At 65.8% G+C, this 56,749-nt stretch carries 50 protein-coding genes, 1 tRNA gene, 1 other RNA gene and 1 pseudogene (2 of these 53 only partly in view); 9 read left to right on the plus strand and 44 right to left on the minus strand.

All coding sequences use genetic code 11. From position 1 onward, the window contains the following. From murC to nirB, 19 genes are all read right to left on the minus strand, one after another. Positions 1–1,197, minus strand: the 5' portion of a protein-coding gene (gene murC, locus NFW30_RS01310; RefSeq protein ID WP_295350164.1) for a UDP-N-acetylmuramate--L-alanine ligase. Its footprint begins 192 nt before the window's first position; only the first 1,197 of its 1,389 coding nucleotides appear in the window; it begins with the start codon at positions 1,195–1,197; the stop codon falls past the left edge of the window. After that, positions 1,194–2,249 carry an undecaprenyldiphospho-muramoylpentapeptide beta-N-acetylglucosaminyltransferase gene (gene murG / locus NFW30_RS01315; protein ID WP_295350167.1) on the minus strand — a complete coding sequence of 352 codons (1,056 nt, stop codon included), beginning with the start codon at positions 2,247–2,249 and terminating at the stop codon, positions 1,194–1,196. Before murG ends, murC begins: the two co-directional genes overlap by 4 nt. Beyond that, positions 2,246–3,406 (minus strand): putative lipid II flippase FtsW, encoded by a 1,161-nt coding sequence (gene ftsW / locus NFW30_RS01320; RefSeq protein ID WP_295350170.1) that lies wholly within the window; start codon positions 3,404–3,406, stop codon positions 2,246–2,248. The genes murG and ftsW overlap by 4 nt, the downstream gene beginning before the upstream one ends. Next, entirely contained in the window at positions 3,406–4,773 is a 1,368-nt protein-coding gene (murD, locus tag NFW30_RS01325) for a UDP-N-acetylmuramoyl-L-alanine--D-glutamate ligase (RefSeq protein WP_295350172.1), read from the minus strand. The genes ftsW and murD overlap by 1 nt, the downstream gene beginning before the upstream one ends. 13 nt (positions 4,774–4,786) lie before the next feature. Continuing rightward, positions 4,787–5,875 (minus strand): phospho-N-acetylmuramoyl-pentapeptide-transferase, encoded by a 1,089-nt coding sequence (mraY, locus tag NFW30_RS01330; protein ID WP_295350175.1) that lies wholly within the window; start codon positions 5,873–5,875, stop codon positions 4,787–4,789. Continuing rightward, the gene (gene murF / locus NFW30_RS01335) at positions 5,875–7,245 is read right to left on the minus strand and encodes a UDP-N-acetylmuramoyl-tripeptide--D-alanyl-D-alanine ligase (protein WP_295350329.1); all 1,371 of its coding nucleotides are present in this window, start codon (positions 7,243–7,245) and stop codon (positions 5,875–5,877) included. The genes mraY and murF overlap by 1 nt, the downstream gene beginning before the upstream one ends. A 5-nt stretch (positions 7,246–7,250) precedes the next feature. Next, entirely contained in the window at positions 7,251–8,759 is a 1,509-nt protein-coding gene (locus NFW30_RS01340) for a UDP-N-acetylmuramoyl-L-alanyl-D-glutamate--2,6-diaminopimelate ligase (protein ID WP_295350178.1), read from the minus strand. Beyond that, positions 8,756–10,507: a penicillin-binding protein 2 gene (locus NFW30_RS01345; protein WP_295350180.1), complete on the minus strand. Its 1,752-nt coding sequence runs from the start codon at positions 10,505–10,507 to the stop codon at positions 8,756–8,758. The genes NFW30_RS01340 and NFW30_RS01345 overlap by 4 nt, the downstream gene beginning before the upstream one ends. After that, on the minus strand, positions 10,504–10,782 hold the full coding sequence (gene ftsL / locus NFW30_RS01350) for a cell division protein FtsL (RefSeq protein ID WP_295350183.1): 279 nt from the start codon (positions 10,780–10,782) through the stop codon (positions 10,504–10,506). The genes NFW30_RS01345 and ftsL overlap by 4 nt, the downstream gene beginning before the upstream one ends. A 1-nt stretch (position 10,783) precedes the next feature. Continuing rightward, complete coding sequence (gene rsmH / locus NFW30_RS01355; RefSeq protein WP_295350186.1) at positions 10,784–11,734, minus strand: 16S rRNA (cytosine(1402)-N(4))-methyltransferase RsmH; 951 nt, start codon at positions 11,732–11,734, stop codon at positions 10,784–10,786. Further along, the gene (gene mraZ, locus NFW30_RS01360) at positions 11,731–12,177 is read right to left on the minus strand and encodes a division/cell wall cluster transcriptional repressor MraZ (RefSeq protein ID WP_295350189.1); all 447 of its coding nucleotides are present in this window, start codon (positions 12,175–12,177) and stop codon (positions 11,731–11,733) included. The genes rsmH and mraZ overlap by 4 nt, the downstream gene beginning before the upstream one ends. Before the next feature lie 366 nt (positions 12,178–12,543). Beyond that, an RNA gene (gene rnpB, locus NFW30_RS01365) (RNase P RNA component class A) lies at positions 12,544–12,909 on the minus strand. 9 nt (positions 12,910–12,918) lie between these two features. Beyond that, positions 12,919–13,701: a DUF3025 domain-containing protein gene (locus NFW30_RS01370; RefSeq protein WP_295350192.1), complete on the minus strand. Its 783-nt coding sequence runs from the start codon at positions 13,699–13,701 to the stop codon at positions 12,919–12,921. Beyond that, a complete protein-coding gene (locus NFW30_RS01375) occupies positions 13,698–14,144 on the minus strand; it encodes a hypothetical protein (protein WP_295350195.1) in 447 nt (148 codons plus the stop codon). The genes NFW30_RS01370 and NFW30_RS01375 overlap by 4 nt, the downstream gene beginning before the upstream one ends. A 41-nt stretch (positions 14,145–14,185) precedes the next feature. Then, complete coding sequence (gene pyrC, locus NFW30_RS01380; protein WP_295350198.1) at positions 14,186–15,220, minus strand: dihydroorotase; 1,035 nt, start codon at positions 15,218–15,220, stop codon at positions 14,186–14,188. Between the two features lie 115 nt (positions 15,221–15,335). Then, on the minus strand, positions 15,336–17,021 hold the full coding sequence (locus tag NFW30_RS01385; RefSeq protein WP_295350201.1) for a bifunctional protein-serine/threonine kinase/phosphatase: 1,686 nt from the start codon (positions 17,019–17,021) through the stop codon (positions 15,336–15,338). 75 nt (positions 17,022–17,096) lie between these two features. Then, a complete protein-coding gene (locus tag NFW30_RS01390; RefSeq protein WP_295350204.1) occupies positions 17,097–18,308 on the minus strand; it encodes a nitrate/nitrite transporter in 1,212 nt (403 codons plus the stop codon). Positions 18,309–18,329: 21 nt separating this feature from the next. Further along, the gene (nirD, locus tag NFW30_RS01395; protein WP_295350206.1) at positions 18,330–18,638 is read right to left on the minus strand and encodes a nitrite reductase small subunit NirD; all 309 of its coding nucleotides are present in this window, start codon (positions 18,636–18,638) and stop codon (positions 18,330–18,332) included. A gap of 30 nt (positions 18,639–18,668) precedes the next feature. Continuing rightward, the gene (nirB, locus tag NFW30_RS01400; RefSeq protein WP_295350209.1) at positions 18,669–21,098 is read right to left on the minus strand and encodes a nitrite reductase large subunit NirB; all 2,430 of its coding nucleotides are present in this window, start codon (positions 21,096–21,098) and stop codon (positions 18,669–18,671) included. Positions 21,099–21,382: 284 nt separating this feature from the next. Here nirB and NFW30_RS01405 point away from each other — a divergent pair, with 284 nt between their 5' ends. Together NFW30_RS01405 and NFW30_RS01410 are read left to right on the plus strand one after the other, a co-directional pair. Next, positions 21,383–24,118, plus strand: coding sequence for a nitrate reductase (locus tag NFW30_RS01405; RefSeq protein WP_295350332.1), 2,736 nt, complete (start codon positions 21,383–21,385; stop codon positions 24,116–24,118). 84 nt (positions 24,119–24,202) lie between these two features. Continuing rightward, positions 24,203–24,733, plus strand: a complete 531-nt coding sequence (locus tag NFW30_RS01410) for an OmpA family protein (protein WP_295350211.1) — start codon at positions 24,203–24,205, stop codon at positions 24,731–24,733. A 34-nt stretch (positions 24,734–24,767) separates the two neighbouring features. Here NFW30_RS01410 and NFW30_RS01415 read toward each other — a convergent pair whose 3' ends face one another. The 3 genes from NFW30_RS01415 to icmF all read right to left on the minus strand — a co-directional run bounded on the left by NFW30_RS01415 (position 24,768) and on the right by icmF (position 31,703). Further along, entirely contained in the window at positions 24,768–26,075 is a 1,308-nt protein-coding gene (locus tag NFW30_RS01415) for an MFS transporter (RefSeq protein WP_295350214.1), read from the minus strand. 42 nt (positions 26,076–26,117) lie between these two features. Further along, complete coding sequence (locus NFW30_RS01420) at positions 26,118–28,265, minus strand: bacteriohemerythrin (protein WP_295350217.1); 2,148 nt, start codon at positions 28,263–28,265, stop codon at positions 26,118–26,120. Between the two features lie 171 nt (positions 28,266–28,436). Next, the gene (gene icmF / locus NFW30_RS01425; RefSeq protein ID WP_295350220.1) at positions 28,437–31,703 is read right to left on the minus strand and encodes a fused isobutyryl-CoA mutase/GTPase IcmF; all 3,267 of its coding nucleotides are present in this window, start codon (positions 31,701–31,703) and stop codon (positions 28,437–28,439) included. 168 nt (positions 31,704–31,871) lie between these two features. Here icmF and NFW30_RS01430 point away from each other — a divergent pair, with 168 nt between their 5' ends. Further along, complete coding sequence (locus NFW30_RS01430; RefSeq protein ID WP_295350223.1) at positions 31,872–32,987, plus strand: AraC family transcriptional regulator; 1,116 nt, start codon at positions 31,872–31,874, stop codon at positions 32,985–32,987. Positions 32,988–33,024: 37 nt separating this feature from the next. Here NFW30_RS01430 and NFW30_RS01435 read toward each other — a convergent pair whose 3' ends face one another. Continuing rightward, complete coding sequence (locus NFW30_RS01435; protein ID WP_295350226.1) at positions 33,025–34,335, minus strand: hypothetical protein; 1,311 nt, start codon at positions 34,333–34,335, stop codon at positions 33,025–33,027. Positions 34,336–34,680: 345 nt separating this feature from the next. On the opposite strand from NFW30_RS01435, the gene NFW30_RS01440 reads away from it, so the two are divergent. Further along, positions 34,681–34,757 (plus strand) — tRNA-Met (locus NFW30_RS01440). 150 nt (positions 34,758–34,907) lie between these two features. On the opposite strand, the gene NFW30_RS01445 is transcribed toward NFW30_RS01440, so the two are convergent. The 7 genes and pseudogenes from NFW30_RS01445 to NFW30_RS01475 all read right to left on the minus strand — a co-directional run bounded on the left by NFW30_RS01445 (position 34,908) and on the right by NFW30_RS01475 (position 39,939). Beyond that, positions 34,908–35,195, minus strand: a complete 288-nt coding sequence (locus tag NFW30_RS01445) for a hypothetical protein (RefSeq protein ID WP_295350229.1) — start codon at positions 35,193–35,195, stop codon at positions 34,908–34,910. A 394-nt stretch (positions 35,196–35,589) separates the two neighbouring features. Then, positions 35,590–36,402: pseudogene (locus tag NFW30_RS01450) on the minus strand (DNA helicase); the annotation flags it as partial. 2 nt (positions 36,403–36,404) lie between these two features. Beyond that, positions 36,405–36,758: a DUF86 domain-containing protein gene (locus NFW30_RS01455; RefSeq protein ID WP_295350232.1), complete on the minus strand. Its 354-nt coding sequence runs from the start codon at positions 36,756–36,758 to the stop codon at positions 36,405–36,407. Beyond that, positions 36,751–37,041 carry a nucleotidyltransferase family protein gene (locus tag NFW30_RS01460; protein ID WP_295350235.1) on the minus strand — a complete coding sequence of 97 codons (291 nt, stop codon included), beginning with the start codon at positions 37,039–37,041 and terminating at the stop codon, positions 36,751–36,753. Before NFW30_RS01460 ends, NFW30_RS01455 begins: the two co-directional genes overlap by 8 nt. Before the next feature lie 268 nt (positions 37,042–37,309). After that, positions 37,310–37,711, minus strand: a complete 402-nt coding sequence (locus NFW30_RS01465; protein ID WP_295350238.1) for a bacteriohemerythrin — start codon at positions 37,709–37,711, stop codon at positions 37,310–37,312. 118 nt (positions 37,712–37,829) lie between these two features. After that, entirely contained in the window at positions 37,830–38,903 is a 1,074-nt protein-coding gene (locus NFW30_RS01470) for an alkene reductase (RefSeq protein ID WP_295350240.1), read from the minus strand. Positions 38,904–39,009: 106 nt separating this feature from the next. After that, entirely contained in the window at positions 39,010–39,939 is a 930-nt protein-coding gene (locus NFW30_RS01475) for a DUF3616 domain-containing protein (RefSeq protein ID WP_295350243.1), read from the minus strand. 194 nt (positions 39,940–40,133) lie between these two features. On the opposite strand from NFW30_RS01475, the gene NFW30_RS01480 reads away from it, so the two are divergent. Next, positions 40,134–40,550, plus strand: a complete 417-nt coding sequence (locus NFW30_RS01480) for an MliC family protein (protein ID WP_295350246.1) — start codon at positions 40,134–40,136, stop codon at positions 40,548–40,550. Between the two features lie 132 nt (positions 40,551–40,682). Here NFW30_RS01480 and NFW30_RS01485 read toward each other — a convergent pair whose 3' ends face one another. The 7 genes from NFW30_RS01485 to NFW30_RS01515 form a co-directional block, all read right to left on the minus strand. Beyond that, positions 40,683–41,618, minus strand: a complete 936-nt coding sequence (locus NFW30_RS01485; RefSeq protein WP_295350248.1) for a carbohydrate kinase family protein — start codon at positions 41,616–41,618, stop codon at positions 40,683–40,685. A gap of 148 nt (positions 41,619–41,766) precedes the next feature. After that, positions 41,767–42,747 carry a DUF3426 domain-containing protein gene (locus NFW30_RS01490; RefSeq protein ID WP_295350251.1) on the minus strand — a complete coding sequence of 327 codons (981 nt, stop codon included), beginning with the start codon at positions 42,745–42,747 and terminating at the stop codon, positions 41,767–41,769. 2 nt (positions 42,748–42,749) lie between these two features. After that, entirely contained in the window at positions 42,750–43,640 is an 891-nt protein-coding gene (gene prmA, locus NFW30_RS01495; protein ID WP_295350253.1) for a 50S ribosomal protein L11 methyltransferase, read from the minus strand. A 16-nt stretch (positions 43,641–43,656) separates the two neighbouring features. Then, positions 43,657–45,021: an acetyl-CoA carboxylase biotin carboxylase subunit gene (gene accC, locus NFW30_RS01500; protein WP_295350256.1), complete on the minus strand. Its 1,365-nt coding sequence runs from the start codon at positions 45,019–45,021 to the stop codon at positions 43,657–43,659. Positions 45,022–45,035: 14 nt separating this feature from the next. Beyond that, entirely contained in the window at positions 45,036–45,491 is a 456-nt protein-coding gene (gene accB, locus NFW30_RS01505) for an acetyl-CoA carboxylase biotin carboxyl carrier protein (RefSeq protein ID WP_295350259.1), read from the minus strand. 86 nt (positions 45,492–45,577) lie between these two features. Then, a complete protein-coding gene (gene aroQ / locus NFW30_RS01510) occupies positions 45,578–46,069 on the minus strand; it encodes a type II 3-dehydroquinate dehydratase (RefSeq protein ID WP_295350262.1) in 492 nt (163 codons plus the stop codon). A 139-nt stretch (positions 46,070–46,208) separates the two neighbouring features. Further along, entirely contained in the window at positions 46,209–46,817 is a 609-nt protein-coding gene (locus NFW30_RS01515) for a hypothetical protein (protein WP_295350265.1), read from the minus strand. A gap of 112 nt (positions 46,818–46,929) precedes the next feature. Here NFW30_RS01515 and mpl point away from each other — a divergent pair, with 112 nt between their 5' ends. After that, positions 46,930–48,303, plus strand: a complete 1,374-nt coding sequence (mpl, locus tag NFW30_RS01520) for a UDP-N-acetylmuramate:L-alanyl-gamma-D-glutamyl-meso-diaminopimelate ligase (RefSeq protein WP_295350268.1) — start codon at positions 46,930–46,932, stop codon at positions 48,301–48,303. A gap of 41 nt (positions 48,304–48,344) precedes the next feature. Here the strand turns inward: mpl and cyoE are convergent, their stop codons facing one another. The 6 genes from cyoE to NFW30_RS01550 all read right to left on the minus strand — a co-directional run bounded on the left by cyoE (position 48,345) and on the right by NFW30_RS01550 (position 53,959). Beyond that, positions 48,345–49,238: a heme o synthase gene (gene cyoE / locus NFW30_RS01525; protein ID WP_295350270.1), complete on the minus strand. Its 894-nt coding sequence runs from the start codon at positions 49,236–49,238 to the stop codon at positions 48,345–48,347. A 93-nt stretch (positions 49,239–49,331) separates the two neighbouring features. Beyond that, positions 49,332–49,964 carry an SCO family protein gene (locus NFW30_RS01530; RefSeq protein ID WP_295350273.1) on the minus strand — a complete coding sequence of 211 codons (633 nt, stop codon included), beginning with the start codon at positions 49,962–49,964 and terminating at the stop codon, positions 49,332–49,334. 66 nt (positions 49,965–50,030) lie between these two features. Beyond that, positions 50,031–51,602, minus strand: coding sequence for a cbb3-type cytochrome c oxidase subunit I (locus NFW30_RS01535; protein ID WP_295350276.1), 1,572 nt, complete (start codon positions 51,600–51,602; stop codon positions 50,031–50,033). A 20-nt stretch (positions 51,603–51,622) separates the two neighbouring features. After that, positions 51,623–52,414, minus strand: coding sequence for a cytochrome c oxidase subunit II (locus NFW30_RS01540; RefSeq protein WP_295350279.1), 792 nt, complete (start codon positions 52,412–52,414; stop codon positions 51,623–51,625). After that, on the minus strand, positions 52,407–53,123 hold the full coding sequence (locus NFW30_RS01545) for an SCO family protein (protein ID WP_295350282.1): 717 nt from the start codon (positions 53,121–53,123) through the stop codon (positions 52,407–52,409). Before NFW30_RS01545 ends, NFW30_RS01540 begins: the two co-directional genes overlap by 8 nt. A 68-nt stretch (positions 53,124–53,191) precedes the next feature. Next, the gene (locus NFW30_RS01550; protein WP_295350285.1) at positions 53,192–53,959 is read right to left on the minus strand and encodes a heme-copper oxidase subunit III; all 768 of its coding nucleotides are present in this window, start codon (positions 53,957–53,959) and stop codon (positions 53,192–53,194) included. 176 nt (positions 53,960–54,135) lie between these two features. Here NFW30_RS01550 and NFW30_RS01555 point away from each other — a divergent pair, with 176 nt between their 5' ends. Next, entirely contained in the window at positions 54,136–54,795 is a 660-nt protein-coding gene (locus NFW30_RS01555; RefSeq protein WP_295350287.1) for a c-type cytochrome, read from the plus strand. A gap of 83 nt (positions 54,796–54,878) precedes the next feature. Here NFW30_RS01555 and rpoH read toward each other — a convergent pair whose 3' ends face one another. Beyond that, positions 54,879–55,742, minus strand: a complete 864-nt coding sequence (gene rpoH, locus NFW30_RS01560) for an RNA polymerase sigma factor RpoH (RefSeq protein ID WP_295350290.1) — start codon at positions 55,740–55,742, stop codon at positions 54,879–54,881. A 274-nt stretch (positions 55,743–56,016) separates the two neighbouring features. On the opposite strand from rpoH, the gene NFW30_RS01565 reads away from it, so the two are divergent. After that, positions 56,017–56,277 carry a hypothetical protein gene (locus NFW30_RS01565; RefSeq protein WP_295350293.1) on the plus strand — a complete coding sequence of 87 codons (261 nt, stop codon included), beginning with the start codon at positions 56,017–56,019 and terminating at the stop codon, positions 56,275–56,277. Between the two features lie 67 nt (positions 56,278–56,344). After that, positions 56,345–56,749, plus strand: the 5' portion of a protein-coding gene (locus NFW30_RS01570) for a DUF692 domain-containing protein (RefSeq protein ID WP_295350296.1). The gene runs 435 nt beyond the window's last position; 405 of the gene's 840 nt are visible here — the first part of the coding sequence; the start codon lies at positions 56,345–56,347; its stop codon lies off the right edge, out of view.

Here is a 56,749-nt window from a genome sequence, read left to right on the forward strand (position 1 = left end):
CTGCTCGCCGGCAGCGTACACTTCGCCAAGTACCAGTGCGTCGACGCCGCTGAGTACCTTGACGAAATCATCGAAGCAGTCGCGTGTGCGCGTGTAGCGGTGTGGCTGGAAGGCGAGCAACAGGCGACGTCCGGGAAACGCACCGCGGGCGGCGGCAAGCGTCGCCCGCATCTCGACCGGGTGGTGGCCATAGTCGTCGATCAACGTGACCGATCCACCCTGCGGCAGCGAGAGCTCACCGTAGCGCTGGAAGCGACGCCCAACGCCACGGAACTCGGCCAGCGCGGTGCTGATCGCGGCATCGGCGACACCGAGTTCACTGGCGACGGCAATCGCTGCCAGCGCGTTGAGGACGTTGTGGTGACCGGGCAGATTGAGCCGTATCGGCAAGCGGCTGACACTGCCATTGACGCGCACGCAGTCGAAGTGCATCTGGCCAGCGACCGCGGCGACGTTCTCGGCGTAGACGTTGGCCGCCGGATCGAGACCATAGGTGACGATCTGCTTGCTGACGAGCGGCATGATCTCGCGCACGTTCGCGTCGTCGGCGCAGAGTACCGCCACGCCGTAGAACGGCAGACGCTGGATGAAGTCGACGAAGGCCTGCTTCAGCCGGCTGAAGTCGTGGCCATAGGTTTCCATGTGGTCACTGTCGATGTTGGTGACGATCGACAGGACCGGCGACAGCAGGAGGAACGACGCGTCGGATTCGTCGGCTTCGGCGACGAGGAAGTCACCCGACCCGAGGCGGGCATTGGCACCGGCCGCGTTCAGCCGACCGCCGATGACGAAGGTCGGATCCATGCCACCGGCGGCGAGGATCGAAGCCACCAGACTGGTCGTCGTGGTCTTGCCATGGGTACCGGCGACGGCAATTCCCTGCTTCAGGCGCATCAGCTCAGCGAGCATCTGTGCCCGCGGCACGACCGGCACCTTGCGGGCCCGCGCGGCGATGACCTCCGGATTGTCGGAGCGGACCGCCGACGAAATCACCACCGCGTCGGCCATGCTGACGTTTTCGGCGGCGTGACCGATGACGGTGCGGATTCCAAGCTCGCCCAGGCGACGCGTCGTCGAGCTGTCGGCAAGATCGGAACCGCTGACCGTGAAGCCGAGATTGGACAGGACCTCCGCGATGCCGCTCATGCCGGCACCACCGATACCGACGAAATGAATGCTCTTGACCTTGTGCTTCACTCGACAAGCTCCTCACACATCCTGGCCAGAGCGGCGGTCGCTTCCGGCCTGGCGAGCGCACGCGCCTTCTCGGCCATCGACTGCAGCTGCGCACGCGACAACTCCTGCAACTCGGCGATCGCCTCGGGGCTCAGATCACCCTGCGGCAACAGGCGGGCGGCACCGGCTGCCGAAAGGAAGCGGGCGTTGCGCGTCTGGTGGTCGTCCACCGCATGCGGAAACGGTACCAGGACGCTGGCCACACCAACTGCGGCGAGTTCGGCGACGGTCAGCGCTCCGGCGCGGCAGATCACCAGGTCGGCCCATTCGTAGGCAGCCGCCATGTCTTCGATGAAGGCCACACACTGCGCCTGCACGCCCGCGGCGGCGTAGTTCTGTCGCAGCTTCTCGAGATGCCGCTCGCCGGCCTGATGGACCACCTGCGGTCGCTGGCCGGCAGCCAGCATGGCAAGGCCGCGCGGCACGACGTCATTGAGCGCCGCGGCCCCCTGGCTGCCACCGAGCACCAGCCAGCGCAGCGCGTCGGCGCGCCCGGCGAGACGCTCCGCCGGCGCGGGCAGGGAACTGACTTCCGGACGCAGGGGATTGCCTACCCAGACAGCACGCGGCAGCGCTTCCGGAAAGCCGCAGGCAACCCGCTGCGCCCAGCGGGCAAGAACCCGGTTGGCGAGGCCGGCAATCGAGTTCTGCTCGTGAATGATCAGCGGCCAGCCGGACAACGCCGCCATCAGGCCGCCCGGGAAGCTGACGTAGCCACCGAGACCAAGAACCACGTCCGGTCGCAGGCGGCGGATCTCGCGCCGCGCCTGGCAGCACGCGGCGAACAGATGGAAGGGCAGCATCAGCTTGCGCAACAGGCCCTTTCCCCGCAACGCCGCGAAGCGAACCCAGGCCATCTCGTAGCCGCGCGCCGGCACCAGCCTGGCTTCCATGCCGTCCGGAGAGCCCATCCAGACGACACGCCAGTCGCGCTGGCGCAGGAGGTCGGCCACCGCCAGGCCGGGGAAGACATGGCCACCGGTACCGCCAGCCATGACCAGCAAGGTTCTCACAGCTTCGCTCCACGCATCAGCTGACGATTCTCCCAATCGATCCGCATGAGCACGGCGAGTGCCACGCAATTGGCCAGGATGCCCGAGCCGCCGAAACTCATCAGCGGCAGGGTGAGGCCCTTGGTCGGCAGCACACCCATGTTGACCCCCATGTTGATGAACGCCTGCACACCGAGCCAGACGCCGACCCCTTGCGCCACCAGCGCCGAGTAGTAGCGCTCGAGCGCCACCGCCTGTCGGCCAATGGCGAAGGCGCGCTGGATCAGCAGGCTGAAGAGCAGGATGACGACCAGTACGCCGACAAAGCCAAGCTCTTCGGCGATCACCGCCAGCAGGAAGTCGGTATGGGCCTCGGGCAGGTAGAACAGCTTTTCGACGCTCGCACCAAGCCCGACGCCGAAGAGTTCGCCGCGACCGAAGGCGATCAATGCGTGCGACAGCTGGTAACCGCGACCGAAGGCATCGGCCCACGGATCCATGAAGCCGAAGATGCGGTCGCGGCGATAGGGAGAGACGATGATCAGGGCGGCAAAGGCAACCGCCAGGACGATGATCAGGATGACGAAGAGACGCGCCCGCATGCCGCCGAGGAAGAGGATCGCCATGGCGATCGAGATGATGACGACGAAGGCGCCGAAATCCGGTTCCTTCAGCAGCAGCACGCCGACCGCGACCATGGCGCTCGCCAGGGGCAGGAAGGCCTTTTTCAGGTCGTGCATGTACGGCATCTTGCGCGCCGTGTAGTCGGCGGCGTAGAGCACCGCGAACAGCTTCATCAGCTCGGAAGGTTGCAGGTTGATCAGCCCGAGTGAGAGCCAGCGGCGCGCACCGTTGACTTCGCGACCGATGCCCGGAACCAGCACGAGCGCCAGCATCACGAAGCCGATGACGAAGAGCCACGGCGACCAACGCTGCCAGGTCGCCATCGGCACCTGGAAGGCCATGCCGGCGGCGACCAGTGCCAGGATCAGGAAGACACCGTGGCGGATCAGGAAGTAGCTGGACTGGTTGCCGGTCTGGCGGGCCGCCTCGGCGGTCGCCATCGACGCCGAGTAGACCATGACCATGCCGATCACCAGCAGGACCAACGTGCTCCAGAGGAGCGCCAGATCGATCTCCGATGGCAGACGACGCGGTCGATCCAGGGTACGCAACATCAGGCAGCCTCCCTTTCGATGCCGCGCACGGCGTCTACGAAGACGCTCGCCCGGTGCGCATAGTCGCGATACATGTCCATGCTGGCGCAGGCCGGCGAAAGCAGCACGGCATCGCCGGGATGCGCCTGGCCGGCGCACCAGAGCACGGCCTCGGTCATGTCGGCGCAGTGACGCAGCGGCAGCGGGCATCCGTGCAGGACCGCGGCGATGGCCGCGGCATCACGACCGATCAGCGCCACCGCGCGGGCATGGCGGGCGATGGCTTCGCGCAACGGGCTGAAATCCTGCCCCTTGCCGTCGCCGCCGAGAATGATCACCACCGGGCGACCGAGCCCTTCGACGGCCGCCAGGGTCGCACCGACGTTGGTCCCCTTGGAGTCGTCGTAGTAGGCGACGCCCTTGATCTCGGCCACCCACTCGAGACGATGGGCGAGGCCGCCGAAGGCGGCCAGAGCCGGCAGCAGCTGACGCGGATCGATGCCGATCGCCTCGCACAGTGCCAGAGCCGCCATCGCGTTGGCAACGTTGTGCCGGCCGGCCAGACGCAGGTCGGCGGTGGCGATCAGCCTTTCACTTCCGCGCACGATCCACCCCTCCTCGACACCATAGTCGGCAGGGCGGGGGGGTGGGCCGAAGCCGAAGGTGACCGTCGCCCGGCCCGGCGGCACGGCTGCCAGGCTCAGCGGATCGTCGCGATTGAGCACCGCGGCACCCCGCCCCTGAAAGATGCGCGCCTTGCTGGCGGCGTAGCTCGCCATGCCGCTGTAACGATCGAGGTGATCCTCGCTGACGTTGAGGACGGTGGCGGCGTCGGCATCGAGGCTGTAAGTCGTCTCGAGCTGAAAACTGGACAGCTCGAGAACCCAGGTGTCCGGCATGCGAGCACACTCGACGGCCGCGAGCAGGGCCGTCAGCGCCGCCGGGCCGATGTTGCCAGCGACAGCCGTGGCGCGCCCGGCAGCTCGGCAGAGCGCGCCGGTGAGCGCGGTGGTGGTGGTCTTGCCGTTGCTGCCGGTGATTGCGATCAGCCGTGCCGCAGGGCTCGACTGCCGCAGAGCAGAGGCAAAGAGCTCGATCTCCGAGACCACCGGCACACCGCGCGCCATCGCTTCGCCGATCAGCGGCTCGGCGACCGGGACGCCCGGTGACAGGGCGATCAGCTCGACACCGGCCAGCGCTTCGCGCTGCAGCGGACCGGCGAACAACGGTGCGTCGGGAACGATCGCGCGCAGCAGGTCCACGTGGGGTGGTACCTGGCGGGTATCTGCCACCCGCAGCCGCACGCCCTGACGCGCCAGCCACCGGACCATCGCCAGGCCGCTTTCGCCAAGACCGACCACGAGTGTCGATTTCCCCTGCAGTTCCATGTTCAGCGGGCCCTCACCGGAGTTTCAGGGTGGACAGACCGGCCAGCACCAGCATGATGGTGATGATCCAGAAGCGAACGACGACCTGTGTCTCCTTCCAGCCGCCCAGCTCGAAGTGATGATGCAGCGGTGCCATGCGGAAGATGCGACGGCCGCCGGTCATCTTGTAGAAGAGCACCTGCGCCGCCACCGAAAGGGTCTCGGCGACGAAGACACCGCCCATGATCGCCAGCACGATCTCCTGCCGCACGATGATGGCGACCGTCCCGAGCGCGGCGCCGAGCGCCAGCGCGCCGACATCACCCATGAATACCTCGGCCGGGTAGGCGTTGAACCAGAGGAAGCCGAGTCCGGCGCCGGCAATTGCGCCGAGCAGGATCGCCAGCTCACCGGCGCCCGGGATGTACGGCAGCAGCAGGTACTTGGCATAGACCGCATTGCCGGCGACGTAGGCGAATATCGCCAGGGCGGCGGCGATCATCACCGTCGGCATGATCGCCAGGCCGTCGAGGCCATCGGTCAGGTTGACGGCGTTGCTGGTGCCGACGACGACGAGATAGCTGAGAACGACGAAGCCGAGCAGCCCGAGTGGATAGGCGACGGTCTTGAAGAAGGGGACGATGAGCTCGAGCTGCGCCGGTCCACTGGCTGTCAGCGCAAGGTAGAGCGCGACCATGAGGCCGAGCGCCGACTGCCAGAAGTACTTCCAGCGCGCCGCCAGCCCGCGTGGATTGCGATGCACCACCTTCTGCCAGTCGTCATACCAGCCAATGCTGCCGAAACCGATGGTGACGAGCAGCACGACCCAGACGTAACGGTTGCTGAGGTCACCCCAGAGCAGCGTCGTGATCAGGATCGCGATCAGGATCAGGGCGCCACCCATGGTTGGCGTTCCAGACTTCAGGAGGTGCGTCTGCGGACCGTCGTTGCGCACCGCCTGACCGATCTTCTTTGCCGCCAGCCAGCGGATCAGTCGCGGACCGGCGATGAAGGAGATGATCAGCGCGGTCATTGCCGCCAGCACCGTCCGCAGGGTGATGTAGCCGAAGACGTTGAAGGCCCGCACGTCCTGTGCCAGCCACTGCGACAGCCAGAGCAGCATCAGACGCCCTCCCCGGCTGGCGCACAGATCGCCTCGACCACCCGCTCCATGCGCATGAAGCGCGAACCCTTGACGAGCACGGTCGTATCCGGCCCGATCTCGCCAACCAGCGCTTCGATGAGTTCCGCGAGGTGGAGGAAGTGCTCGCCGCCGCTACCGAAGTTGTGCGCGGCGAGGGCGCTCGCCTCGCCGAGGGCGAGGAGACGGTCGATGCCCTGGCTCTTCGCATAGCCGCCGATCTCGTCGTGAAACTGGCCGCTCATCTCGCCGATCTCGCCCATGTCACCCAGCACCAGGATCTTGCGGCCGACTGTCGCCGCGAGAACTTCGATGCCGGCGCGTACCGAGTCGGGGTTGGCGTTGTAGGTGTCGTCCAGGAGCTGCGCGCCGTGCATGGCCCGACGCAGCTGCAACCGCCCCTTGAGGCCGCGGAAGCGGTTCAGGCCGGCCTGCACGGTTGCCAGCGGGATACCGGCAGCCAGCGCGGCGGCGGCGGCGGCAAGGGCGTTGCGTGCGTTGTGCCGGCCGGGCAACGACAGCGTGACCTCGGTCTCGTCGCCACCGCAGGCGAGCAGCAGGCGATTCTCGAGGCCATGCAACGCAACCCTGCCGCTGACGTCGGCGGCCTGCTCGAAGCCAAAGGTCGTCCGACGCAGGCCCTGGCTCTGCTGCCGCCAGAGATCGGCCCAAGGATCGTCGGCGCAGAACACTGCGACGCCGTTCTCGTCCAGCCCGGAATAGATGGTGCCCTTCTCGCGGGCGATCGCTTCGACCGAGCCCATGCCGGCGAGATGGGCTCGCTGCGCGTTTGTCACGATGGCGATGCCTGGGCGGGCGATTCCCGCCAGGTAGGCGATCTCGCCCGGGTGATTCATTCCCATCTCGACGATCGCCGCACGATGGCCTTCATGCAGGCGCAGCAGGGTCAGCGGCAGGCCGATGTCGTTGTTGTAGTTCCCCTGGGTGGAGAGCACGGCATCACCGTATGCCGCCCGCAGGATGCTGGCGATCATCTCCTTGGTCGTCGTCTTGCCGTTGCTGCCAGTGACGGCGATCAGCGGCAAGGTGAAGCGACTGCGCCAGTCGGCCGCCAGCGCGCCCAGCGAGAGCCTGGTCTCGGCGACGACGACCAGCGGCAACCCGCTCGAGCGCAGCTGCGCGGCGGCGTCAGCGGCGACGACGGCCGCGGCGGCGCCGCGTTCCTGTGCCACTGCGAGGTAGTGGTGACCATCGAAGTGGTCCCCGCGCAGGGCGACGAAGAGATCACCGGCGGCGATGGTTCGGCTGTCGGTCGACACGCCGCTGAAGCTGCGGTTGTCGCCGACGAGGACACCCGCCGTCGCCCGTGCCGCCGCCAGCAGGTCCATCATGTCGCTCATCGATGCAACTCCTGGCGCGCGAGGAGTGCGGTACGCGCCTGCGCGACGTCGGAGAACGGCCGGCGCACGCCGCCGATCTCCTGGTACGGCTCGTGGCCCTTGCCCGCGATCAACACCACTTCCGCAGGATGTGCCGAGAGAATCGTGCGCCGGATCGCTTCACCACGGTCGGCTATGACCTCGGCGGCCGGAGCGGCAACGCCGATCTGCGCGATGATCGCCTGCGGGTCCTCGCTGCGCGGATTGTCGCTCGTCAAGACGACGCGATCGGCACAGCGCTGGGCGACCTCGCCCATCAGCGGTCGCTTGCCGGGATCGCGATCGCCACCGCAGCCGAAGACGGTCGTCAGGCCGGCACCGCGCGCCGTGGCGACGGGTCGCAGCGCGCGCAAGGCGTTCTCGAGGGCATCCGGCGTATGCGCATAGTCGACCACGACCAGCGGCTGCGCGTCACCGCCCACCTTCTCGAGGCGCCCGGGCGGTGGTTGCACGCCGGCGAAGCGCTCCGCAACCTCTCGCGGCGTCAGCCCGGCATCGAGCAGGACGGCGGCCACCGCCAGCAGATTGGCGACGTTGTAGCGACCGAGCAGCGCCGTCTCGACCAGGGCGCGACCGCCGGGCGCACAGAGCCGGAAGCGCAGGCCGGCGATCGTCTGCTCGACGTCCTCGGCACTGATCGTCCCCTGCCGGTCGCTGCCGCCGCCCTCCTGCGTATACGCGACCACCTTGCTGGCGGTCGTCATGCTGGCCAACTCACGCCCGAAGGGGTCGTCGACATTGCACACCGCCAGTCGCAGGCGTGGCCAGGTAAACAACTTGGCCTTGGCTGCCGCATAGGCCGCCATGCTGCCGTGATAGTCGAGGTGATCGCGGGTGAAGTTGGTGAACACCGCCACGTCCACCCGGGCGCCGTCGAGGCGGCCTTCGGCCAGACCGATCGAACTCGCCTCGAGCGCGCATGCCTGCACGTCGTCGGACGCATAGCCGGCGAGACAGCGCGCCAGCGTCGTCGCCTCGGGCGTCGTGTAACCGGTGTCTGCCAGCCGCCCCGGCAAGCCGGCGCCGAGTGTCCCGATGATCGCGCAGGAGCGCGGATGAGTGGCGCCGATCCACTGCGTGACGCTGGTCTTGCCGTTGGTTCCGGTGACGGCGATGAGCGACAGGCGCTCGCTCGGGCGACCATGGACGGCATGCGCGAGAGGTCCGCGCAGCCCGCGCAGCCCGCTGACGGGCACACCGGGGACAAGCCGGTCGCCACACCACGGGAAGGCATCCGCACGCTCGTCACCCGCTTCCCAGAGGACAGCCTCGGCACCACGGGCAATCGCGTCGGCGATGAACTGGCGGCCGTCGACGCGATCGCCGGCGCAGGCGAGAAACAGGTCCCCCGGCCTGAGCTGCCGGCTGTCGTCAGTTGCGCCATGCGCGACGACGCCAAGCAGCGACAGCCGCTGCAGGATCTCGGCGACCGCTTCGCTGGCGCCGTGACTGGCCGGAGTGATCACAGGCGAGCCTTCGGCAGCGGTGGCTTTGGCGTCTCGGCGACGACCAGTGGCGCGTCGGGTGAAATCCCCAGCGTGCGCAGCGAGCTTCCCATGACCGACGCGAAGACCGGCGCCGCGACCTCGCCACCATAATGCTTGCCAGCGCTCGGCTCATCGATCATGACGGCGACGATCAGGCGGGGATCGGACACAGGTGCAAATCCGACGAAGGACGAGACGTACTTGTTGGCATAGCGTCCGGCTACCAGCTTGTGCGCCGTGCCGGTCTTGCCGGCAACGCGATAGCCGGGAATCTGCGCCTTCGGTGCGGTGCCACCCGGCTGCACCGCCATCTCTAGCATCATCCGGACCTCGCGCGCGGTCTTGGCGCTGAACACCGCCGCGCCGCTGGCTACCGCGGAATCGACCCGGGTCAGGGAGAGCGGGACCAGGTCGCCGTCACGGGCGAAGACCGAGTAGGCCCGCGCCAGCTGGATCAGCGACACCGAAATCCCGTGCCCGTACGACATGGTGGCCTGCTCGATCGGCCGCCAGCTCTTCCAGGGACGAACGCGCCCGGTGACTTCTCCCGGAAATCCGAGGCGGGGCGCCTGGCCGAATCCGACGTCGTCGAACATCTGCCACATCGTCTGCGATGGCAGCATTGCCGCGATCTTGGCGGCACCGACGTTGGACGACTTCTGAATCACCTGGGCAACGCTCAGCGCACCATGCGGATGGGCGTCGGCAATCGTCGCGTTGCCAATCGTCAGGCGGCCTGGAGCGCAGTTGATGATCGTCTCCGAACGGACCTTGCCCGTTTCGAGACCGAGGGCGATCGTGAATGGCTTGAGCGTCGAGCCAGGTTCGAAAGTGTCGGTCAACGCGCGGTTGCGCAACTGCGCACCCGACAGCGACTCGCGATTGTTCGGGTTGTAGGTCGGCCAGTTGGCGAGGGCGACGATCTCGCCGGTACGCGCATCGATCACCACCACCCCACCCGCCTTGGCATTCTGGTCGCTGATCGCCTGCTTGAGGTGGCTGTACGCCAGGTACTGGATCTTCGAGTCGAGCGCCAGTCGGACTTCCTTGCCGTCCTGAGGCTGCTTGATCGAGCCGACGTCCTCGACGATCTGGCCGCGGCGATCCTTGATGACGCTGCGGCTTCCCGGCTGACCGAGCAACTGGCCGTGGAATGCCAGTTCGACACCCTCGAGCCCGCGGTCGTCCACGCCGGTGAAGCCGACCATGTGCGCGGTCATCTCGCCGGTTGGATAGAAGCGGCGGTACTCCTTGTCCTGGCCGATGCCGGGGAGCTTGAGGGCTGCCACACGCTCGGCCACCGCGGGCGGAATCTGCCGCCGCAGGAAGACGAAGGTCTTTTCGGTGTCGAGCTTCTGTGCCAGCTGCCGCGGGTTCATCTCGAGCACCGACGCCAGCTCGACGATCTGTTCCGGAGTCAGTCGCGCGACCTGCGGCACGGCCCAGATCGACTTCATCGGCGTCGATATCGCCAGCACGTCGCCATGACGGTCGGCGATGCGCCCGCGCGAGGCACTGATCTCGATGTCGCGCCGATAGCGGGACTCACCCTTCTCCTGCAGGAAGTCGTTGTTGAGCACCTGCAGATAAAAGGCGCGGCCGATCAGGACGACGAATGAGCCGATGATCAGCAGGCCGAGGAGGCGCGAGCGCCAGGTCGGCAAACGCATCTGCAACAACGGATTCTCGGCGAACTTGTGCGCCACCTTCCCCTTGAAACGCATCATCTGGACGATCCCCCGGCGGGTGCGGCGGCGATCACCCGGGACGACTCGGGCGTGCTCATCCTCAGCTTGTCGCGCGCGATTTTCTCGATCCGCGGCGCCGCGCCCCAGGTCGAGAGTTCCAACTGCAATTGTCCATGCTCGACCTCGAGCTGCCGCGCGTGTTCCTGCTCGGCCTCGAGCGCCATGAAGATCCTGCGTGCCTTGTGCTGCGAAGTGACCACGCCAAGACTGCAGAGCACCATGACGAGCAACAGGAGGACGTTCAGACGAACCATTTCAGGCGGCCTTCAAGGCAATCTTTTCCGCTACCCGCATGACGGCACTGCGCGCGCGGGGATTGCTGGCCACCTCGGCGGCGCTCGCCCGGACCGGCTTGCCCACCAGACGCAGCCGCGGCTGCGGCAGCTCGGCGGCGCGCAGCGGCAGTCTCTTCGGCGCCTCGTCCGGCGCCGCCTGCGAACGCATGAAACGCTTGACGATGCGGTCTTCGAGCGAGTGGAAGCTGATCACCACCAGACGACCGCCGCACTTGAGGACGGCCATCGCCTGCGGCAGGACTAACGCGAGCTGCTCGAGCTCTTGATTGATATGAATCCGTAGAGCTTGAAAGGTACGCGTCGCCGCATCCTGGCCGGGCTCACGGGTGCGCACGGTCGCGCGTACGAGCGCGGCGAGCTCCCCCGTGGTTGCAAGAGGCCGCTCTCCCCGAGCAGCCACAATCTTCTTTGCAATCTGGAAAGCAAACCGTTCTTCACCATAGCTCCTGATTACCTCCGTGATCTCCTGCACGCTGGCCCGCAGGAGCCACTGTGCCGCCGTTTCGCCCTCTGTCGTGTCCATCCGCATGTCCAGCGGTGCGTCGTGGCGAAAACTGAAACCGCGCTCGCCCTGATCGAGTTGCGGCGAGGACACGCCGACGTCGAGCAAAACGCCGTCGACGCCTTCGTCCACTGCGAACTCCTCCTGGCGCAGGGCTTCGAGGAGATCACCAAAGCACTGGTGCCGAACCAGCAAGCGCCGGTCGCCGATCGCCGATGCAGCGGCTACCGCCTGCGGATCGCGGTCGATGGCCAGCAGGCGGCCCTCCGGCCCGAGCCGTTCGAGGATCGCCAGCGAATGCCCACCGCGGCCGAAAGTGCCGTCGATGTATCTGCCTGCGGACTGGATTCTCAGCGCCTCGACCGCCTCCCGCAACAGGACGGTCTGATGCTGCAGCGGTGCGCTCACAGCGCCAGATCTTCTAGGCCGGGAGGCAGGAACTGCTCACCCAATGCGAAGACGGCCTCCTGCTGCTGCTGCCAGCCGGCATCCGACCAGATCTCGAAATGGCTGCCCTGGCCAACGAGCCAGATCTGCTTGTCGAGTTGCGCGAAATGACGCAACTCGGGAGCCACCAGTAGCCGCCCGGCCGCATCCATTTCCTCTTCGCGGGCGTTACCGACCAGCAGCCGCTTGATCGCGGCAGACTGCGGATTGAAGCTTGAAGCAGCCAGCACCTTGTCACGGATCGGTTCCCAGGCTGGCTCGGGATAGAGCAGCAGACAGCGGTGGGGATGTGCGGTGAGGACCAGGCGGCCATTGGCGGCAGATGCGAGCGCCTCCCGGTGGCGTGCCGGAATGGCAAACCTCCCCTTGACATCAAGACTCAACGCTGCCGCACCCTGAAACATCAAACTGACTCTTTCCCTGCCCGCAGGCCGCTCGAACGGCAAACTTCCCACTTTCCACCACTTGCCCCCACTTTAAGGCAAAGATTCTCTCAAAGCAAGGGTCATGCACCACTTTCCTCAATTTGGACAAGCACTTATCAGCGACAAGCGGAAACCGTCGAAAAAGGAGCGATAACCTCGGCAAAACAATCGCTAAGGATCGTTATTTAAAGTGCTTTATGAAGAAGTGGCGTGAAGGTCACGCGACTGCGGCCGCGGCGAATGCTCGATGTGTGCCGGACGCCGCCGGTAGCGACTGTGGCAGAGGGGACAGGCGACTGACAGCCAGCGATCGCTGACCGTCACTGTGGTGGCGGCGGTGACGGGGTGGGAAGTCGGTCGATAAGCCGGGTTCTGTCGTGGACAGCCATTCATCTAGGCGTACTGTCACCAGCACGCTCAAGCAGCCTACCCGGAAGCAGCGCGAGCCACGCCCATGCTTCCCTATTTGGCCTTGCTCCGGATGGGGTTTGCCGTGCCGTCCGTGTTGCCACGTCCGCGGTGAGCTCTTACCTCACCGTTTCACCCTTACCTGCCCCGGTCTGCACCGGGACATCGGCGGTCTGCTTTCTGTTGCACTTTCCGTCACCTCGCGGTGCCCGGTCGTTAACCGGCATCGTGCTCTGTGGAGCCCGGACTTTCCTCTCGGCGCCAGGTTTGCACCTCTTGCCCAGCGGCTGCCTGACCGACTTCCCGCCGCGATTATACCGGGCAGCGGCGGCGACCGGGCCGGAACTGCCACTCGTCATCGTAGTAGGCGGCATGCTCGCTCGCCGGCGTGACCCCTGGCAACCCAAGCAACGGGAGCGGTTGCCAGCCGCGCGCCGCCTGGTGGTGGCCAGCCGAGAATTCGGCCGCCAGGCGGCGGTCGACATCGGCAAGTTGAGTGGCCAGCGGCTGCTCGAGCCAGGCTGGACTGACCTGGTGGAGAACGGCCTTGGCCGTCAGGCCACGAAACGGGCGCAGCAATTGCTCGTAGGTCGCGTGCCCGAATACCAGGCAGCGCAACTCCCGCGACAGTTCACTTCGGCGTTCCCAGAACAGCCTGCGCCATTGAAAGCCGCGCACCAGCTCAAGCAGCTCCGGGTTGCACGAAACGACGACCACGCCACACTCGTCGAAGTGCGTCAGCGCGTCACGCTCGCGACAGCGCGGCCCCGCTTGCTGCCGAAGCAGCTCGACGTGGCGTGCGTTCAGCGCCGCCTTGGTCAATGGAAAGGCAAGCCAGACGAGGGCGTTGAAGAAATCGTGCCAGTTGTCCGGCCGTGTCGCGACCTCGCCGGTCAGCCAGATGCGCGTCTCGTAGTCGAGGTCGTCGAGCGGCGGCGCCACGAAGGCGATTCGCCGCCCGGCTGCATTGCGCACCTCGCGCGCCGCGGCAGGAACGGCCAGCGCAGCAGAGTCGGGGGTCAGCGGCAGCGGGTTGAGGACTGACCGCAGAGCGGCGAACAGGCCGCCCGCCGGCGGCAGCCCTGCCGCGCTCACTGACCGGCAGTCGCGCCGGCAGGTGCAGGCTGTGCGACCGGCTCCCCGATCCAGCCGAAGGTACCCTGGCGCATCTGGAAGCTTCCCTGCAGCGGCCCCAGGCCGCCCTCCGGTTCCGCCTCAAGCCGGGCAAATCCCTCGCAGGTGCGCGTCTCGACGACGTACATGCGTTTGCCCTGCTTGAGAATCCAGGCGTCGTTGCCGGGCGCGAAAACCTCGACGCGCATGTCGGCGCCACCGGCACCGATCTCGTGCCGCCGCTGGCAGTCCGGCATGCGCGCCGCGACGACGGAGTATCTTGCCGTCTTGTCCCAGGGCAGGGTCTGGACGCGGATCAGCGTCAGTGCGTGCTGCCGCGAGCCATCGATCTCGAAAGCCGCACGCTGATCCGAACAGGCCGCCAGCAACGGCAGCCACAGGAGAAGCAATCTGCGCGAGAACACAGGCGACCTCCGCGGGATGGAATGGCAGACGGGCGCCGGCATCAGTCGAGCAACCGCCAGCGCAGCGACTCGCCGGCACGCAGCGGCACCAGGGACTCGCCGCCGGCATAGCCGAAGGCGGCAGGCAGCAGCCACTCTTCCTGCTGCAGCGTGACCTGCCCGGCGTTTCGCGGCAAGCGGTAGAAATCGGCACCGTGGAAGCTGGCAAAGGCCTCCAGGCGATCGAGCGCCGCCATCGACTCGAAGGCCTCGGCATAGAGTTCGAGCGCAGCCGGCGCCGTGTAGCAACCCGCACAGCCGCAGGCGTGTTCCTTGCTCGCGCGCGAATGCGGCGCCGAATCGGTCCCGAGAAAGAACTTCGGGTTGCCGGAGGTGGCCGCCTGCAGCAGCGCCTGCCGGTGCCGCTCCCGCTTGAGCACCGGCAGGCAATAATGATGCGGTCGGATGCCGCCGGCGAAGATCGCGTTGCGGTTGTAGAGCAGGTGGTGCGCCGTGATCGTGGCCGCGACGTTGGCACCGCAGGCACGAACGAAGTCGGCAGCATCGCCGGTGGTGATGTGCTCGAAGACCAGCCGGATCCCGGCATGCCGCCGTAACAGGGGCTGCAGAACACGCTCGATGAACACCTTCTCGCGATCGAAGACATCGACGGCCGGGTCGGTCACCTCACCATGGACGAGCAGAGGCAGGCCACACTCCTCCATCGCCGCTAGGACAGCGGCGCACCTGCCGATGTCGGTCACTCCCGAGTCCGAGTTCGTCGTCGCCCCGGCCGGATACAATTTCACCGCCCGCACGAAGCCGCTGCCAGCCGCACGCCGGACCTCCTGCGGCGACATGCTGTCGGTCAGGTACAGCGTCATCAGCGGTTCGAACGATACACCAGCCGGCAGGGCGGCGAGGATACGTGCGCGATACGCGCCGGCAGCGGCTACGGTGGTGATCGGCGGGCGCAGGTTCGGCATGACGATGGCGCGGGCAAACTGCCGTGCCGAGTGCGGCAACACCGCCGCCATCGCCGCGCCATCGCGCAGGTGAAGGTGCCAGTCGTCAGGGCGGGTGATGGTGATCTGCATGATCGCGCCTGGGCAAGGACAAGGCCGAATTCTAGCAGCCTGCCTGGCCTTGTGCCGCTGGCGGCAGGCGCAAGCTCCCTGCCGCTGTCGCGGCGCGCGACGAGGCTGCAGGCACTCAGCCGCGAGTCAACAGCATCAGCAGGAGCAGATTGAGCAGCAGCGACAACGCTGCAACGAGACGCCAGGTCAACAGCGGATTGCGCATCGCCAGCGGCGTGATCGGCGGCCGCGGGAGAGGTCGGGTTGCACCCCGCTCGAGGGCGAGGAGGAACTCTTCCGGCGTTTCGAAGCGATGCGCCGCTTCCCTGGCAACCGCCTTCAGCAGCACGTTCTCGAGCCAGCCCGGGATATCCGGGCGATAGCGGGTCGGCGCCACCGGCATGGCGAACTTCGGGTGCTGAAAGGGCTCGATTTCGCCGTAGGGATACCTGCGCGTGAGCAGATGATAGAGCGTGACGCCGACCGCGTAGAGATCGTGCGCCGGTCCGGCCCGCTCGCCGGCGAAGAGTTCGGGCGCCCGGTAGCTCGGCGTTCCCGGACTGCCGGCTGGCTCATCCTCCTCCGACTCGCTCAGGGCGACGCCGAGATCGAGGATGCGCAGGCGGCCGTCACGCCCGAGATGGATGTTGGCCGGCTTGATGTCCCGATGCGCCACGTCAAGCCGGTGCAATGCCGCGATCCCCTTCAGCAAGCGGATTCCGTGCTGCACGGCTTCGCCGACGCTGAAGTGCAGACCCGCATCAAGCATGCGCTGCAGTGTCGCGCCTTCATGCCAGGTCTGCAGGTAGTAGAGGCAGCTTCGCCGCTCGGCCGGTACCACCTGCGCAAAGAAGGGTGAGACGATCCGCCGGGCGCGCCACTCCTCCATGATCAGCGCACGCATCGCGTCGGCGTCGTCGGCAAGTTCCGGATGCAGCGTCTTCAGTACCGATTGCTGTCCGGAGACGCGATCGCGCACACGGTACAGCAGCGTCGCCCGCGAATCGTGCAACGGCTCTTCGATCACCAGCCCGTCCAGTTCCTGGTCCGGCTTCAGGCGCGGCGGCAGCGGCAACCGTACGCTGTCCGCCAGGGCATCGCGCAGGTTCTCCGCCGGCACCTCGTTCACCCGCAGCACGATGGCGCTGGCGTTGTCATGGCCGTCGCAGGCGAGGGCGAGACTGGTCAGGGACGCCGCTGCCTGCTGGGCATCCGGATGGGCGAGCAGCGCGGCTTGCAGCCGCGTCATGCCGAGCGGCACCCAGACGCCGTCGGAACAGAGAAGAAAGCAGTCGCCGGCCGCCAGCTCGCCGTCGTAGAAATCGAGTTGCAGGTGCCGATCGAGGCCGACCGCTCGCGACAGCACATTGCTGAGCTCCGGATGTTCCCAGACGTGGTCACTGGTCAGGCGGCTGCAGACGCCGCCGCGCAGGAGATAGAGCCGACTGTCGCCGACATGCGCACAGACGTAGCGACGCCCGCGCAGGACGAGTGCAGTGAGCGTCGTCGCCATGCCCGACAGTTCGGCCTGGCGGGCCGCTTCGGCCACCACCCAGCGATTGAGCGCGGCGACGACCGTGTCGAGCGCGTGCGCCACGCTCCACGTGTCTGGCGTCGCGTAGTAGTCCGAGAGCAGCCCGCGAACCGTGTACTCCGCCGCCTCGCGCCCTCCCTGATGACCGCCAATACCGTCGGCTACCGCTGCGAGCAGCCCCTTGTTCTCGAGTTCGGCCCCCTGCGGCGTGACCATGCCGCAGAAGTCCTCGTTGCGATCACGCGGACCGGTCAGGGACGAGTAGCCGACATCGACGCGCAGCGGCATGCGGGCAGGCTCCGGAAGGAAATGCGGCGGCAGGTCGCATTCTGACCTGCCGCCCGCGGGTACTCAAGCAAGGGATCAGATGCGGGCTGCCGTCAGGTGCGCCGCCCCCCAGGTCGTCCGCCAGCGCGTCTTGACGGCCGTCAGGCCGGCCAGCGCGAGCAGGGCAAGGCCGGCGAAGATCAGGAAGCCGATCTGGTAGCTGCCGGTGATCTGCTTCGCGTAGCCCAGCGACGACGCCAGGTAGAAGCCGCCGACACCGCCGGCCATGCCGACGAGCCCGGTCATGACACCGATTTCCTTGCGGAAGCGCTGCGGCACGAGCTGGAAGACGGCACCATTGCCCATGCCGAGAGCGAGCATCGCGCCGACGAAGGCAACGAGGGCCATCCACGCCGCCGGCAGGCCGACACTGGCGATGGCGAGGAAGATCGCGGCCAGGATGTACATCACCGACAGGCTCTTGATGCCGCCGATGCGATCGGCAACGTTGCCGCCGATCGGTCGCACCAGGGAACCGGCGAAGACGCAGGCGGCGGTGAAGAAGCCCGCAGTCTTGGCATCGAGCCCGTACTGGATGTTGAAGTAGATCGTCAGCGACGAAGCAAGACCGACGAAGCCGCCAAAGGTCACCGCATAGAAGAACATGAACCACCATGCGTCGCTGTCCCTGAGCACCTTGAGGTATTCCGGCAAGGCCTTCGGTGGCGGACACTCCGGCGCATCCCTGGCGGCGACCAGATAGAAGGCGAAGACCAGGACGAGCGGGATCAACGCCAGTCCGAAGACGTTGCCCCAGCCAAAGGCCATCGCCAGACTCGGCGCGATCAGCGCCGCCAGCGCCGTACCTGAATTGCCGGCACCGGCGATCCCGAGCGCGGTGCCCTGGTGCTCGGGGGGATACCAGCGCGAGGCGAGCGGCAACGCCACGGCGAACGACGCACCAGCGACGCCGAGGAAGATGCCGAGGATCAGCGTCTGCTCGTAAGTGTCGATACCGAGGTACCAGGCGAAGAACAGCGAGGCGATGACGACCGCCTGGCCGATGGCGCCGGCCATCTTCGGCTTCAGATGGTCGACCAGGATGCCCATGAAGATGCGCAGGATGGCACCTGCCAGCACGGGCGTGGCGACCATCATCCCCTTCTGCGCGTGGGTCAGAGCGAGATCCCTGGCGATCTGCACCCCCAGCGGGCCGAGCATCACCCACACCATGAAGGCGAGGTCGAAGTAGAGAAAGGCTGCCAGCAGCGTCGGTCGGTGACCGGCCTTCCAGAACGGGGTGTTCATGATTCCGGGTTTCCTTTCGTGTCAGATTTGCAGGAAGACGGTGCCGCTCTCGACCCGCACCGGGTAGCGCCGTGAACAGCCTTCATCGGGAGGCACCGCCTCGCCCGAGTCGAGGCGCAGTTTCCAGCCATGCAGCGGGCAGGTCACCTGATTGCCGTGTACCAGTCCCTGCGACAACGGCCCGCCCTTGTGCGGGCAGTGGTCGCGCAGGGCGAAGACCGCATTGGCCGAAGTGCGGAAGACGGCGATATCCCCGCCCGTCGCACGGACGACGCGGCTGCCCAGCCGCGGGATGTCTTCCAGCATGCAGATCGATTTCCATTCACCCATTGCTCTTTCCTTCTCCAGTCAGACAGGCGTTCAAACGATGAGCGCCTCGTATTCGTTGCGTTCGACGCCGGCGACGCGCTCGGCCCAGGGGTCCCGGGCATCCTGCAGTTCGGCCAGCAGACGGGCGTGCAATGCCTTGCGGTTCTCCTCGTCTTCGACGACGCGGCTCCTGGCGTGCTCGAGGCCGACGCGCTCGAGCCAGTGGCAGGTCCGCTCGAGATAGAACCCCTCCTCCCGGTACAGTTGCAGGAAGGCGCCGGCATACTCCAGGACTTCCTCGTCGCTCCTCACCTTGACGAGAAACTGTGCCACCTCGGTCTTGATGCCCCCGTTGCCGCCCACGTACAGCTCGTAACCGGAATCGACGCCGATCACCCCGACATCCTTGATGCCCGCCTCGGCGCAGTTGCGCGGACAGCCCGAAACGGCGAGCTTGACCTTGTGCGGCGAGTACATGTCGAAGAGCATCCGCTCGAGCTTGACGCCCATGTCCATCGCCAGTTGCGTGCCGAAGCGGCAATGTTCGGCGCCAACGCAGGTCTTGACGGTACGGATCGACTTGCCGTAGGCGTGCCCGGATGGCATGCCGAGATCCTGCCAGACGCCGATCAGATCTTCCTTGCGAATGCCGAGCAGGTCGATGCGTTGCCCGCCGGTCAGCTTGATCGTCGGCACCTGGTACTTCTCGGCGACGTCGGCGATACGCCGCAACTCGGCAGCGTTGGTCAGCCCGCCCCACATCCGCGGCACGACCGAGTAGGTTCCGTCCTTCTGGATGTTGGCATGGGCACGTTCGTTGATCAGACGCGAACGCGGGTCGTCCCGGGCCTCGCCGGGCCAGGTCGAGATCAGGTAGTAGTTGAGCGCCGGACGGCACTTCTCGCAGCCGTCTTCGGTCCGCCACTCGAGAAAGCGCATGACGCGGTCGATGCTGAGGAGGTGTTGCGCCCGGATCGTATCGCGCACTTCCTGGTGCGAATGATCGGTACAACCGCACACCGGCTTGCGGTTCGAGGCAGCTGGCGTGTACGCGCCGCCGATCGTCGCCGACAGGATCTGCTCACAGAGGCCGGCGCAGGAGCCACACGACGACGCCGCCTTGGTGTGCTGCTTGACATCGTCGAGGCTGAACAGGCCCTTCTCCTTGATCGCCTTGACGATCGCACCCTTGCTGACGCCGTTGCAGCCGCAAACCTCGGCGCTGTCGGCCATCGCCGCCGCCTTGCTGTGGCCCTGATGACCGACATCCCCGACATGCGACTGGCCAAACAACAGGTGATCACGGATCTCGTGAATGTCCTGGCTGTCACGCAGCAGCTGGAAATACCACGGGCCATCGGCCGTATCACCATAGAGGACGCCGCCAACCAGACGGTTGTCGCGAATCACCAGCTTCTTGTACACGCCGCCGGCGGCATCGTTGAGGGTGATCTCCTCGGTATCCTTGCCGCCAAGGAAATCGCCGGCCGAAAAGAGATCGATGCCGGTCACCTTGAGCTTGGTCGAGGTCACCGAGCCGGTGTAGCGTCCGATACCGAAATTGGCCAGATGGTTCGCCGCCACCTTGCCCTGCTCGAAAAGCGGCGCCACCAGCCCATAGGCGATGCCGCGGTGCGCGACACACTCGCCGACGGCGTAGACCTTGGGATCGTAGGTCTGCATCGTGTCGTTGACGACGATTCCCCGCTGGCAGTGGATCCCGGCCGCCTCGGCAAGCGCCGTGTTCGGGCGGATGCCAACGGCCATGACCACCAGCTCGGCGGGCAGTTCCAGCCCGTCCTTCAGCCGCACGCCAGCGACGCGACCGCTCGTACCGGCGATCAGCATCTCGGTCTGCTTGCCGAGCAGGAACTTCAGGCCCCGCTCCTCGAGCGATCTCTGCAACATCCTGCCGGCGGTCTCGTCGAGCTGCCGTTCGAGCAGCCAGTCGGCGAGATGGATCACCGTCACGTCCATGCCACGCAGCCTGAGGCCGTTCGCCGCCTCGAGTCCGAGCAGGCCGCCGCCGATGACCACTGCATGGCGGTGGCGCTGTGCTGCATCGATCATCGCGTCGGTGTCGGCGATGTCGCGGTAGGAGACCACCCCCGGCAGATCGTTGCCGGGAATGGGCAGGATGAAGGGATTCGAACCGGTCGCCAACAGCAGGCGGTCGTAGTCCGCGGCGGTGCCATCGTCGGCGATCACCCGCCGCCGCAGGCGATCGATCCGCTCGACCTTCTTCCCGAGGTGCAGCATGATGCCGTGCTGCGCGTACCAGCCATGGTCGTTGAGGATGATGTCCTGGATGCTCATCTCGCCGGCCAGCACCGGCGACAGCAGGATGCGGTTGTAGTTGGGGTGTGGCTCGGCACCGAAGACGGTGATCTCGTACTCGTCGGGCGCCAGCTTCAGCAGTTCCTCAAGCGTACGCACGCCGGCCATGCCGTTGCCGACCATGACGAGTCTCTTCCTGCTCATTCGTCTCTTGCTCCTGTCAAAGAACCGTGATGCCCATCTCCTAGCAAGCAGCGTGCCAGTACTCCCACAACCCCGGTCTGCCACCGCATCCGCCTCCATGTCGCCGCGCAGCGGCGACTGCGACGCACCACTGCGGCGCACAAACGGGTGACCGCGCAAGCAACTGGTGCGCGCAACGGCTTGCTACGCGCGCGCCAACATCGGCGGCGCACGCTTTTGTGGGCCCGACCGCCCGCTGCTGGTCATGGCACGCGTGTTGCTTTGGAGAGCCGGGAGTGAAAATCATGAACGACATCGTCCGGTCCACCTGTTGTTACTGCGGCGTCGGCTGCGGCCTGCTGATCGAAACCGACGCCGGCAGGATCGTCGGCGTCCGCGGCGACCCGGCGCATCCCGCCAACCACGGCCGCCTGTGCAGCAAGGGCGCGACGCTGCATCTGAGCAGCCGCCCGGAATATCGTCTGCTGCATCCGCAGCTGCGGCGGCAGCGCGACGTCGCACGCGAGCGCGTCGGCTGGGACGAGGCACTCGACTTCGCCGCCGAGCGCTTCGCCGCGATCATCGATGAGCACGGGCCAGACAGTGTCGCCTTCTACATCTCGGGTCAGTTGCTGACCGAGGACTACTACGTCTTCAACAAGCTGGCGAAAGGGTTGATCGGCACCAACAATGTCGATACGAACTCGCGTCTCTGCATGTCGTCGGCGGTGGCGGGCTACAAGCAGACCCTCGGTGCCGACGCTCCACCATGCTCCTACGACGACATCGGACTCGCCGACTGCCTGCTGATCGCCGGCGCCAATCCGGCGATCGCCCACCCAATCATCTTCCGGCGCATCGAGGATGCCCGCGCAGCCAATCCCGGGCTGCGCATCATCGTCGTCGATCCACGGCGCAGCGAGACCGCGGCCATCGCCGATCTCCACCTGCCACTGGCCCCGGGCAGCGACATCGCGCTCTACAACGGCCTGCTGCACGTCCTGCTCAGCGAGGGACTGGTCAACCGCGACTACATCGCCCGCCACACCGAAGGTTTCGACGCTCTGGAAAGGACCGTCGAAACCTACACCCCGGAGGTCGTGGCCCGCATCTGCGGTCTGCCGCAAGCCGACATCGTCCGGGCCGGACGCTGGTTCGGCAGCGCTGGAGCGGCCCTCTCGCTCTACTGCCAGGGCCTCAACCAATCGGCCCACGGCACGCACAACAACGCGGCGCTGATCCACCTTCATCTGGCGACCGGACAGATCGGTCGCCCCGGTGCCGGCCCCTTCTCGCTGACCGGCCAGCCGAACGCCATGGGTGGCCGCGAGGTCGGCGGACTGGCCAACCTGCTGTCGGCGCACCGCGACCTCGGCAACCCCGTGCACCGCGCGGAGGTTGCCCTCCTGTGGGGCATACCAGCGGTGCCCGAGCGACCGGGGAAGACCGCCATTGAGCTGTTTGCCGCCCTCGGGAGCGGCGAGGTCAAGGCGGTCTGGATCGCCTGCACCAACCCGGCACAGTCGCTGCCGGCGCAGGCCGAGGTGCGCGCTGCCCTGCATGCCGCCGACTTCGTCGTCCTCCAGGAAGCTTACGCGGACACCGATACCGCCGCCTTTGCCGATCTCCTGCTGCCGGCAACCAGCTGGGGCGAGAAGGAGGGTACGGTCACCAACTCCGAACGACGGATCACCCACGTCGTGCCGGCCGTGACGCCTCCGGGCGAAGCCCGTCATGACTGGCGGATCGCCGTCGACTTCGCGCGTCGCCTCGGCCGGCGACTGGCGCAGCCATCCGGCGACGATCTGTTTCCCTATGAGCACCCCGAGCACATCTTCGCCGAGCATCGGCAGAGTACGATCGGCCGCGACCTCGACATCGGCGGCCTGAGCTATTCGCTGCTCGACTCGCACGGTCCGCAACAGTGGCCTTTCCCGGCCGGCGCGAGCAGCGGCCGGCAGCGCCTGTACGAGGACGGCGTCTTTCCGACCGCCAGCGGTCGGGCCCGTTTCGTCCACGTCGAACATCGCGCGACCGCCGAAGTCACCGACGACTCCTTGCCGATCAGCCTGCTCTCCGGACGCCTGCGCGACCAGTGGCACGGCATGAGCCGCACCGGAACCGTCGCCCGCCTCTTCAATCTCGACGATGAGCCCCTGTTGACCATGCACCCGGCCGATCTGCGCCAGCGCGACCTGCGCGATGGCGACCTGGCGAGCGTGCGCAACCCGCGCGGCAGCATCGTCGTTCGCGTCGCCGCCGATGAAGGGATGCCCCGCGGGCGCGCGTGGTTGCCGATGCACTGGGGCAGTCGCTACATGAACAGCGCCGGCGTCAACGCGTTGACGACGCCAGCCCGCGACCCATTCTCGCAGCAGCCCGAACTGAAGCACACCGCCGTCGCGGTCGACAAGGCGGAGCTGCCCTGGCAGCTGGTCGTCCTGCGCCTGGCGGATGGCGGCGAAGCCGGTACACCGGCGCTGCTCGCGTCCGCCAGGCGGCTGCTCGACGAGTTCGATTTCGCTACGGTCGGTCTGTACGGCCGCCGGCAACCGCTGGTCATCCTGCGTGCAGCCCACCGGCAGCCACTGCCGGAAGAGCGCCTGCATGCGATCGACCAGCTGTTCGGTCTCGCTGACGATGACGCGGCGATCGTCTATGCCGACCGGCAGCGACAGGTCAACAAGCGGGCCATCGCTCCCGACGGCCGCCTCGTCGGCGTCCGGCTCGCCGGTGAAACGCTCGCCCACGGCTGGCTCAAGGAGGTGATGGCCGATGACTCACTCGACGCCGAACTCGTCCGCTGGGCAGTGGCGCCGATCGGTGAGCGGCCGGGAAAGCTGCCACAGCGCAGCCGCGTCGTCTGCCGCTGTGCCGACGTGACGGCGGCCGAGATCACTGCCGAGCTGACCGGCGGCGCGAGCCTGGCGGCCTTGCAGGAAAAGCGTGGCTGCGGTACCTTCTGTGGCTCCTGCCTGCCGGAGCTCCGTCAGATGGCCGCCGCGCACGCATCGCACACGCCGGGCGCAAGAACCGCCTGAGCGGCTTGGGTGCCGAATGCGATCGCCGCCGGAGCAAGGCAGTCGTATGACCGTGCGTTCGTCCTGCCTGTCGGTGGATTGCCCATGTCGTTGCCACGCCACGTCCTGCCCCTCGGTCTGGCTGCCGCCCTTCTGCTGGCCGCCTGTACCACCGCTGACAAGCCGCCGATCGCGGTGGACTCGGCCAATGCCGGCGCGGGACAGCAGAAGCCCGCGCGGGCGCCACTCGCCACCGGCCGACCCGGCTCTGGAAAGCCGCTGCCCTTCGCCGACGACGAAGCTGCGCGAACGGTCTACTTCGCTCCCGGCGAGGCGACGATCGATGCCCAGGGTGCCGAGGTGCTGCGGCTGAACGCCCAGCGACTCAAGGAGGACTCGCAACTGGTCGTCGTCCTCGTCGGTCACACCGACAACCTCGGCAGCCCGGCCTACAATCTGGCCGTCGCCGACCGGCGAACGGAAGCGGTGAGCGAACGGCTGCGCTCGCTTGGCGTGCCACGCAACCAGATCCGTCGCCTGCCACGGGGCAGCGAGGAAAGCAGCAGGCAGAAATGCGACAGCGAATCGTGCCGGCGCGGCATGCGCCGTGTCGACCTGGTCTACGAAAGGCGCTGAGCGACAGGGCAGCGGCGCCGACGGCAGCGGTCGATCAGGCCGGCGGCTGCCAGACGTTGCGGCAGTGGGTTTCGCGGATTCGCCAGGATGCCAGCGCACCCAAGCCCGCGGTCGCGGCGAGCAGCAGCACGCCGGCCTGGAAATCGGCCATGCTGTAGAGCCGGGCACCCGCGTCGTTCAGCCCGCCCTGCCAGCTCAGGTCCATCACCCAGCCGACCAGTGGTTGCAGGATGGCAGCGGCGAGAAAGCCTCCCATGTTGGTGACGCTGGTGGACATTCCCGAAAGCAGTGGCGGATTGACTTCCTTGGCACAGGCCCAGGTCAGGGTGAAACTGGCGGTCAGGAGGCCCATCAGCGCGAACAGTGCGTAACTGATGGGTAGCGGCATGAGGGTTCCCGACAGCCAGACGAGCCAGATTGCCGCGTACAGGTGGCTGCTGGCCAGCAACACCGGCTTGCGCCGGCCAATCCGGTCCGACAGCGTGCCGACGCCGACGCAGCCCAGCGCAAAGCCGGCGAAGTAGAGGCTGACATGATTGGCCGCGACGCTGCGCGTCAGCTGCTGCGCCTGTGTCAGGAACGGGGTTGCCCAAAGGCCGGCGAAGGCAAAGAAGCTGCCGCAAATGCCGAAGTTCACGCAGACGACCGGCCAGGTATCGCGGTTCCTGAGTACCAGCAGCAACCCGGAAAGGACCACCGTGCGGTCGAACCGCGGACGCTCGGCATGCCGCGGCGCCAGTGTGCCAGAACGGCCAGCCGCCGTTTCGCGCAGCAGGAACCAGCAGGCCAGTCCGAGCAACAACGAAACCCCCGCCAGGCCGACGAAAACGCCACGCCAGCCGGTGATCTGCGCCAGCCAAGACAACGGCGCGCCGGCCAGCACCGAGCCGAGGTTGCCGATCAGCATGGCGACGCCGACGAGGCTGGCGAAGCGCCTCTCGTCGAAAGAGACGGCAATGATCTTGAGCATGGCGATGAAGGTCACCGACACGCCGAGCCCAATCAGCGTCCGGCCCAGCAGCGCCACGTCGAAACTGGCGGCAAGGCCGAACAGCAGGCTGCCGGCGCCACCGACGAGCCCGCCGAGGAGCAGGATCAGGCGCGGCCCGAGGGTATCGACGAGGATCCCGGTCGGCACCTGCATGACCGTATAGACATAGAAGTAGGTCGCCGCCAGGACACCCAGTGAAGACGCCGTGCTGTTGAACGCGGCGACGAGGTCCTGGGCAATCCCGGCTGGCGCGAAACGCTGGAAGAAGGACAGGACATACGCCGCGACGACGACGGCGAGAGCCAGCCGTCGCCGTCGCGGCGGCGGCGCCGGCGCACCCGGGCTACCCATCGGCCGCTCCCGTGGACGACTGCCGACAGGCGGGCATGGCCTTCAGGCAACCCCGCGACTCGCCAGATCCCGAGCCAGCGCGCGGTCGACCTTCAGGAAATGGTTTACCAGCCAGTCGCGCAGGAAGCCCATCAGCTCGACCGAGATCGTACCGCCGGCGTCGTACTCGCGCTTGAAGCGCGAGACATCGTCGATCAGCTTGCGGTGCGTCGCCAGGTGGGCATCACGATCGGCATACTGGTGCTGTTCCATCAGTCTCTGCTCGAAGGCGAAATGGTTCACGGTGTAGTTCACCAGTTCGTCGAGGATCGCACCGCAGGCGGAGCGCCCGGCACCGGAGCGCATGGCACCGTTCAGCCGGTTGGCGATTTCGATCAGCACCTGGTGCTGGCGGTCGATCTCGGCGTGGCCCACCGCCAACGCGCTCGACCATTCCATCAGCGGTTTCACCGCCGCCCCGCTGTTGCGAGCGGCCTGTGAACTCCCACCTGGCATGTCGCCGACGCGGAAGCGCTGCACCATCGAGAACATCTCGCCCGACGCCTGTTCGAGCTCGCCCGCCGACTGCAGCGACTGCCGGATCACGTTCTCGGTCTGCCCGGAGGCCTTCATCACCGCGTCGACATTGCCGACGATGTCCTCGATCCGCTGCGTCTGTGCCCGTGTCGCCTGCGACAGCGCCTGCATCTTCTGCAAGGTGTCCTGCGCCTGCTGCTCGATGGCGTGCAGGGTCTCGGCCGCCGAATTGGCCTGTTCGACACCACTCGCGATCACCGGTGCGGCTGCCTGCATGCCGGCGACCGCACTTTCGGTGTCGGCGCGGATTCCCTGCAGGACACTGCCGATCTCTGTCGTCGCCCCGCCCGTCCGCTCGGCAAGCTTGCGCACCTCGTCGGCAACGACGGCGAAACCGCGTCCCTGCTCGCCGGCACGTGCGGCTTCGATGGCGGCGTTCAAGGCCAGCAGGTTGGTCTGGTCGGCAATCTCCTTGATCACGCGGGCCATCTGGCCGATCTCGCCGGTACTCGCCACCAGTCGCGAAACCTGCTCCGAGGAAACGGCCACGGTATCGGCAATCGCCTGCATCTCGCGCGCCACCCGCGCCGCCACGTCGGCACCGCCGTGCGCGCCCTCTTCGGTCGCCCGCACCAGACCGTTGACGACTTCCACACTCGCGGAGACGTCGTCGATCGCTGCCCGCGTCTCGGTGACGGCGCTGGCCTGCACCTGCGTCGCCAGGTTGATCTGGTTCGACTCCGCCGACAGGCGCTCGATGCTCGCCTGCAGCCGGCTGGCGTTGCCGAAGATGGCGCGCAGCATCTCGCGCAGGCTGCTCTGCATGTGCGACAGGACAAAGAGGACGCTGCTCCGGTCACCCGGCTGCAGCGGGATGTCATGCGTCAGGTCGCCATCGGCAATGCGGCTGGTGGCGGCCAGGGCAGCCCGCGGCTCACCACCGAACTCGCTGACGATGCTCTTCCGGACAGCCCATGCGCCGAACAGCAACAGGGCCGTTGCGGCAACCGCGAACAGCACGCTGTTCAGGGCCTCCTCGCGGAAGATCCGGTCCACGTCGTCGATGTAGATTCCCGAGCCGACCACCCAGCCCCAGGGCTCGAACTTCCTCACATAGGACAGCTTGGTGTACAACTCGCTGCTGACCCCGCCACCGACGAGCGGCTTCGGCCACAGGTACTCGACGAGGCCCTCGCCGGCCTGCTCGACGACCTCGTTGAAACTGACGAACAGGTTCTTGCCCTCAACCGCCACCCGTCGCCCGCTGGCGCCGGCCTGCAGCGAGATCGCCTTGTTGAAGCGCGCCTCGTCGAGCACCTTGCCGTCGAGTGCCGGTACCGTCGGGTGCATCACCATGCGCGGCACCGGTTTGCCGAGATCGTTGATCCAGAAGTACTCGGTCTTTTCGTAGCGCAACCGCTTGACGGCCTTGATGGCCTGCTGCCGGGCTTCGTCCTCGCTCAACATGCCGGCCTTCTGCAGATCGTTGTAATGGTCGAGGACGCCGACGACCGTCTCGACAAGGTGCCGGGTCTTCACCTGGCGGTCGCCGTAGAGCAGGCCGTGCAGGGACCAGAGGCTCTCCCAGACGATCAGCAGCATGGCCAGCAGGGCCAGGATCGCGGTCAGCGAAAGCCGGTTCATGAGACTCAGGCGGCGCAGCGCTGCAATCATGTCACTCCCCCCGTTTCTTGCCAGACGACCATGCTGGACCAATCGGCAGAAACTTGCAACAGCGGTACGAACCGCGGGAGCAGCGGGCTTCGTCGTTCCCGCGGCGGACGAAGCGTCTTCGCACAGCGTTGATCGGCCCGGTTGTGCTCGGGCACATCCGGGCCGACGTTGCTACATGCTGCGCCGATACTGGCCGCCGACCTCGTAGAGTGCGCCGGTGATCTGACCGAGCGAGCAGGCGCGTACCGCATCCATGAGAACCGCGAAGACGTTGCCGTTGTCGATGACGGCGCGCTGCAGGCGCTCGAGCATGGCTGCGGAAGCGGCTGCATTGCGACCCTGGAAGGCCTGCAGGCGCTGCAGCTGCGACTGCTTCTCCTCCTCCGTCGAGCGCGCCAGTTCGATCCCGATCTGGGCATCTCCGTGCGGGTTGCGGAAGGTGTTCACGCCAACGATCGGGAACGAGCCGTCGTGCTTCTTGTGCTCGTAGTAGAGCGATTCCTCCTGGATCTTGCCGCGCTGGTAGCCGGTTTCCATGGCGCCGAGGACGCCACCACGCGAAGCGATCGCCTCGAACTCGCGCAGCACGGCCTCCTCGACGAGATCGGTCAGCTCGTCGATGATGAACGAGCCCTGATTCGGGTTCTCGTTCATCGCCAGGCCCCACTCGCGATTGATGATCAACTGGATGGCCATCGCCCGGCGGACCGATTCCTCGGTCGGCGTCGTGATCGCCTCGTCGTAGGCGTTGGTGTGCAGCGAGTTGCAGTTGTCGTAGATGGCGATCAAGGCCTGCAGCGTCGTGCGGATGTCGTTGAACGACATCTCCTGCGCGTGCAGCGAGCGACCGGAAGTCTGGATGTGGTACTTCAGCTTCTGGCTGCGCTCGTTGCCACCGTACTTGTTCTTCATCGCCACCGCCCAGATACGGCGGGCGACGCGGCCGATCACCGAGTACTCGGGGTCCATGCCGTTGCTGAAGAAGAACGACAGGTTGGGTGCGAAGTCGTCGATGTGCATGCCGCGCGCGAGATAGGTCTCGACGTAGGTGAAGCCGTTGGCCAGAGTGAAGGCCAGTTGCGAGATCGGATTGGCACCGGCTTCGGCGATGTGATAGCCGGAAATCGACACCGAGTAGAAATTGCCGATCTGGTTATGGACGAAGAACTCCTGGATGTCGCCCATCATCTTGAGCGCGAACTCGGTCGAGAAGATGCAGGTGTTCTGTCCCTGGTCCTCCTTCAGGATGTCGGCCTGCACGGTGCCGCGCACGTTGGCCAGCACCCAGGTGCGAATCTTGGCGATCTCGTCCTCGGTCGGCTCGCGGCCGTTGTCGACACGGAACTTGTCGACCTGCTGGTCGATCGCCGTGTTGAAGAACATCGACAGGATGATCGGCGCCGGACCGTTGATCGTGAGCGACACCGAGGTCGTCGGCGCACAGAGTTCGAAACCGTCGAAGAGGACCTTCATGTCGTCGAGGGTGGCGATCGACACACCGGAGTTGCCGACCTTGCCGTAGATGTCCGGACGCGCATCGGGATCACAGCCATAGAGGGTGACCGAATCGAAGGCCGTGGACAGGCGTTTGGCGGGCATTCCTTCGGAGACCCTCTTGAAGCGCCGGTTGGTACGGAAGGCGTCGCCCTCGCCGGCGAACATCCGCGTCGGATCCTCGTTCTCGCGCTTGAAGGCAAAGACGCCGGCGGTGAACGGGAACGACCCCGGGACGTTCTCGCGCAGGAGAAAACGCAGGACTTCGCCCTCGTCCCGGTAGGTCGGCAGGGCCACCTTGCGGATTCGCGAGCCGGAGAGCGAGGTGGAAGTGAGACGGGTACGAATCTCCTTGTCGCGGATCTTCACCACGTATTCGTCCTGCGCGTACAGTTCGACGGTTTTCGGCCACAGGTCGAGCAGCTTGCGCGAGCGTGCGTCGAGCTGGCCGTCCTTCCAGGCGATCAGCTCGTCGAAATCGGCTGCCGGCTTGCCGCAGCTCTCAAAGAGCGACCTGGCGGTGCGCAGCGACTGTCTCTGGCGTGCGATTTCGGCCTGTTCGGCGGTGTGCGCGTGATAGGCTCGGACCGTATCGGCGATCTCGGCAAGGTAACGGACGCGCTGCGGCGGCACGATCGCGCGCTGATTCGATGACTGCCGTACCCCCACCAACGGCAGCCTGCCCTTCTTCAGCTTCAGACCACAGGCGTGCAGCTTGGGGGCAATCGCCTGGTACAGGGCGGTGACGCCGTCGTCGTTGAAACGCGCCGCCATCGTGCCGAAGACCGGCATCTCGTCGGGGCTCTGGTTGAAGGCTTCGTGGTTGCGCTGGTACTGCTTGCGGACGTCGCGCAGGGCGTCGTCGGCACCCTTGCGGTCGAACTTGTTGATCGCCACGAAATCGGCAAAATCGAGCATGTCGATCTTCTCGAGCTGCGACGCGGCGCCGAACTCCGGGGTCATGACGTACAGCGAGACGTCGACCAACGGCACGATGGCGGCGTTGCCCTGGCCGATTCCCGAGGTTTCGACGATGACCAGATCGAAGCCCGACAGCTTGCAGGCGGCGACCACTTCCGGCAATGCGGCGGAGAGTTCCGACCCGGTGTCGCGCGTCGCCAGCGAGCGCATGTAGATGTTCGGGTGCTCGATGGCGTTCATCCGGATGCGGTCACCCAGCAGTGCACCGCCGGTGCGCTTGCGCGACGGGTCGATGGAGATGATCGCCAACTTGAGGCTGTCGCCCTGATCGAGCCGGAAGCGCCGCACCAGTTCGTCTGTCAGCGACGACTTGCCGGCGCCACCGGTACCGGTGATGCCGAGCGTCGGCACCTTCAGCCCGGCGGCGGCATGCAGCAGCTTCTTGCGCAGCGCTTCGGGGTAGGCACCGTTCTCGAGTGCCGTGATGATCTGCGCCAGGTGCCGCCGGCTGCCGGCCCTGAGGGCCGCGAGCACGGCCTCGGCATCCTGCGGTGCCAGCGCCGACAGGTCGTCGTCGGCTTTCGCGACCACTTCGTTGATCATTCCCTGCAGACCCATCGCCTGCCCGTCCTCCGGGGAATAGACGCGCGTCACGCCGTAGGCGTGCAGTTCAGCGATCTCGCTGGGCACGATGACGCCGCCACCGCCACCGAAAACCTTGATGTTCTCGCCGCCACCGGCCCGCAGCAGGTCGATCATGTACTTGAAGAACTCGACGTGCCCGCCCTGGTAGGAAGTGATGGCGATTCCCTGAACATCTTCCTGCAGGGCCGCGTTGACGATCTCCTGTACTGAACGGTTGTGGCCAAGATGAATCACCTCGGCACCCGTCGATTGCAGGATGCGGCGCATGATGTTGATCGATGCATCGTGCCCGTCGAACAGCGAAGCGGCGGTGACGAAACGCACCTTGTGCTTGGGCCGGTAGGGTAGAAGCTTCTTGGCTATGGAAAGATCGGTCATGTCGTTCGCGCTCCAGGATGATCGAAAAGACAGCGGTCAGCGGCTGCCGTAGGGGGACCCACATGGTAGGAAGTTGACGCCGGAAACGCCATTACCCAAGATGACGCCAACAATGCAAATCTTGCCAACTTGAAATATCCTGTCAATACACAGCCTTGCGGAAAGCCGATGCCATACCCTGAGAAGACCGCCAATGCCCGGCGTCGGAGTGGCAATGCGCGCGCCGCCGCGCCGGCGCGCGCAACGGTGGCCATCGCCTTCGTCCAGGGCATGCTTGCCGGCCTGATCCATTGCGGCCGCGATACCGCTCCGCTCCTCGAGCAGGCCCACATTCCGAGCCAGCTGCTGCACGATCCGGAAGCCCGCGTGGCGATCGACCGCTACGCTCAGCTGTACAACCTGGTCAACCGTGAACTCGATGACGAGGGCTTCGCCCTTTTCTCGCAACCGATCCGGATCGGCACTTTCGAGTTCCTCTGCCGCAGCGTCATCACCGCACCGACCCTGGCGGCAGCGATCGAGCGCAGTGCCCGCTTCCTGCGTCTGGTGCTGCCCGACCTCGCCGTGCGCCTCGCTTGCCGCGACGACGAGGCCTGCCTGCACATCAGCGAAAGCCGGCCGCTGCTCATCGGCCGGGTGTTCGCCTTCGAGTGGTTGCTGCGCCTGCTGCATGGCCTGTTCTCCTGGCTCGTCGGCCGCAGCATCGTCTTCGATGCGGTCGCCTTTCCCTATCCCCGGCCACGGCACGCGGCCGATTACGCGCTGATCTATACCGCGCACTCGAGCTTCGGCGCCGCCGAACTCGCTGCCGTGTTTGCCACCAACCTTCTCGACCTGCCGGTCCGTCGCGACGAAGCCGCACTGCAGGCCTTTCTCGACGGCGCACCCGGCAAGTTGACGACGCTCTACCGCCGTGACCGCGAGATGGTCCTGCGCGTCCGCAATTCGCTGCGGGAAGCGCTGCCCCAGTCGGCTTCGCTGGCCGTCGTCGCTCGTTCGCTGCACCTGTCGCCGCGCACCCTCCACCGACGCCTGCTGGAGGAGGGATCGAGCTTCCAGGCGATCAAGGATGCCCTGCGCCGCGATCTGGCGATCGATCGCCTGGCGAAGAGCCGCCAGGGCCTGGCGCAGCTTGCCGGCGAACTCGGCTTCGCCGACACCGCGGCCTTCTATCGCGCCTTCGTGCGCTGGACCGGCGTCGCACCAGCGCATTACCGCCGCCGCCTCCTGGCTGCTGGCGAGACAACTGACCGGCGGCACGCCGTGACGACCGACGCCTCCTGAAGCCGCCGGGTGGCTGCCGGCAGCAGAACGGGCGGCGCTAGCGGTCGTTGAGGAAGGCTGTCGCGTTCTGCAGGTCGGCGTGCGTGCTGCTGCCGTACAGGGCGGTGACGAACTTGCGCCAGACGAGGTCGGGCTCACCAAGACGAAAACCGTAGAATCCGGTCCCGGATGCCCGTGACGCGGCAACCTGAATGCGTGACACCTCCGCCGGCCCGAGCTGAACCGTGACTTCGCCCCAGACATCGATGGGAACCTCGATCGGCGCGTGCGCCTGGAATCCATAGCGCGAGAGCTGAACGATCTCGAGGCTGACCCGGCCCGCAGCACCGGCACCGCGGCCCAGCGACAGCTCGGCCGGGCAGCGGACGGAAAACCGCCGATGGCGGCGACGCTCGCCGCCATCGGCCGGTGAGCGCACGACCGGCGGCAGCACGGCACGGTAGGCGGGCAGATCGTAGATCGCGTGCAGCAGTTCCTTCTTGCGTTCGCTCAACAGGCTGAAGAGCGGCGTTCGCACATTGAAGAAGTAGTCGAGCAGCTCCGGCGTCAGCACGGGGTCGTTGGTCGTGTAGAAGCGCCGTGGTGGAAGCTGGATGTTGGGCAGCCGGATCTGGGTGAAGAAGGCATGCAGGTTCCGCTTCGGCGGCTTCGATCCGTAATGCTGCCGGAAGACCTCGGGCGCCGCGCCAAGGTCGAGTGTGGCGCCGACCGCGGGAGCGCCATTGACGAAGTCGTAGCTCTCGACGACGTTCTGGCTCAGCCGCTGGAAGAACAGCAGCGACTCGTACATCTCGATATGGTCGGGATTGACCGCGATCACCAGGTGCCGGGTATCGAAGAAGGTCGTGCAGTACTCGTACATGAACTTCATCAATGGGAACAGGATGCTGCCGCCCGTCTGCCGGAACGGGCGAGCGATCGCCAGCGCCGATACTTCGGCGATGTTGCCCTTTTTCTCGCGCAGCGGGCCGAGATCGAAGATCCGCTGCAGCGGAAAGCCTAGCACGCTTTCCCTGACCAACGACAGGGTACCCACGACCTCCCCGTCATACGTCGCACAGAGCGTCGTCGTCGTCGGCAAGGCATGGTAGATGGTCACGCGCAGGCCCGAAGGCTGCGGCTGCATCAGGCCGCTGCTGACATAGGCATCGTGCAACAGGCGGAAGCAACCCTCGAGTTCCTCACGCGTATCGGCGATCTTCAGCACCAGCCGATCGGTCGGCGCCGGGTCGCAATCGACGAAATTGCGGTAGACGGCGAGCCGCCCATCCCGTGGCAGCGCATTGAAGGCACGGCGCATCGTTCGCCGCAGCAGCCTGCCTGCCGGCAAGCCCATTCGATCGACCATCACCCCACCCCGAACGCAAGAAGGACGGCGCCAGTCGTCTGCCATTACCCGCCTGCGTGGCTGTGGGTGCGACCTTGGGGCGACGCCCCTCCGGTGACGTTGAGCAGCGCGGCGCGCAAGACGAAGGTGCCAAGGCCGACATCGTATTCCCTCACCGCCCTGGCGACACAAAAGATCTGCAATCTTTTTGCGTTCGACGTCACGAAGCTGCGGCGCTTCGAGGAATCCCGGTTTCCTGGGCCGACCGAGGACGCAGGGAGGAAAGGCGCGGATCGCGCACGCAATCGCCCGCGCGCCCACGTGTTGACCGGCGAGTCGAGAGAACCCTATAATCCGGCGCCCGCTGGTGATGTAGCTCAGTCGGTTAGAGCGAAGGATTCATAACCCTTAGGTCGGTGGTTCGATTCCACCCATCACCACCAAAGAATCAATTGGTTAGGCCACCTCGAAAGGTGGCTTTCTTGTTTCCGCGCTTCGTGTACCCCTTGTGTACCCGTTCTCGATCAACGCCGCCGAGCCGAAACCCGGCGCGGTGCCCCACGCCCGACGACTCGTGGCGCTGGCCCGGCTGCCTATCCCTCGCTGCGCGCGACCGGCCCGAACACGGTACCCGACAAACTCTTCATCACTTCGCCGAGCGCACTCCTGTTGCCGAGCTTGGACGGAAGCATTGACGCCTCCAGCGCCAGCGCGTCCAGTTCCGTGCCGCAGTAGGTCACACCCTTCTCGGTTCTCGGGCTTGCGGTCGGCTTCATCGGCACCAGCAGGATGTGGAAGTCACCGCGCGCTCTTGCTTCATCAACCTGCCGCCGGTATTCCGCCCATTCCTCGGCTGGCGCATCGCTCGCCGGCTCGCTCAACCCACCTACCAATCCCGTGCCAGTTGCCGCACCCTCTCGAGGTTTTCACGGGAGAGCGCGATGGGCAAGGCTGGCGAAGTGGCAGCGTACTGGCAAGGGCATGTAGCAGGTTGGCGCGCGAGTGGCGAGAGCCAGAAGGCCTATTGTGCGCGGAACGGGCTGAAGGCTGGATCGCTGAGTTACTGGCACCGGCGTTTGGCGAAGGAGAGCGGAACGGTCGTTGCCGCCGTGCCGGTGACTCTCGTTCCCGCGACGATAGCGCCGGTTCCGCCCCATTCGGGGCCAAGCCTGTCGTTGAGCATGCCTGGCGGCTGGCGACTCGAATTCGCGGCGCTTCCGGCAGCCGACTGGCTGCGTGCGCTGTGCGCAGAGCGCCGATGACGGTTCCGCCCGGGTTGGCTCGTGCCAGGTACGCCGCCCGGTGCAGCGCGACGATCGTCTTGCCAATCCCGGCCGAACCGGAGACCCGAGCCGGGCCCCAATGGTTGCGCTCGACCATCTGCTGCTGCTCTGGGTTGAGGAAGACCGTCCACTTTTCCCATGGGTAATCGAGTGCCTGCTGCAGCGCCTCCACGTTGGCCATGACCCGGAAGCGCCGCTGTGCGTCCGGATGGTCGAAGGGGTTATCGCCTGCCGGTACCGGAACACGCGGTGTGCCGCCGGTCGCCAGTTCAAGCAGGGCCTCGGCCGCCTCGGCCGGCAGGTGATCGGCCAGATCGAGCAGCGCATCCTCGTTGGCCGAGCGGACGTCGGCCAGCCATTCTGCGGGCACCCCGTACCCGAGCGACTCGTCGTCGCTCACGTGGGCGAAAAGCGGCCTTGCCGACTTCAGCGGCAGCTCGGCCTGGACATGGACCGGCCGCACCAGCTCCTGCACCGTCTCGCGAGTCTCCACCAGCTGCGCGGCGCCCGTCTTCGCATGGGTTTCCAGCTTGCGGCGCTTGGCCCAGGCGTAGGCAGCGTCGTGATGATCGACGTAGCAGAGCAGCAGGCTGTTGGTGTTTCGGTGCACGATGATCCGGATGTCGCGGCTGACCCTGACCGACCAGAAATTCTCGTCCCGCGCCCGTTCGAGCTTGTGACAGCTCATGGCGGGATTGGCCGGGTTGAGCTGCAGGTCGAACGCCGTCGTCTTGACGAGCTATTGCTCCTCGCCAGTCAGGCGCGCCAAACTGTCGCTGAAAGTGGCGGCGATGCGAAATTCCATGCTTACCGCAGGCTTTCCTTCAGTTTCTCCAGCGATTCGAGCAGCGCCGGGATGTCGTCCCGAATGATGCTCCACAGCGTGTCATTGTCGATACCCAGATAGCCATGAATCAGCCGGTTGCGTGTGGCCACCATCTGGCGCCAGGGAATCTGCGGATGGCGGCCGCGTGTCTCCTCGGGAACATGCGCGGCCGCCTCGCCGATGATCTCGAGGTTGCGCACGGTCGCGTCGTAGTTGAGCCCGCTGGCGACGAATCCCGGCTGGTCGAAGCCGGCGCTGTAGGCCAGCACTTTTTGGCCAGCCTTGACCATGTCATCGATATGGAAGGACCAGTCGCGTGGCGATGCGTCAGACATGAATCGCTTCCCGCTCCACTGACGGACGCAATTCCGCCCGCAGCGCCTTGTCCGTGACCAGATCCACCGGGCAGCCCAGCCGGTCTTCCAGGTAGAACTGCACGCCAAAATAGCGTGCCGAGGTGGCCGGGCCATCGAATGCCACCAGCACGTCGACATCGCTGGCGGTCCCAGCGCTGCCACGCGCGGTCGAACCGAACAGCGCCAGGTCCACCACGCCAAAACGTTCGGACAGCACCGGCTTGCTCTCGGCCAGCAATCGAATTGCATCCGCTGTATTCACTCGCCTCTCCTTTCCTCGCACATCATGCCACCCGGAACACCTTCATCACCTCGTGCCCCAGGTGATTGATGACCTTCACCGCGATCCGCCCGCGCCGCGAGCGGTTGCTGCGCCACGGCGCTCGCCAGCGTGCCAGACGCTACGCCAGCGGCAGCCGGGACCGGGTCAACCGCCACGACCGCTGCGCCAGGCGTCACGCCAGGCCAGTCGTCCAAGGGGACAGGGGAACCACCGGGGGAAGCGGTGGCGATCCGCCGTCCGGCGCCGCCTAGACGACTTGGGAAAGGTAGGAACCCAGCCGCAAGTCGGCGGTGAGTATGTGCTCGGTCAACCAGCGCTCGAGAAACTCGAGGTGCTCATCCACCATCGGCTTGTCGCCGCGCAGGATCACTTGCTGCAGATCCTGAGCGCTCTTGATCAGTTCCTGGTGCTCCATCTGGTGCTCGTCCATTGCGTCATAACGATGCTTCAGCATCAGACGCTCCTCATGGCTGAAGTGCCAGACCGTACAGTTGATCAGCTCTGCCAATACCGCCGCAACATAGCGCGGCGACTCCCCGTCGAGCACGGCTCGATTGAGGATGTTGAAAATACTCACCAGCTTGCGGTGATCGTCATCGATCTCGTCGACCCCGACGCTCAGTATCCTGTCCCAGACCATGTCTTTCATGACTTTTCTCCTGCCTGACCAGCGGCGCCGACGTTGTGGTGGGATGACGTGCGCAGCGGCGGCCGCTGGCGACACCGCGACTGCGGAAAGGGTGCGTCACCCCGCTCGGACGCGACGCTCAACCGGGCACCCAGACCGGATAATCCGTGTAGCCAGCGGCACCGGGCGTGTAGAAGGTCGCCGGGTTCGGCTGGTTCAGCGGTGCCCCCAACCTGATCCGCGCCGGCAGATCAGGATTGGCCAGGAAGGCGGTGCCAAAGGCCACGGCGTCGACCTGGCCGCCGCCGATGGCCCGCTCCGCTTCGTCCGCCGAATAGCCCATGTTGCCGATCAGCGTGCCTCTGTAGTTGGCCCGCACCGGCGTCAACACATCGCCGCTCTGCTGCTGGAAGAAGTCACCACGCATGAGGTGCAGATAAGCGAGGTCGAAGTCGTTCAGCCGGCTGGCGAGCGACGACGCAAGCCCGATCGGGTCGCTGTCGATCATGCTGTTGTAGCTGTTGAGCGGTGACAGGCGCACGCCGACGCGATCGCTGCTCCAGACGGCGCAGACTTCCGCTAGCACCTCACAGAGCAGTCGCGCACGATTGGCGAACGGGCCACCATAGGGACCCGTACGCTTGTTGGCACCGTCACGCAGGAACTCGTCGAGAAGGTAGCCGTTGGCGGCGTGTACCTCGACGCCATCGAAGCCGGCCGCGCGCGCGTTGGCGGCGGCTTGTCCGAAGCCGGAAACGATCGCCGGAAGTTCATCGTCGCGCAGTTCACGCGGCACGACGTATGGCTTCTTCCCCTCCGGAGTGTGCACCTCATCGCCGGTGATCGGGATCGCGCTCGGCGCCACTGGCTGGGCACCGCCATTGAGCAACGGGTGGCAGGCGCGCCCGCCATGCCAGATCTGCAGAAAAATCAGGCCGCCGGCCGCGTGCACCGCGTCGGTGACGCGCCGCCAGCCGGCGATCTGGGCCGGCGAGCAAATTCCGGGTTCGGTCCAGAAGGACGAGTTTCCTTCCATTGCCATGGTCGCCTCGGCAATCAGCAGCCCGGCGCTCGCTCGCTGCGCGTAGTACTCCGCCATCAATGCCGTCGGGACGTGTTCGGCGTCCGCCCGGCAGCGTGTCAGCGGCGCCATGAAGATGCGGTTGGCGACGCTCAGGGCGCCGAGCCTGAGGGGACTGAAGAGGGAGGACATGCCTGGTGATCTCCGTAAGAGGGTAGTTTGAATACTAGCGCAAGGGCGCGCGCTGCGGACGGCGGTTCCCCTGCGGACGTGCCGCTGCCGGGACGCTGCGCGACAATCATCCGTAGCCGATCTGCAGTTGCCGCGGATCAACAAGCAGGTAGTTCGCGCAGCGCCCGTCCGTCCGGCTGCCGTCGTCGCTGACGAGAACGATCCACTGGCGACCGCCGATCAGCGCCGACGCCACTCCCTCGGCGTGTCCGAATCCCCGCAGCCCGCGCACGCTCACTCGCTGCGGCAGATCCTGCTGCCCACCGCGCCAGAACCAGAGGGAAAATGGCGTCGGCTCACGGCCGACAGGACCAGCGACGACGAGATAGCCATCGAGCAACGGCACATGCGCCACGGCACGGATGCCCTGTCCATGCAGGTCGAGGCTGAACATCTGGTTGGCAATCTGCGGCGGCCGTCCAGCGTCGAACATGGCGTCCGGATTCTCGAGGCAGGCGATGATCGCCCGCCCATCCAACAACGGACTGCGAAAACCCAGCATCAGCACGCGCCGATCCGCCCGCATCGCGAGTCCTTCGATGTTCAGGCCGCCGTCCTTCTTCACCTGGCGGATACCGGCGGCGGCGGCCAGCAGGGGGTGGGCAGCCGTCAGCGCATGCTTCAGATCGACCACCACTCGCGCTTCGATCATCTCGCCAGCCGCCACGCGAAAGCGCAACAGCTTTTCCCTTGCGGGCCTCGCGTCGCCCGCCTTGTTCCGCGAATGCGAGGTGACGGCGTAGACGCGCCCCGCATGGTCCCCCGTGACCGCCTCGAGATCGTCGAACCGCCAGTGTTCCCCATCGTCACGGACGGCGGCCGGCAGGCGCAGCGGAGTGCAGGCAAGCGGACCACGATCATCGAGCTGCAGCAGGCTCAGTGGACATTCCTCCTCGTCCTCGACGACGATGAAGCGGCCGTCATCCAGCTGGTAGATTCCCGACGGTTCGTAGCAGCCGGTCAATGGGCGGAAGCGGGGGATGTCCTCAGCCCTCATTGGCGTCGCCCCGGCTGACAGGCACTGGCAGGCGCGAGACGCGCCTAACGGCCGTGCGGGTGGGTGGCAGGAAGGGACCGGCAACGCAGGCCGTGCCCGGCAAACCGGCGGCGACCGCCAAACGCGTCGGTGATCTGGTCAGCCAGCGGCGGCACGTGGTATCGTTCTCGGCAACCGATGGGAGGACCATGCCGATGTTGTGGCCTGTGCGCATTTCATTGCCCTTGCTGGCTGTGGTGCTCGGTGCCTGCGCGACCAGCAGCACACAGACGTCGACGGAAAGCGGCGACAGGAAGGATTCCCGCCCGCGGTCGGAACGGAAACAGCTCGACTTCCGGCTCGCCAGCGGGACCTATCGCTGCGAAATGGGACAGAGCGTCGAGGTCGAACGGCAGGGGCGCGACGACCGGGCAATCGCCCTGCGCTGGGAGGGCAAGCGGCATACACTGCAACGGCAGGCTTCGTCGTCCGGACTGCCGCGCTACGAGGATCGGCAGAACGGTCTGCTGTGGATCGACCTGCCGTGGAAAAGCGTGCTGATGGATGCTCACAGCGGACGTCCGCTGGCCAACGAATGCAAGCCGGCGGCAAACAGTACGGCCAGCGGCTGATCCCGACGGCTCCGCGGCGTCGCCGCGTAGCCAGTCATGCGCCAGCCTCTGGCCCGGCAGTACCGACGACGGACCACCATGCGGCACGGCGCGGCACCAGCGCCTGCCGCCCGTGCGCACCAGACCGGGCGCCTACCAGGGAGCGCTGCCGAAGGCTCGGCCATAGAGCTCGGCGATCTCGCTGCGCTGTGGGCGGTGGTTCTGCCCACCACGATGGGCAATCTTGACCGCACCCATGACCGCCGCCAGGCGCCCGGTCTTCTCCCAGTCCCAGCCAGCCGCGATGCCGTAGAGCAGGCCCGCGCGATAGGCGTCGCCACAGCCCGTCGGATCGACGACGGCCGCAGCCGGAACACATGGGATGTCCATGCAACGACCGCCGACATGGATGTGGGAACCGGCCCCACCGCGCGTCACGATCAGCGCCTCGACCATGGTGGCGAGTTCCTCGAGCGAGCGCCCCGTACGGTCGCAAAGAAGCTTCGCTTCATAGTCGTTGAAGCACGCATAGGTGGCAAGGCGCATGAACTCGGTCAGCTCGTCACCAGAGAACATCGGCAGCCCCTGCCCCGGATCGAAGACGAAAGGAACGGTCGCCGCAGCCAGGTCACGGGCATGCTGCAGCATGCCGTCACGCCCGTCCGGTGCGACGATCGCCAGGGTGGCCCCGTGCACGTCGGCAACCTGGTTCAAGTGCGAGTAGCTCATCGCCCCGGGGTGAAAGGCCGTGATCTGGTTGTCGTCGAGATCGGTGGTGATGAACGCCTGTGCCGTATAGCTGCCGGCAATCCGCCGCACATGGGTGCGCGCGACGCCGTGGTCGTCGAGACGAACGAGATAGGGATCGGCGTCGTCGCCAACGGTGGCCATGATCAACGGGTCACCACCGAGCAACCTGAGGTTATAGGCTATGTTGCCGGCGCAGCCACCGAACTCCCGCCGCATCTCGGGCACCAGGAAGGCGACGTTCAGGATGTGGATCTGTTCCGGCAGGATGTGGTTCTTGAAGCGATCATGGAAAACCATGATGTTGTCGAAGGCGATGGAGCCGCAGATGAGTGTGGACATGGGATCTGGCGTCGGTCGGACGATGTGGGGTGCGGGCGAGTATAACACCGACGTTGACAGGGTCCTGTCGGCGGGGCCAGTCGTCGCGCTCAGGGGTCCTCGATCGCCTGGCATCCCGGCCGGATTGCGAGGATTCCTGCAGCATCTCTCACGGGTAGAAAACGTACAGCCGGTAGCCGGCTGCCTCGACTTGCTGTGCTTCCAGCCAGAGCCTGACCTCGATCTCGGCGTTTGGCGCGAAAGAACCGTCCTCTGCTGCGGGAGGCAAGAGGTATTCCTCTGGCAGCAGAACACGCCGTGCGACCACCTTGTCACGCGTATCGGTAAGCGTCAGCTCGAGCGCGGGGTAGGCCTGCGCCCAGGCAGCCCGGTTGCGAAGCGTGGCTTGCAGAACGAGTCGCTTGTCGCGCCCCGGATCCGCCTGCAGGTCCGAACTCTCGATGCTTACCAGCGCCGCCTGGCGCGGCAGCGGGATCTCGCTGCCGAAGACCGCACTCAATCCCTGCAGCGCCGGCCGCAGAACCGGCATGCTGATGGCGATGCTGCCACGCAGGTGAAACACGAGCTGTCCAATCAGGAGGCCTGCGAGGAGGACGGCCGCGAGGACGAAGGTCGTTCGCACGCTGCGCTCCACCGACACAGGCGCCGCGGGCATCTCACCCAGCCATTGCGACGCCCCCGGCCGGCCCTCGCCTTCGCCCTCGCCTTCGCCGGCTGGCAAGCGATCGTCGGCTGCGGCATCCGGCAGCTGGCGCTCGGCAGATCGTGATTCGTCCGCCGCCAGGTCCGGCCCGTCACCATCTGGCGAGGGAGACGACGGGGTGCCCGGGTCGATCGCCGCCGCGGTTGCCGAATAGCTGGCGACGACTGGCGTTGCCGCCACATCGGCGACGCTTGGCGCCGGCTCCGGCCGAGAGCTGGCGCGTGCCGCCGATGGCGGCAGGGCCACCGTGGGGGTCGCCTTCGCCGGCGCTGCCGGCGCAGGCGCATTGCTTTCGCCATCGACGAGGTTCTCGATGGCGTTGAAGACGGCCCGGCACTGACCGCAGCGAACCTTGCCAGCCCGCAGCCGAAGCTGCTCCGGAGTGACGCGAAATACGGTCTGGCAGCTCGGGCAGCAGGTGCGCATCGCTAGTTCCTGCTGCCCGCCAGGCAGACCCAGCCATCACGCGTGCCGACCACCGTCAGCGTCAGATGCGGCTTGTAGGCAGCGATCAGTTCTTCGGCCTGGTCGACGAGGATGCCGGACAGTGCCAACATACCGCCTGGGCCGAGGTGGCCACAGAGGGCCGGAGCAAGAACCCGCAGCGGGTTGGCAAGAATGTTGGCGACGACGATGTCGAACTGGCCACTCAGTCGATCGGCAGATTCCTGGAAGCGGGCAGCGACACCGTTGGCCTCGGCGTTGGTCCGGGCGACGACGACCGCCTGCGGGTCGATGTCGACGCCGACGATCTCGCTCGCACCGAGCCGACCGGCGGCGATGGCGAGGACTCCGGAGCCGCAGCCATAGTCGAGCAGCGACACGCCCGGGGTGACCGATCGCTCGAGCCACTCGAGACAGAGCCGCGTCGTCGGGTGGGAACCGGTGCCGAATGCCATCCCGGGGTCAAGCACGAGGACGATTGCCCCGGGATCGGGAGCGGTGTGCCAGGAGGGAACGATCCACAGGCGCTGGGCAACGCGAATCGGTTCGAACTGGGATTGCGTCAGTCGCACCCAATCCTGCTCGGGAACTTCCTCCAGGCTGAACGGAGGCAGTTCGGCAAGGCCGGCCTGCACGCCGCAGCGCTGAAGGAGTTCACGGACATCGGCGTCCGCTTGCAGCAGGGCAACGACCAGCGAGTGCTGCCAGCCCGGACGACTGATGGAGCCAGGCTCGCCAAACTGCGGTTCCTCCTCGGCCGTACCGGCGTCCGCGTCCTCGATGCTGGCGGCGAGGGCCCCCGCTTCGAGCAGGGCATCGGCAAGCCGCTCGGCGTGCAGGCAATCGGTGCGGATGCTCAGGGATAGCCAGGCCATCGGTCATCGGCGCTGGTCAGCCGCCCTTCTTGACCTCACCCTTGGCAGCCAGCCACTGCTCGAGATAGTGGATGCTGGTGCCGCCCTCGATGAAACGGGAATCCTGCAACAACTCCTGATGCAGGGCGATGTTGGTCTTGATACCGTCGATGCTCATTTCCGACAGCGCGGTGCGCATGCGGCGCAGCGCCTGGTCGCGGCTGTCGCCGTAGGCGATCACCTTGGCAACCATGGAGTCGTAATGCGATGGGATGGTATAGCCCTGATAGATGTGCGAGTCGACACGAATGCCGGGGCCGCCTGGTGGATGGTAGAAACTGACCTTTCCGGGAGACGGAAGGAAGGTGAAGGGATCCTCGGCGTTGATGCGACATTCGATCGCGTGGCCGCGGAAAGTCAGGTCGCGCTGGCGAAAACGCAGCTTCTCGCCAGCGGCAATGCGAATCTGCTCGGCAACGAGATCGACGCCGGTGATCGACTCGGTCACCGGATGCTCGACCTGGATGCGGGTGTTCATCTCGATGAAATAGAACTCGTTGTTCTCGAACAGGAACTCGAAGGTGCCGGCACCGCGGTAGTTGAGCCGGCGGCAAGCCTCGGCGCAGCGCTCCCCGATGCGGACGATGTGGCGGGTGGGAATACCGGGAGCCGGAGCCTCCTCGATGATCTTCTGGTGACGGCGCTGCATCGAGCAGTCGCGCTCGCCGAGATAGACGGCGTTGCGGAAACTGTCGGCAAGCACCTGGATCTCGACGTGCCGTGGATTCTCGAGGTATTTCTCCAGGTACACCTGCGGATTGCCGAAGAAGCTCTGGGCCTCGGTCCGCGTCATGTTGACGGCGTTGATCAGCGCCGCCTCGGTATGCACGACCCGCATGCCGCGCCCACCGCCGCCACCGGCCGCCTTGATGATCACCGGGTAGCCGACCGCCCTGGCGAGCAACGCGACCTCGCGCGGATCCTCGGGCAGAACCCCCTCCGATCCCGGCACGCAGGGCACACCGGTGATCCGCATGGCCTCCTTGGCGGTGACCTTGTCGCCCATCAGCCTGATGGTCTCCGGCCGCGGCCCGATGAAGACGAAACCCGACGATTCGACGCGCTCGGCAAAGTCGGCATTTTCCGACAGGAAACCGTAGCCCGGGTGGATCGCCTGCGCGTCAGTGACCTCGGCTGCCGAAATGATTGCCGGCACGTTGAGGTAGCTCTGCGCCGACGGCGCCGGGCCGATGCAGACCGACTCATCGGCCAGCCGGACATACTTGGCTTCGCGGTCTGCTTCCGAGTGCACGACGACGGTCTTGATGCCCAGTTCGCGGCAAGCGCGCTGAATGCGCAGGGCGATCTCCCCGCGGTTGGCGATGAGGACTTTCCCGAACATGGTGAAAGTGCCCCCTAGCCGACGATGAAGAGTGCTTCACCGAATTCGACCGGCTGACCGTTCTCGACCAGAATGGCCTTCACGGTGCCCGAGCGCTCTGCTTCGATCTCGTTGAGAAGCTTCATGGCTTCGATGATGCACAGGGTATCGCCTGCCTTGACGGTGCTGCCGACTTCGACGTAGGGCTCGGCGCCCGGGCTGGGAGCCCGATAGAAGGTGCCGACCATCGGTGCCTTGACGGCGTCGCCTTCAGGCAGTTCCGGCTCGGCCGGCGGCGCCACCGCTGCCGCCGATGCGGTCGGAGCGGCGGTCACCGGCACCGACCCAAGCGGCGACATGGCATAGTGATGCGAGACCATGCCTCCGTGCTTGACGATGCGAACCTTTTCTTCGGCATCGTTGATCTCGAGTTCGGTGATGCTCGACTCCTCGACCAGGTCGATGAGTTTCTTCAGTTTCCGCAGATCCATTCACTTGCTCCAGATGATTGCCCTTCTTGCGGTCACGCCCATGCAGCCGCCCGAGAGGGGACCGCAGCCTGAGGGAAACAAAGTGCTCATTCGGTCGCCATCTGGCGCAACAGGTACTCGAGCGCCAACAGGTAACCCTCGCTGCCAAGGCCACAGATGACGCCGATCGCCAGGTCGGAGAAATACGAGTGGTGACGAAATGGCTCGCGGGCATGGACGTTCGACAGGTGCACTTCGACGAAGGGCAGGCCAGTACCGGCGAGGGCGTCGCGCAGCGCGACACTGGTATGGGTGTACGCGGCGGGATTGACGATCAGGTAGCGGATGCCCTGCTGCCGCGCCGCATGGACACGTTCGATCAGGGCACCTTCATGGTTGCTCTGGAAGGCCTCCAGGTGAACGCCAGCGGCAGCCGCACGATGCGCCAGCGCCATGTTGATCTCGGCGAGGGTCGTCGAACCGTAGTGGGCTGGTTCCCGGGTACCGAGGAGGTTGAGATTGGGGCCATGCAGTACCAACAGACGCGGCGCCTCCGGCGGCTGGCCGACGGTCGACGACGGATCCTTTTGCTTCCTCATGGGCGCGAGTTTGCCGCAAATGGCGGCATTCTGTCCAGCAGAACCTTGGCCGCACGCAGTTCGTGCGGCGCCGCCCAAACGACGGAGCGGGCCACTGGAGGGCGGTGTCGGGAGAGACGCAGATGGGTTGTTGCGCCGGTCAGCGGCTGACAGCCGAGGCCTCGTCGAGCAATCGGCGCACGGTCGCGAGGCGCGCCCGTGCGCGCGGCCTGCCGTCACGCGTGCGAAAGCCGACACGTTCTTCAGTCCGTGGATAGATCACCATGTTGACCGTCACGTCGTCGGCGACCAGTGTGAGGACTGCTTCGGCTCGCTCGGTGCGTGGCGTGCTGTGGCAAAAACAGAACTTCTCGTTGAGCAGGAAGATCTCGACGTCCTTGGCACTGTCGGCGAAGAGCTGGATGTCGATTTCGGTGTAGCGCCCGGCCGTACCGTCGAGTACCGCCCCCGTGAGATAAGGATTGAAGCGTTGCATCGCGGTCATCAGGCGTGCGGCGATGGCGAGAAGCTGCTGCTGCCGCGCATGCTGCTCCGCTTCGTGGAACAAGCGCTGGTGCGTCCGCAAGGCCTCCTCGACCGCAGCGTCGTCAGGAAGGGCGGCGTTCGCCGCCAACCCGAGTTGACGCGCCGCCTTGCGTTTGGCGCGGGCGATGTCGCTGATGCCATCCTCGGCCATCAGGCGCGCTGCGAGGGCAGCAAGCTGACTGCGCGACTGCGCGCTGCGCTGGCGATCCTGGCTGCTGTTCATCGACGGCTCCCGATGCGTGGCGCTGCGCCCGGTGGTCGGGCCCTTGCCGGCCCCTGAGCCAGCGGGCACGGTTACAATCGCGCCTTCGGCAGATTCTACTAGGATTCGCGACATGCACATCCACATCCTCGGCATCTGCGGCACCTTCATGGCGGGTGTCGCGCAACTGGCGCGGGCTGCCGGACATCATGTGACCGGTTGCGACAGCGGCGTCTATCCACCGATGAGCAGCCAGTTGGCCGCCGCCGAGATCGAAGTCATCGAAGGTTACGACACGGCGCAGACGGCAATCGATCCCGATTGCTACGTGGTCGGCAACGCGATTTCGCGCGGCACCCCGCTGCTGGAGGAAATCCTGGACCGCAATCTGCCCTTCTTGTCCGGCCCACAGTGGCTTGCCGAGCACGTGCTGCGGCAGCGCTGGGTCCTAGCAGTCGCCGGGACGCACGGCAAGACGACGACGGCCGCCATGCTCGCGTGGATCCTCGAGGAAGCCGGCCTCAGCCCGGGCTTCCTGATCGGCGGCGTACCGCTGAACTTCGGCGTTTCGGCACGTCTTCCCGGCGAGCTCAGGAAGTCGCCTTTCTTCGTCATCGAGGCCGACGAGTACGATACGGCGTTCTGCGACAAACGTTCGAAGTTCGTGCACTATCACCCAAGGACCGCAATCCTGAACAACCTGGAGTTCGATCATGCCGACATTTTCGCCGATCTGGCGGCGATCGAGACCCAGCTCCACCATTTTGTTCGCACCCTTCCACGCTCCGGCCTGATCGTCGCGAACGCCGCCGAGAGCGCCATCGAGCGGGTACTGGCCCGCGGATGCTGGACTCCGGTTGAGCGTTTCAACGACGGTGCCAGCTGGTATGCGGAGGGCAGTGACGGTGACGGCAGCCTGCATCTCCTGCAGGCTGGCGAGTTGATTGGCAGTACGACCTGGAATCTGAACGGGGAGCACAATCGCAGCAACGCCGTCGCCGCCCTGCTCGCCGCACGTCACGTCGGTGTCCCGTTGACGCGCGGGCTGCAATCCCTGCACGGCTTCACCAACGTCAAGCGTCGTCTCGAGGTCCGCGGCACGGCGAACGGTGTGACGGTTTTCGACGATTTCGCCCACCACCCGACCGCCATCGCGACGACCATCAAGGGCCTGCGCGACAAGGTCGGCAGACGGCGCATTCTGGCGGTCATCGAGCCACGCTCGAACACGATGAAACTGGGGGTGATGAAGGACCAGCTCGCGGGCAGCCTGCGCGCAGCGGACCTGGTGTTCTGTTACAGCGCAGGGCTCGGCTGGAACGTCGCCGAGACCCTCGCGCCGCTTGGTGAGGGGCTGCACGTCGAAGACGATCTCGCTCGCCTGGTCGAGCGAATCTGCGCTGCGAGCAGGCCTGAAGACCAGATCCTGGTCATGAGCAACGGTGGCTTCGGCGGCCTGCACGACAGGCTGCTCGCTGCCCTCGCCGACAGGCCGGCACAGGCTTGAGAGTCTGCTGCCGCAGCCTGGCGGCGATGACGCGACCGCAGTCAGAGCGCGTGGTCGATGAGCAGGGCAGCGAAGAGCAGGGCGAGGTAGATGATCGACCAGCGGAAGGTCTTGCGCGCCGCCAGGTCGGAGTAGTCACGCCAGATGATCCAGGCATGGGCCAGAAAGACCCCGTCGAGCACGATGGCGGCCACCAGGTAGGGCAGGCCGCTCATCCCGATGGCGTAGGGAAGCAGTGTCACGGCGCTCAGGCCGAGCGTGTAGAGGAAGATGTGGCGGCGGGTGTACGCCGCACCGTGGGTCACCGGCAGCATCGGCAGCCCCGCTGCCTCGTACTCACGGGCGCGGTAGAGCGCAAGCGACCAGAAGTGCGGTGGTGTCCACACGAAGATGATCAGGAACAGCAGCCACGCTTCGACCGGAGCCTGTCCGGTCACGGCCGACCAGCCGAGAACCGGCGGCATGGCCCCGGCCGCGCCGCCAATGACGATGTTTTGCGAGGTCCGCGGCTTCAGGTAAAGCGTGTAGACCACCGCATAGCCGACGAAGGTGACGAGGGTCAGCCACATCGTCACCGGATTGACGAAGCGGTAAAGAAGCGACAACCCCGCCCCACCGAGAATGCCCGAGAAGAAGAAGGTCTCGAAGGCGCTGACCTCGCCCAGCGGCAGCGGCCGTGCCCGCGTACGCGCCATGCGCGCGTCGATGTGTTCCTCGACGAGGCAATTGATGGCCGCGGCGGCACCGGCGACGAAAGCGATGCCGATGGTCGCGAAGACCAGCACCGGCGTCGGCACCGGCCCGGGCGATGCCAGGAACATGCCGATCACGGCGCAAAAGACGATCAGTGACACCACACGCGGCTTGGTCAGCGCGACGAAGGCACGCAGACGCTGAAGCGTCGGCTGCAAGCGGGAAAAGGTCGTGGCTTTCATGGGCTTCAATCCATTCCAGATGGTCAATCATGCTCGTCGAACGCGCCTGCAGCACGCATCCCGGCCTGTTCGTGACGGCTTCCACGCCACGATTCAGCGTACGACTGCCAGGACATCCTGCAACATCGCCGACAGTGTCTGCGGCGCCGGGAAAACGGCCTGCAGGTGTCCGCGCGGATCGATCAGGTAGATCGCCGCCGAATGGTCCACCGCGTAGTCCGGCTTCCCGTCCCTGTCGTGCCGCAGGTAGTAGACGCCGAGATGCTGCACCAGCGGTGCCAGGCCGGCGTCGTCAGCGGTGGCACCGATGAAGTCCGGATCGAACGCGCTCGTGTAGCGGCTCAGCGTCTGCGGGTCGTCGCGCGGGTCCACCGAGACCATCACCACCTGCGGCAGGACCACGGCCCGTTCGGCCAGCCTGCTCCTGAGCTCCTTCAGCAAATGGAGGGCGGTCGGACAAATGTCCGGGCAGAAGGTATAGCCAAAGAAAAGCAGCGTCCAGCGACCCATCAGGTCGCTGTTGGCAAAGTGGCCGCCCTCGCGGACGAGTTCAAAGGGAGGAAGCGGTCGCTCGTCGTCGAGCATCGTCGCCGACTGCAGGCGGATCTGCGTCGGGTCCAGCGGTGCCGCGCGATCGACCGACAAGGCTCGCCAGATGAGGCCGCCGGCGAGCACGAGGAAAAGAAGACCTGCAGCCAGTACGGTCAGCCACCCGCGCCTGCTCATCCCGTCCGGCCCGGCGACGACGGCAAGAAAAAGGGCGCCCGCAGGCGCCCGATCCACACGGGCAACTCAGCGCCTGTCGTAGGCGTAGGGCGTCCACTCCGCACTCACGCTCGGCGGCGACGGCCAGTTGCCATGCGGCGGTGGCGAGACGGTGGTCCATTCGAGCGACATCGACTGCCACGGGTTGTCGCCGGCAGGTGCGCCCTTCATGGCGCCGACGATCCAGTTCACCAGGGCGATGGCAAAACCGACGCCGAGAATGGCTGCGCCAATCGTCATCAGCTGATGCGCGCCCTCGAACTGCGAAAAGTGCGAGTAATCGTAATAGCGGCGCGGCATTCCCTTGACACCGATGTCCATCATCGTCCAGAAGACGATGTTGGTACCGACGAAGGTAACCCAGAACCCCAGCTTGCCCCAGAACTCGTTGTACATGCGTCCGGTGATCTTGGGAAACCAGTAGTAGACTCCGGCGAAGATCGAGAAGGTTCCGGCAACCGCCATGACGTAGTGGAAGTGTCCGACCACGTAATAGGTTTCGGACAGGTGCAGCGTCAGGGAGGGCAGCGCCAGCGGGATCCCGGTCAGGCCGCCGATCAGGAAGAGAAACAGCACTCCCAGCGCGTACAGCATCGGCGTCTCGAAGGTGATCGAACCCTTGTACAGCGTTCCCACCAGGCCGATCAGCATGAGACCGACAGGCACCGAGATCATCAGCGTGGTGACCATCTGACCGATTCGGATCCAGTCGATCATGCCGGACACGTACAGGTGATGGACCCACACGACGCCCGACAGCAGGATGATGCCGCCGATGCCGCCATAGACGACCGCGTTGTAGTTGAAGACCCGGTTCTTGGCGAAGGTGGCGACGATCTCGAACAGGACGCCGAAGAATGGCAGGAAGATGACGTAGACAGCCGGGTGCGAATAGAACCAGAAGAGGTTCTGGTAAGTGAGGACGTCGCCGCCGCGCGCCGGATCAAAGAAGGTGGTTCCAAGATACTTGTCCATGCTGATCAGCGTCACGGCCGTGCCCAGCACGGGGACGAAGATGAGCTGCAGGACGAAGGCACCGAGCGTGCACCAGACGAAGATGTTGAGCTTGTTCCAGGTCAGGCCCGGCGCGCGCATGTAGGCGATGGTCGTCAGGAAGTTGACGCCACCGATGATCGACGCGAAGCCGAGGATCAGCACCGTGAAGGAGTAGAGGGCGGTGTTTCCGGCGGTGATCGTCGAGTACGGCGGATAGCCGGTCCACATGACGTCCGGCGGATCGGGAATGAAGAAGGTCAGCAGCGCGAGAATGATGCCGACGTAGAACAACCACACCGACAGGGCGTTGACGCGCGGAAACGCGACATCCTTGGCCCCGATCATCAGCGGAATGCAATAGTTGGCGAAGAATCCGGTCAACGCCGGAATCTGGAAGCCAAGGATCATCACCGCGCCGTGCGCGTAAAGCCAGACGTTGTAGCTCGACGGATTGCTGGTGATCGTCGGCCCCAGCGTCGACAACTCGACCCGCATCAACATCGCCATGATGCCGGCGACGATGAAAGCAGCCATGGAGCCGATCAGGTACAACACGCCAACGCGCTTGTGATCAGTGGTGAAGATCCATTCTTTCAGGTTCATGTCCAGCGTCCTCCCGTCACTCAACTACTTCTCTTGGCAGCAGCCGCGCCGGCTTCATACCATTGTTTGAACTCTTCAGGCGTCTTGACGATGATGCGGCCCGCCATGTACGAGTGCATGACGCCGCAGTACTCGGCACAAGTGACGACGTGCTCCTTGCCCGCCTCCCTGGGCAGGAACCAGAGAAAGGTCGTGCGACCCGGCATCGAGTCTTCCTTCACCCGGAAGTCGGGAATGAAGTGGCTGTGCAGCGTGTCGCGACTCGTCATGCGCAGCAGGATGGCCTTGCCAGCGGGAACGACCAGCTCGTTCTGCGTCTGCACACCGTTCGGATAGGTGTAGTCCCAGCTGTACATCCCCGACTCGAGATGGATCTCGAGACGATCCGCCGGCACGTCGCGGAATTTGTTCCACAGCACCCAGCCGTTGGCGGCAAGGAAGAGGTCGTCCGCCAGGAAGACGAAGGCCGGGATGACGGCCCAGCCAATCGCTGCTGCGGGCGAGAGCTTCGGTGCGCTGCCGACCTGTGGTCCGCCGGGCACCCGCCGATAGCGCCAGATGAAAAAGGCCGTCATCAGGGCAAAGAGGATGCCGATTACCGTGATGTCGATCAGCACCTCCTTCCAGAGGTAGTCCCAACCGGGAGCCGGGTCGGCGATCCGCGCCTCGCCCTTGTGCAGATACTGGAGCTTCGCGATGTTGCCCGAAGCCGGGGTCTGGCCACTGCTCTGCCCATCCCCACCTGCCGCCATGGCAACGTTGCTGACCGCGATCAGAGCCGTCGCTGCCCAGTGCTTGAGTATCCTATTCATGCAACCTCCCAATCCTCCTCCGATATCCCCATGCTCCCAGGCCCATCAGGACGAGGCCCAGGATCAGGGACCCCAACCCCGCGAGCAGCGAGTAATTCAGTTGGTACCTGCCTTCTTCGTAGTTGTAGCTGAAGCACGCTCCGCTGACGATGTCGAAGATCGCCGTCGAATTGGCGATACGTTCCCAGTCCGCTTCGGTCAGCGCCATTTCGATCGCCGTGGCGTCCATCCGCGTCCCGTAGATGTAGCGCGCCACCCGCCCTTCCGGTGTGACGAAGACCAGCACATTCGGATGCAGGAAGGCCTGCGCTGCATCCGACCAGAAGAACCGGAAACCCACGCTGCCGACAAAGGCTTCGACGTCGTCGGCAGCAAGGACTGCGTGCCGCCAGCCGGCGTGCCACTGCTCCGGGATTCCTCCCGTCTGGCGCAGGAACTCGGCCGCCGTGCGGCTCGAATCGCGCTTGTCGAAGGAAACGGTCAGGACGCGGTAATCGGTGCCCAGCGTGAACCGGTCGACCTTCGCCAGCACCTTCGCCAGCTCCCTGTTCATCGTCGGGCAGGTTCCGTCGCAACCGTAGTAGGAGAGCAACAGGATCAGCGGCTTGCCGAACATTTGCCGCAGCGGGAAGCTCTGCCCGTCGCTGTCGATGAAGCCGACGGCACCATCCAGCCGCGCGCCGAGGAACTGCGGTTCGTCGATGCGCATGATGGAGGTGTCCGGCGAACTGCTGCGGGTCGGCTCGCCGACTGCGTGTGCGAAACCCGACACCGCGACTACCAGAAGTAGACTTGCGAGACGACGAAGAACCAAATGATGTCCACGAAGTGCCAGTAGAGGCTGGCAGGCCGCCAGAACCCCGCCGGGATGGTGCCTTTCAGGGCAGGAAACAGCCCGGCGGTGAAAATCGCCAGGCCGACGATGACATGTGAAGCGTGCAGTCCGGTAATCGAGTAGAAGGTCGTTCCAAAGGCATTGCTGGAGATGGTGAAACCCTCGGCGATCAGGTGGCCCCATTCGTAAATCGACATGCCGAGGAAGGTGAAACCCAGGAGCATGGTCAACAGCAACCACTTGAGAACCGTTCCCCGATCGCCGCGATGCATCGCCTCCTCTTCCGCCATGTGGATGGTGAACGAGGAAGTGACGAGGATCACCGTCATCACGAGAGGGTAGACGATCGGCAGCGTCGGCGTCCCGGCCGGTGGCCATGACGGCGCGGACAGGCGCATGTACCAGTAATACACGAAGAAGGTTGCGAAGATCATCGCCTCGGCCAGGATGAACCAGCCCATCGCGCCGTAAGACAGACCCTCCCCCTTGCCGATCGCCTCGTTGGTCCAGCCGGCGACACCGCCCAGGATCATCGGCAAACCGAGGCCGAAGGTGATCAGGGCGGCGAAGGGCATGTGATAGACGAACTGGAAGCAGAAGGCCAGGCTCCAGGCGAGGACGCCGATGCTGATGATTGCCGGCCAGATGCTGTAGTCCCAGTGGGCGTGGGCGTGGCCGGCATGGTGGTGGGCGGCATCTTGCTGGGACATCGCGAATCCTCCCTTCGTGGTCCTTGTTTGACGGCGGGCGCCCGTCGCGCCCGATTGCCAGCTCGGCGGCGGATCCTCAAAATACCCGGCCTGTGACAATTTGTCGCGGAATTATGACAGAATGTACGTCGTCGTGCAAAGTCTGGTTTTTGCCCAAAAGGGAGGAAGGAAGGAACATGTTCAAGACCGCGTCCATGCTGGCAATGGCGTTTCTTGGGGTCAACGGTGCCGCGCTCGCCGCCGGCAACGCGGAACTCGGTCAGGCCAAGGCGGAAGTCTGCGCCGCCTGCCACGGCCCCGATGGCAACAGCATCGCGCTGCCGGCGCCGGCCGATCCGTGGCCGAAGCTGGCTGGCCAGCTGCCCGAGTACGTCATCAAGCAGGTGCACGACTTCAAGTCGGGACGGCGAAAGAACGAGCAGATGTCGCCGCAGGCCCAGGCGGTCGCCGAAGCCGACCTGGCCGACATCGCCGCCTACTTCGCCAGGCAGAAGATGAAGGCGAACGAGGTCAGCGACAAGGAACTTCTGGCCAGGGGAGAGCAGATCTTCCTCAAGGGCAAGGGCCGCCCGCAGGTGGTGCCGGCGTGCATCGGCTGCCACGGCAGATCGGGTGAGGGAAACCGGGACTGGGGCAAGCTGATGAGCAGGATTCCGACCGTGCTGGCACCGGCGATCGGCGGCCAGCATGCAAACTACCTCGAGAAGCAACTCAAGGCTTACAGGGACGGCAGCCGGGCCAACGACGAAGCCCGCGTCATGCGCGACATCGCAGCCCGGCTCAGCGATACCGACATCGCCGCGGTTGCCGAGTATGCCGCGACGCGCGGCAACTAGTCGCGCGTGCAGGCACTCGGCAGCGGGCTCAACTGCCGCAAAGGACGGAAGCCGGCGCCAACTGACGCCCGCCCGCGGCGCGCCTAGCGAACAGCCGCCACCATCGGCTCCAGGGTGGTGCGCATCTTCTGCATTGCCTTGACTTCGATCTGCCGGATGCGTTCGGCGGAAACGCCGAACTCGGCAGCAAGCTCGTGCAGCGTCGCGGTATGCTCATCGTTCAGCCAGCGTGCCTCGACGATTCGCCGGCTGCGCGGATCGAGTCCGGCGAGCGCCGCCTGCAGGCCATCCTGCTGCAGGTGATCGCGCGCCCGCGCCTCGAGCACCCGCAACGGCTCGCTCGAGGGGTCTGCGAGATAGTCGATCGGCGCAAACGCGCCGTCCTCGCTGCTCTCGCCTTCGAGCGCCAGATCGTGCCCCGCCATGCGCGAATCCATTTCGACTACATCCTCGGGCTTGACGCTCAGGCGATGGGCGATGTCCGCCACCTGCGGCTGGCTCAGTGAATCGCTGCTGCCCTTGAGGCTGCGCAGGTTGAAGAACAGCTTGCGTTGTGCCTTGGTCGTCGCGACCTTGACCATGCGCCAGTTGCGCAGGATGTACTCGTGAATCTCGGCCTTGATCCAGTGAATGGCGAAGGAGACCAGGCGCACGCCATGTCCCGGGTCGAAGCGCTTGACCGCCTTCATCAGGCCGATGTTGCCTTCCTGGATGAGGTCCGCATGCGGCAGCCCATAACCCATGTAGCCACGAGCCACGGCAACGACCAGCCGCAGGTGCGACAGAACCAGTTGGCGTGCAGCCTCGAGGTCGTCTTCCTCACGGAAACGGGTGGCGAGGCAAACCTCTTCCTCGGCGCTCAACATCGGAAAGCGCCGCACCGCCTGGATGTAGGAATCGATGCTGCCGGCTGCCGAAACGACCGGCAACGTCAGGGCCTGGGTCATGTGAGTCATTCCTCCTGCAATCATGGGACACCATCATTTTAGCACTCGGCACATCAGACTGCTAATCGCCGCAGGAGTTCGCTTGATCTGCGTATCCAGCGTGGCAGGGGCGTTCCCCCCCCCGCCTGGCCGATCGCACCGCTACTCGTCGGTCAGACAAAAAAACTTGCCGGAGATGTAAGTTATTCTTCGATTCCAGCGTCTAAGGGTTGTCAGGCAGCCGGTTCCGGTCTGACCGGGTCTGACCCACCCCATCCAACGAAAGGAGAAACACATGTCAAATCAAAAACCTGGTGTCGCCATTGCCGCTGCTGCCGCAGCCCTCTTCGCCGCTGGTACGCTGCTGGCACCGATCGCCCACGCCGCCGATGCGGCGACGGTGCGCTGTGCGGGCGTGAACTCGTGCAAGGGCTCCTCGGAGTGCAAGACTGCCAAGAGCGAGTGCAAGGCGACGAATTCCTGCAAGGGTCAGGGCTGGGTGACCAAAGGCAGTGCCAAGGAATGCACCGACGCCGGCGGCAAGGTCGTCAAGTAAGGCACGCACGCGGCGCCGTCGGCGATCAGGCGTCGGCGGTGCCCGCAAGTCGACAGAGGGAGAGCTGATGCACGAACCTGTTTGCGGCTTCGGGATTGGTCTGCGAAGCGAGCACTATCGCGATTTCATTGCCACCCCGCAACGGGTGGACTGGCTCGAGGTCATCTCGGAGAACTATCTGGTCGCTGGCGGCAAGCCGCTCCACCATCTCGACCGCATCCGTCGGGACTATCCAATGGTGATGCACGGCGTGTCGCTGTCGATTGGCGGCAGCGATCCTCTCGACCGCTCTTACCTGCAGCAGTTGCGCGCGCTCACGGAGCGGATTCAGCCAGCCTGGGTATCCGATCATCTGTGCTGGACGGGCACATCTTCACTCAACCTGCACGACCTGTTGCCGCTGCCCTACACCGAAGCCTGCCTGCGACACCTCGTGCCGCGTGTGCAGCAGGTACAGGAGTTTCTCGGACGG

Origin of the sequence: Accumulibacter sp., assembly GCF_023806635.1 — a bacterium.
In the GTDB taxonomy this organism is placed as follows: Bacteria; Pseudomonadota; Gammaproteobacteria; order Burkholderiales; family Rhodocyclaceae; genus Accumulibacter.

What these genes read in the sequence shown, in the direction of transcription:
- ftsW (WP_295350170.1), bottom strand. Translation starts at nt 3,406, where the DNA reads ATGTTGCGTACCCTGGATCGACCGCGTCGTCTGCCATCGGAGATCGAT.
- murD (WP_295350172.1), bottom strand. Translation starts at nt 4,773, where the DNA reads ATGGAACTGCAGGGGAAATCGACACTCGTGGTCGGTCTTGGCGAAAGC.
- mraY (WP_295350175.1), bottom strand. Translation starts at nt 5,875, where the DNA reads ATGCTGCTCTGGCTGTCGCAGTGGCTGGCACAGGACGTGCGGGCCTTC.
- murF (WP_295350329.1), bottom strand. Translation starts at nt 7,245, where the DNA reads ATGATGGACCTGCTGGCGGCGGCACGGGCGACGGCGGGTGTCCTCGTC.
- NFW30_RS01345 (WP_295350180.1), bottom strand. Translation starts at nt 10,507, where the DNA reads ATGATGCGTTTCAAGGGGAAGGTGGCGCACAAGTTCGCCGAGAATCCG.
- ftsL (WP_295350183.1), bottom strand. Translation starts at nt 10,782, where the DNA reads ATGGTTCGTCTGAACGTCCTCCTGTTGCTCGTCATGGTGCTCTGCAGT.
- mraZ (WP_295350189.1), bottom strand. Translation starts at nt 12,177, where the DNA reads ATGTTTCAGGGTGCGGCAGCGTTGAGTCTTGATGTCAAGGGGAGGTTT.
- pyrC (WP_295350198.1), bottom strand. Translation starts at nt 15,220, where the DNA reads ATGCAGATCACCATCACCCGCCCTGACGACTGGCACCTTCACCTGCGC.
- NFW30_RS01385 (WP_295350201.1), bottom strand. Translation starts at nt 17,021, where the DNA reads ATGCCGCTGCGCGTCGATGTCGGCTACTCGTCCCTGACCGGTCCGCGT.
- NFW30_RS01390 (WP_295350204.1), bottom strand. Translation starts at nt 18,308, where the DNA reads ATGAACACCCCGTTCTGGAAGGCCGGTCACCGACCGACGCTGCTGGCA.
- nirD (WP_295350206.1), bottom strand. Translation starts at nt 18,638, where the DNA reads ATGGGTGAATGGAAATCGATCTGCATGCTGGAAGACATCCCGCGGCTG.
- nirB (WP_295350209.1), bottom strand. Translation starts at nt 21,098, where the DNA reads ATGAGCAGGAAGAGACTCGTCATGGTCGGCAACGGCATGGCCGGCGTG.
- NFW30_RS01405 (WP_295350332.1), top strand. Translation starts at nt 21,383, where the DNA reads ATGAACGACATCGTCCGGTCCACCTGTTGTTACTGCGGCGTCGGCTGC.
- NFW30_RS01410 (WP_295350211.1), top strand. Translation starts at nt 24,203, where the DNA reads ATGTCGTTGCCACGCCACGTCCTGCCCCTCGGTCTGGCTGCCGCCCTT.
- NFW30_RS01415 (WP_295350214.1), bottom strand. Translation starts at nt 26,075, where the DNA reads ATGGGTAGCCCGGGTGCGCCGGCGCCGCCGCCGCGACGGCGACGGCTG.
- NFW30_RS01420 (WP_295350217.1), bottom strand. Translation starts at nt 28,265, where the DNA reads ATGATTGCAGCGCTGCGCCGCCTGAGTCTCATGAACCGGCTTTCGCTG.
- icmF (WP_295350220.1), bottom strand. Translation starts at nt 31,703, where the DNA reads ATGACCGATCTTTCCATAGCCAAGAAGCTTCTACCCTACCGGCCCAAG.
- NFW30_RS01430 (WP_295350223.1), top strand. Translation starts at nt 31,872, where the DNA reads ATGCCATACCCTGAGAAGACCGCCAATGCCCGGCGTCGGAGTGGCAAT.
- NFW30_RS01435 (WP_295350226.1), bottom strand. Translation starts at nt 34,335, where the DNA reads ATGGTCGATCGAATGGGCTTGCCGGCAGGCAGGCTGCTGCGGCGAACG.
- NFW30_RS01455 (WP_295350232.1), bottom strand. Translation starts at nt 36,758, where the DNA reads ATGTCTGACGCATCGCCACGCGACTGGTCCTTCCATATCGATGACATG.
- NFW30_RS01465 (WP_295350238.1), bottom strand. Translation starts at nt 37,711, where the DNA reads ATGAAAGACATGGTCTGGGACAGGATACTGAGCGTCGGGGTCGACGAG.
- NFW30_RS01470 (WP_295350240.1), bottom strand. Translation starts at nt 38,903, where the DNA reads ATGTCCTCCCTCTTCAGTCCCCTCAGGCTCGGCGCCCTGAGCGTCGCC.
- NFW30_RS01475 (WP_295350243.1), bottom strand. Translation starts at nt 39,939, where the DNA reads ATGAGGGCTGAGGACATCCCCCGCTTCCGCCCATTGACCGGCTGCTAC.
- NFW30_RS01480 (WP_295350246.1), top strand. Translation starts at nt 40,134, where the DNA reads ATGTTGTGGCCTGTGCGCATTTCATTGCCCTTGCTGGCTGTGGTGCTC.
- NFW30_RS01485 (WP_295350248.1), bottom strand. Translation starts at nt 41,618, where the DNA reads ATGTCCACACTCATCTGCGGCTCCATCGCCTTCGACAACATCATGGTT.
- NFW30_RS01490 (WP_295350251.1), bottom strand. Translation starts at nt 42,747, where the DNA reads ATGCGCACCTGCTGCCCGAGCTGCCAGACCGTATTTCGCGTCACTCCG.
- prmA (WP_295350253.1), bottom strand. Translation starts at nt 43,640, where the DNA reads ATGGCCTGGCTATCCCTGAGCATCCGCACCGATTGCCTGCACGCCGAG.
- accC (WP_295350256.1), bottom strand. Translation starts at nt 45,021, where the DNA reads ATGTTCGGGAAAGTCCTCATCGCCAACCGCGGGGAGATCGCCCTGCGC.
- accB (WP_295350259.1), bottom strand. Translation starts at nt 45,491, where the DNA reads ATGGATCTGCGGAAACTGAAGAAACTCATCGACCTGGTCGAGGAGTCG.
- aroQ (WP_295350262.1), bottom strand. Translation starts at nt 46,069, where the DNA reads ATGAGGAAGCAAAAGGATCCGTCGTCGACCGTCGGCCAGCCGCCGGAG.
- NFW30_RS01515 (WP_295350265.1), bottom strand. Translation starts at nt 46,817, where the DNA reads ATGAACAGCAGCCAGGATCGCCAGCGCAGCGCGCAGTCGCGCAGTCAG.
- mpl (WP_295350268.1), top strand. Translation starts at nt 46,930, where the DNA reads ATGCACATCCACATCCTCGGCATCTGCGGCACCTTCATGGCGGGTGTC.
- cyoE (WP_295350270.1), bottom strand. Translation starts at nt 49,238, where the DNA reads ATGAAAGCCACGACCTTTTCCCGCTTGCAGCCGACGCTTCAGCGTCTG.
- NFW30_RS01530 (WP_295350273.1), bottom strand. Translation starts at nt 49,964, where the DNA reads ATGAGCAGGCGCGGGTGGCTGACCGTACTGGCTGCAGGTCTTCTTTTC.
- NFW30_RS01535 (WP_295350276.1), bottom strand. Translation starts at nt 51,602, where the DNA reads ATGAACCTGAAAGAATGGATCTTCACCACTGATCACAAGCGCGTTGGC.
- NFW30_RS01540 (WP_295350279.1), bottom strand. Translation starts at nt 52,414, where the DNA reads ATGAATAGGATACTCAAGCACTGGGCAGCGACGGCTCTGATCGCGGTC.
- NFW30_RS01545 (WP_295350282.1), bottom strand. Translation starts at nt 53,123, where the DNA reads ATGCGCATCGACGAACCGCAGTTCCTCGGCGCGCGGCTGGATGGTGCC.
- NFW30_RS01550 (WP_295350285.1), bottom strand. Translation starts at nt 53,959, where the DNA reads ATGTCCCAGCAAGATGCCGCCCACCACCATGCCGGCCACGCCCACGCC.
- NFW30_RS01555 (WP_295350287.1), top strand. Translation starts at nt 54,136, where the DNA reads ATGTTCAAGACCGCGTCCATGCTGGCAATGGCGTTTCTTGGGGTCAAC.
- rpoH (WP_295350290.1), bottom strand. Translation starts at nt 55,742, where the DNA reads ATGACCCAGGCCCTGACGTTGCCGGTCGTTTCGGCAGCCGGCAGCATC.
- NFW30_RS01565 (WP_295350293.1), top strand. Translation starts at nt 56,017, where the DNA reads ATGTCAAATCAAAAACCTGGTGTCGCCATTGCCGCTGCTGCCGCAGCC.